The sequence below is a fragment of the Blastococcus litoris genome, assembly GCF_003075095.1.
GTDB classification, from domain to species: Bacteria; Actinomycetota; Actinomycetes; order Mycobacteriales; family Geodermatophilaceae; genus Blastococcus_B; species Blastococcus_B litoris.
Genome location: NZ_QCZF01000002.1, coordinates 338,481 through 395,248 on the forward strand (window position 1 = coordinate 338,481; position 56,768 = coordinate 395,248).

The following is a 56,768-nucleotide window of genomic DNA, read 5'->3' on the forward strand; positions in this document are numbered from 1 at the left end:
GGCGGACGCCGCCGCGGCTGCGGCGGCCCAGGCGGCCGCCGAGCTCGACGTCGCCCGCACGCAGGTCGTCTCCTTCGCGCGGCGCAGCTACATGGAGGGCAGCACCTTCGCGGGCGCGGCCGCCCTCATCACCGCGGCCGACCCGGGGGAGTTCATCCAGCGGGCCGCCCTGCTGGAAGCCGCCGGATCGCACCGCTCCGACGTCCTGACCGAGGTCACCGTCCTCCAGGTCCAGGCCGCCGAGGCGGAGACCCTCGCCGCCAACACGCTGACCGCTGCCGCCGTCCTGAAGGACGAGGCCGCCACCAGCCTGGCCACGGCCGAGGCGGCGGAGGCCTCGGCGCGGCAGCAGGCCGCCGCGCTGGAGACACAGCAGGCGCAGCTGACCACCGACCTGGCCGCCGCACAGGCGGAGCTGACCGCCCTGGTCGGCCAGCGGGCTGCCGCCGAGCGGGCCGCGCAGATCGTCCGGCCGGCTCCGGCGCCGCCGGCGAACGTCGCCCCGGCACCGTCGGGCAACGGCAGCTCCGCCGGCGCCGGCAACGCGTCCAAGGCGCAGATCGCGATCGACGCGGCGATGGCCTACATCGGCACTCCGTACGCGTGGGGCGGTGGCGGTACCCGCGGACCGGGCTACGGCCACAGCGGCGACGACGACGTGTTCGGCTTCGACTGCAGCGGCCTGACCCAGTACGCCTACGCGCAGGCGGGCATCTCCATCCCGCGCAACAGCAGCTGGCAGTACGGCGCGCTGCCCAAGGTCTCGCGCAACGACCTCCGCCCCGGCGACCTCGTCTTCTGGGCCCGCAACACCTCCGACCCGGGCACCATCCACCACGTGGCGATCTGGCTGGGTGGGGACCGGATCCTGGAGGCGCCGCAGAGCGGCTCGTTCATCCGGGTCACGGACATGCGCTGGGGCGGCTACATCGGCGCCGGGCGCCCCACGGGCTGAACCGGGCCAGACGCGAGAGGGCGTCGGGCAGCCACGGGGGGAGCTGCCCGACGCATCGGCAAGGCTAGCAGTCGGAGGCCCTTCCGGGCAGGGGTGTGGACGGTGCGCCGGTGTCGCCACGGAGCGTCGGCCCGTCGTGCCCGGCGCGCGAACACCTGGCTGCGGAAGGTGTAGGACACTGGGCCGTGGAGGCGGGATGCGCCGCCTCGTCGACGACCAGGGAGCCCCGTGAGCAGCGCTGCCAGCACGCCGATCGAGACCTCGCCCGCACCGGTGCCACCGTCGGTCGACGCGCAGCGCCTCGAGCGGGTCCTCTTCGAGATCAAGCGGGTCATCGTCGGGCAGGACCGCCTCGTCGAGCGGATGCTCGTGGCGCTCCTGGCTCGTGGGCACGTGCTCCTCGAGGGCGTGCCGGGCGTGGCGAAGACCCTCGCGGTCGAGACCCTGGCCACGGCGGTCGGCGGCAGGTTCGCCCGCCTGCAGTTCACCCCCGACCTCGTGCCGGCCGACATCATCGGCACCCGGATCTACAAGGCGGGGCAGGACGCGTTCGAGACGGAGCTGGGGCCGGTCTTCGCCAACTTCGTCCTCACCGACGAGATCAACCGCGCCCCGGCCAAGGTGCAGTCGGCGCTGCTCGAGGTCATGGCCGAGCGGCAGGTCTCCATCGGCGGCGTGACGCACCCGCTGCCCGACCCGTTCCTCGTCCTGGCCACGCAGAACCCGATCGAGTCCGAGGGCGTCTACCCGCTGCCCGAGGCCCAGCGCGACCGCTTCCTGATGAAGGTGCTCGTCGACTACCCGAGCCCCGAGGAGGAGCGCGAGATCGTCTACCGGATGGGCTCGGAGCCGCCCGTGGCCGAGACGGTGCTCAGCCCCGGCGAGCTGCCGCGGCTGCAGAAGGCCGCCTCGCACGTCTTCGTGCACCACGCCCTGGTCGACTACGTCGTCCGGCTCGTCGTCGCCACCCGGACCCCGCGGGAGCACGGCATGGAGGACGTCGCGACGTGGGTGTCCTACGGCGCCAGCCCGCGTGCCTCCCTCGGCCTGATCGCCGCCAGCCGGGCCCTGGCGCTCGTGCGCGGCCGCGACTACGTGCTGCCCCAGGACGTCCTCGACGTCACCGCCGACGTGCTCCGCCACCGGCTCGTGCTGTCCTACGACGCGCTGGCCGACGGCGTGCCGGCCGACCACATCGTCAAGCGGATCGTCCAGACGGTGCCGCTGCCGCAGGTCGCCCCGCGGCAGAACGCCGGCGGCTTCGGTCCGGGGACGCCGGGCGGCCCGCACGTGCCGCACTTCGGCCCCCCGCAGGGCCCGCCGCAGCAGGCGCCGGAGCACCCGGCCGCGCCGTCGTCGAACGGGTACGCACAAGGGCCCCACCCGGCGTGATCCTGCGTCGTCGGGCGAGCCAGCAGTCGCCGCCCGGACCCGAGCACCCCGGGCTGCTCCTGCACCCGGCGACCCCGGGTTCCGGGATCGAGCCGGGCGGTGCGGACGGCGGTGCTGCCGGCCAGGGTGCGCCGCCGCGCTTCACCGACGGCCCGGCCGACGTGCTGCTGCGCCGGCTGGAGCTCACCGTGCGGCGGCGGCTCGACGGGCTGCTGCAGGGCGACCACCTCGGCCTGGTGCCCGGGTCGGGCTCGGAGGCCGGTGACTCCCGGACCTACCACCCGGGCGACGACGTCCGGCGGATGGACTGGCCGGTCACCGCGCGCACGCAGGTGCCGCACGTCCGGGAGACGATCGCCGACCGCGAGCTCGAGACGTGGGCGGTCGTCGACCTGTCGGCGAGCCTCGACTTCGGCACGGCGAACTGCCAGAAGCGCGACCTCGCGATCGCCGGCCTCGCCGCGGTCGGCCACCTCACCGTGCACGGCGGCAACCGCCTGGGCGCCGTCGTCACGACGGGGGAGCGGGTCGACCGCTACCCGGCGGTGCCGGGGCGGCTGGCCGCCGAGCGGCTGCTGCGGAACGTCGTCGCGACCCCCCGGGCGGGCAGCGGACGGCGCGGGGACCTGGCGGCCGCCCTCGAGACCCTGCGCCGGCCGCCGCGGCGCCGCGGCCTCGTCGTCGTCATCTCCGACTTCCTCGGCGACAGCGACTGGGAGCGGCCGCTGCGCGGGCTCGGCACCCGGCACGACCTGCTGGCCATCGAGGTGGTCGACCCGCGGGAGCTCGAGCTGCCCGACGTCGGCCTGCTGACAGTCGTCGACCCGGAGAGCGGCCAGACGCTCGAGGTGCCGACCGGCAACGCCGAGTTCCGCGCCCGGTTCGCCGAGGGCGCGGCCGCCCAGCGAGAAGAGGTCGCGGCGGCCCTGCGCCGGGCAGGTGCCGGTCACCTGCGGCTGCGGACCGACCGGGACTGGCTGATGGACGTCGTCAGGTTCGTCGCCGAGCGCCGGCGCGCAGGCAGCGGAGGAGCGTCCCGATGACCTTCCAGTCCCCACTGTGGCTGCTGGCGCTGCTCGCCGTCGCCGCCCTGGTCGCCTTCTACGTGGTGCTGCAGCTGCGCCGGAAGGCCTACGCGGCGCGGTTCACCAACGTGGCGCTGCTCGGAACGCTGGTGCCGAAGCGGCCCGGCTGGAAGCGCCACCTCGCCTTCGGCGTCGTCGCCCTCGGCATCGCGACCCTGGTGGTGTCGCTGGCCGTGCCGAGCACGGAGGTGCGCGTGCCCCGCGAGCGGGCGACGGTCGTCATGGCCGTCGACGTGTCGCTGTCGATGCAGGCGACCGACATCGAGCCCGACCGCTTCCGGGCCATGCAGAGGGCGGCCAAGGAGTTCGTCGACGTGCTGCCCGAACGGATCAACCTCGGCCTGGTCTCCTTCGCGGGGACGGCCACCACCGTGGTCCCGCCCACCACCGACCGGGTCCAGGTGACCGGGGCCATCGACAACCTCGACCTCGCCGAGGCGACCGCGATCGGCGAGGCGGTGTTCACCTCGCTGAGCGCGATCGAGAACTTCCAGTCGACCCTGGATGCGGGCGAGGAGGAGGCGGCGCCGGCCCGGATCGTGCTGCTGTCCGACGGTTACAACACCGTCGGCCGTGAGGACACGCAGGCGATCGACGCCGCCCGCGCTGCCGGCGTCCCCGTCTCGACGATCGCCTTCGGCACCGACTACGGGACCCTCGACCTGGACGGCGAGACCGTGCCCGTGCCGGTCGACCGGGCGACCCTCGAGGAGATCGCCGACGCGACGGGCGGGAGCTACAGCGAGGCGGCCAGCGCGGCCGAGCTGGAGGAGGTGTACGCCGACCTGGGCAGCCAGATCGGCTACACGACCGAGCCCAAGGACGTCAGCTACTGGTTCGTCCGCGCCGGCGTGCTGCTGGCCCTGCTCGGCGCCGTGCTCAGCCTCTTCTGGACCAACCGCCTCGTCTGAGCTCTCCGTGCAGAGAGCTCGGATCAGGCCTTCGGGTCGACGACGAGCTTGCCGGTGGAGCGGCGGGCCAGCAGGTCCTCGTGCGCCTTCCGCACGTCGGACAGCGGGTACCGCCCGCCGGCGACCGGCTTCAGCGTGCCGCCGTCCACGAGGGCGAGCAGGTCGTGCATCGCGGCGTCCATCATCTGCGGGCGGGCCATGCAGTGCGCCAGCCAGAAGCCGATGACGCCACGGCTGGTGCCCATCAGCGACGGCGCCTGCACCGGCTTCGGCGGCACGCGCCCGGCCATGCCGTAGGCGGCGAGCCGGCCGAAGGGGGCGAGCGCGGACATGGCGCCGTCGAAGACCGCGCCCCCGGTCATCTCCAGGACGATGTCGACTCGTCTCCCCCCGTTGGCCTCGCGCAGCGCGGCGGTGAAGGCCTTCGGGTCGTCCTCGGCGAGCGCCGGGTCGACGGTGGCGTGGGCGCCGAGTTCCTCGCACAGCTCCCGCTTCTCCGGGCTGGAGGCGGTGGCGATGACCCGGCCGGCGCCCCAGTGCCTGGCCAGCTGGATGGCCAGGCTGCCGACACCCCCGGCTCCGGCGATGACGACGACGGACTCGCCCTCGGCCAGGTGCGTGCTGGTGCGCAGCAGGTGCCACGCGGTGGAGCCCTGGAGGACGACGGACAGCGCCTGCTCGTCGCTGACGCCGTCGGGCACCGCCCAGGTGAGCGCGTCGTGCGCCACGACCTTCTCGGCGTAGCCGCCGCCGTCGAGCAGCCCGACGACGCGCTGCCCACCGCCGACCGGCGTGCCGACGAACTCCGCGCCCGGGATCAGCGGCAGCTGCTGCTGGGCGAGGTAGGAGTTCTCGATCTGGTGGGTGTCGGCGTAGTTCACGCCGGCGGTCGAGACGTCGTAGAGCTTCTGACCGTCCCCCGCCTCCGGCTCGGCGATGTCGACGAGCTCGAGGACCTCGGGGCCGCCGAAGCGGGTGATCTGCACAGCACGCATGCAAGGAGGCTAGGGCGTCGAAGCGACCGCAGGGACCTCGGCCGACGGTTCGCCGGCCCCTCTGATCCGCCGCCCCTGTGCTGACCGCGGTCGAAGCGCTGCTGCCGTCGACACGCCGAACGTGACATCCGCAGGTGTAACGATCGGTTCCCCCGGCTACATATGTCCTGGCGTCACGGATATCTGGACGACGAGGTCGTGACGCGACCCGCGACATCGACAGACGGGGGAACCCGAGATGACCGCCACGATCAACCCGACCCAGGCCGAGCGCGAGGGGTCGGTGGCCGAACGGCTGCTCGCATCCAGCGCCGAGCTGTCCTACGACCCGCTCGCCGAGGTCGACTGGGACGCCCCTCTCGACGCGTCCTTCCACGGCGCCAGCCCGGAGTGGTCGACGCTCTACGGCACGGCCTACTGGGACGAACTGAGCGAGAGCCAACGCGCGGAGCTCACCCGTCAGGAATCGGCCTCGGTCGCCTGCACCGGCATCTGGTTCGAGCTGATCCTCCAGCAGATGATGCTGCGGGAGATCTACGCGATGGACCGGTCGTCGGCCGAATTCCAGTGGGCACTCACCGAGATCGCCGACGAGTGCCGCCACTCGATCATGTTCGCCCGCGGGACGGCGAAGTTGAATGCGCCCGCGTACCGCCCGAGCCGCAAGGTGATGGAGCTGGGGCGGTTCTACAAGACGTTCGCATCAGGAGAGGCCGCCTATGCCGCCATCCTGGTGGCCGAGGAGGTCCTCGACGTCATGCAGCGTGACTGGATGCGCGACGAGCGGGTGGCGCCCTTCGTGCGCACGATCAACAACATCCACGTCGTCGAAGAGTCGCGGCACATGAAGTTCGCCCGCGACGAGGTGATCCGGGCGATGGCCGACGTCGGCCCCGTCCGTCGGCACGCGAGCGCGCTGCTCGTGGCGTCGTCCGCCTTCCACATCGTCACCAGCATGGTCAGCCCCCGCGCCTACGCCGAAGCCGGCCTCGACGTCGCGCGTGCCAAGCGCGAGGCGGCCGGGAACGAGCACTACAAGTCGATGCTGCGCTCCAGCTGCCGCGGGCTCATGGAGTTCCTGCATTCGGCCGGGCTCCTGACCAAGCCGGCCATGGCCATCTACAAGCGGGCCAACCTGCTGTGACCGGCTCCTACGCACCTGGGCCGGAAGGGCCGGCAACCGCATGACCTACGTCATCACCCAGAACTGCTGCAAGGACGCCACGTGCGTCTCGGCGTGCCCGGTGAACTGCATCTCCCCGGCACCCGGTACCCCCGAGTACGCCGAATCGCCGATGCTCTACATCGATCCGAAGGTCTGCATCGACTGCGGCGCCTGCGCCGACGTCTGCCCGGTCGATGCCGCCGTGCCGGCAGACTCCCTCGGCCGGGCCGAGTTGGTGTACGCCGAACTGAACGACAGGCACCACCGGACGTCGAGCGAGCAGGGGACGCCGGAGCAGGTGGAGGGCCCGCTGTTCCACCCCTGGGGGGCGCCGAGCTTCGACTGGACCCTGCCGAGCGACTTCCGCGGCGTCGACGTCGCCGTCGTCGGCACCGGCCCCGCTGGCCTGTACGCGGCCGAGCTGCTCCTGCTGCACACCGGCTCCGTCGTGACGCTGATCGACCGGCTGCCCGTGGCGGGCGGGCTGATCCGCTACGGGGTCGCGCCCGACCACCCGAGCACCAAGCGGATCGGCGAGACGCTGGGGCGTCTGTACAGCCATCCGCGGGTGCGGCTGCTGCTCGGCGTCGACGTGGGTGAGGACGTGACGGTCGAGCAGCTGTCCGAGAACTTCGACGCGGTCGTCTACGCGGTCGGCGCCGCCACGGGTCGGCAGCTGGAGGTGCCGGGCGAGGACCTCCCCGGCGTGCACTCCGGGCCCGAGTTCGTCGGCTGGTACAACGCCCACCCCGACGTCCCGGCAGGCGACGTCCAGCTGACGAGCGAGCGGGCGATCGTCATCGGCACCGGCAACGTGGCGCTGGACGTCGCCCGGATCCTCAGCACCGATCCCGACGAGCTCGCCCGCACCGACATCGCCGAGCACGCGCTGGAGGCACTGCGGAGGTCGCCGGTTCGGGAGGTCCTGCTCCTCGGCCGGCGCGGGCCGGAGGAGGCCGCCTACTCCGCTCCGGAGCTGCTCGCGTTGGAGCATCTTCCCGGCGTCGAGCTGGTCGTGGAGGGCTCCGCTCCCGGCGTCGCGAGCACCATCGACGAGGCGGAGCCCGGCAGTCACGCCGAGTTGCTGCAGGGCGCGTCCCGCGTCGCCGTGGAGACCTCGGCCGCCCCGGAGCCCGGACGGCGGATCGTGCTGCGGTTCGCCAGTGCGGTCGAGCGCATCCTCGGTGAGGACGCCGCCGAGGGCGTCTGCCTGACGGACGGCACCGTCGTGCTCGGCAGCCCGGTCGTGAGCGCCATCGGTTACGGCGGGCGAGCGGTGATCGGGTTGCCGTTCGACGAGGAGAACGGCACCGTCCCGAACGAGGCGGGGCGGATAACCGGAACGCCGGGCAGTTACGCGGTCGGCTGGTTCAAGCGGGGGTCGTCCGGAGGTATCGGGGACAACCGTTCGGACGCGGCCGAGACCGTGCGGTCCCTGCTCGACGACGCCGTCGCCGGACGGTTGCCGAAGCCGGCGGGCAGTTCGCGTGCCTTCGTCAAGCAGGTCCGGCGAGATGTCCCCGACGTCCTCGGCGTCAAGGAGCTCGGCCGGATCCTGCGCGCGGAGAAGGGTCGCGCACGCCCGGAGGGCGGCGCGGTCAAGCTGGCGACGGCGGAGGAGCTGGTCCGCGCGGGTCGCGGCCGCTGACGGCAGCCTCCGGACCGCCACCTGCCTCCGGCTCGGGGACGACGACCTGTCAGCCGCCGGCGAGCTTCTGCAGCCGGGTGGTCAGCGCGGTCCGCCGATCGGCGTTGCCGTGCAGGTCCACGTACCGCTGCCCGAAGCCGGCCAGCAGCGTGTCGTCCAGCCGGCGCACGGCACCCGGGGGATAGCGGTAGTCCATCCGGGCGGAGATGTCGCTGTCGTCGACGCCGCGCAGCACCTCGCCGAGCTCCACCAGGCTGGTCACGCCCAGCTCGAGCAGCAGGCCGGAGATCCAGGTGTAGTGGTCCGGGCGCGACCAGCCGGCGTCGGCGTACTGCCCGGCCAGGAACGCAGCGAGCTCGCGGGGCGCGATGCGGGGGTCGTCGGGGTCGGTGTCGTCGGCCCCGTCCCCGGGAGCTGGTGCCCGGAGGCGCTCGCGGATGGCGGTGAACTCTCGATCGGCCAGCTCCAGCAACCCGGCGGCCAGGGTGAACCGGCGGTCGAACTCGGAGGCGTGCTCGTCCGGCACCGTGCCCTTGTAGCGGATGTCGTGCTCGAACTCGGCCCACGCGTGCTGCAGCACCGTGCGCACCTGCACCTGCACCACGCGCCCGACCAGCTCCGGCAGCTCGGCCGCCCGACCGGGGTCCACGCCGATCAGCAGGTGCCGGCTGGAGTAGCCGAACCGGCCCTGCTGCGCGGTCCGCCGACCCATGTCGCGGTCGTCGAGGACCCGCACCTGCGCGGCCAGCAGCTCGGCGACCGCCTCCACGTCGCTCTGCACGTAGGTGATCACCCGCACGCCGATCTGGTCGGTGATGTCCCGCGCCGGGTCCGGGTAGGCGGGCACGCCGTCGACCGTGCGGGCCGCCTTCTCCGCGAACGAGGCGATGGTCTTGGTCCGCCCGGTCACCGACAGGTAGTTGATCCCGGCGTCGTCGAGCAGCCCGGTGACGAGCGCGAGCGCCTGCCCCCCGGCGACCAGGGTCTCGGGCCGGCCGTCGGCGTACGCCTGGATGGCCTGCTGCACCGGGTCGGGCGGGGGTGCGGCGACCCCGGGGCCGGGCTGCAGGTCCGGCGGCAGGGTGGGGGTCACGATGGCACCGCCGGCCGCGTCGCCGTAGGTGGTCACCTCGTCCGGGCGCCGGACGGCGATCCATGCCACGTAGGCGCACACGACGGCGTCCACCTGGTCCTCCGCCACCCGCAGATCGCTCTTGCGGGCGGCGGCCTGCACCTGCTGGCGCAGCGCGGCGAACGGTGCACCGAGCTCGAGCTCGTCCACCGCGCCCAGCAGGTCGACGAGCAGGAGCAGCTCCGTACGCATCTGCTCGAGCACCCGGCCGGGCTTGTTCTTGTACTTCAGCGTGCGCCCCAGCCGGAACAGCGCCACCGTCGCCGCGTGCGGGTAGACCTCGATCGCCCGGCGGTCGCGGCCCGAGCGGGGGTCGAGGTCCAGCTTCAGGCGCCGGCCGATCCGCCCGCCGCGGGTGTCACCATCGGTGAACTCGGCCTTGCCGGTGTTCGTCGGGTGCGCCCCGGCCTGGAACCTCGCGAAGTCGGCGTTGAGCGCCCGCTCGGCGGCCCGGTTCCCGGTGGCGTTGGTGACCACCAGCGGGGCGTCGATCGCCACGATGCACGGGCCGGCGGTGAACGGGGCCAGCGCGGTCTCGATCTCCTCGTCGGTGCGCACCGCGCTGACGTGCACCAGCCGGCCGGCGTCGTCCAGCACGGCGAGGCCGGTGGGTTGCCTGAGCCCCCAGGCGAGGTCGATCCCGATGTGCTGCACGGGGTCAGCTTGCCCTGCCCCCGCCTTCGCGTCGGGGCTCGCCCCGCGGGATCTGCCCCGCCTGCGCGTGCGACGGTCCGCCCGAGGTCGCTCGGATGAGCGCCGTTCCACCTGCCGGCCGCGGGTGCTCCTTGATCCCGGCGTCGTCCTCACCGGTGACCGCTCCGGCGGCACGCAGGAGGCCGTCCCGGACGCCCGCCCGCAAGCGTCGCGGTGCCGCCGGGGAGGATGGAGCAGCCCCGTCGCCCGAAGAGGATCGAGCGCACATGCCCAGAGCACTGCTGCTGGAGAACATCGACCCCATCGCCGGTGAGCTGCTCACCTCGGCCGGCTACGAGGTCGAGTCGCTCCGGGGGGCGCTGGACGAGGCCGACCTGGTCGCCGCGCTGGACGGCGTGCAACTGCTGGGCATCCGGTCGAAGACGCAGGTCACCGCCCAGGTGGTGGAGGCCCGCCCCGATCTGGCGGCCGTCGGCGCGTTCTGCATCGGCACCAACCAGATCGATCTGCGCGCGGCCGCGGCGGGGGGAGTCGCGGTGTTCAACGCGCCCTTCTCCAACACCCGCAGCGTCGTGGAGATGGCGCTGGCGGAGATCATCATCCTGGCCCGGCGGCTGGTCGACCGGGACCGCGCGCTGCACGCCGGCACCTGGGACAAGTCCGCGGCGGGCAGCCACGAGATCCGCGGGCGGACGCTGGGCATCGTCGGCTACGGCAACATCGGCAGCCAGCTCTCGGTGCTCGCCGAGGCGCTGGGCATGCGGGTCCTCTACTACGACCTCGAGGACAAGCTCGCCCTGGGCAACGCTGAGCGGTGCGGCAGCCTCGACGAGCTGCTCGAGCGCGCGGAGACCGTGACCCTGCACGTCGACGGCAGGGGAGGGAACGCCGGCCTGTTCGGTGCGGAGCAGTTCGCCCGCATGCGCCCGCGCAGCCTGTTCCTCAACCTCTCGCGCGGGTTCGTCGTCGACCACGAGGCGCTGCGCGAGCACATCCTGAGCGGCCACATCGCCGGCGCCGCCGTCGACGTGTTCCCGGAGGAGCCGCGCGAGCAGGGGGACGCCTTCGTCTCGGTGCTCCGCGGCCTGCCCAACGTCATCCTCACCCCGCACGTCGGCGGGTCGACGCAGGAGGCCCAGTACGACATCGGGCGCTTCGTCGCCGGCAAGCTCGTCGACTACGGTAGGGCCGGGACGACGACGCTGAGCGTCAACCTGCCTCCCGTGGTGCTGCACGGCTCGTCGGCCGCCCGGTTCGCCCTGCTGCACCGCAACGTGCCCGGCGTCCTGGCGCGGGCCGACGCGCTGGTGGGCGAGCACGGCCTGAACGTCGACGGGCAGGTGCTGGCCACGCGCGGAGAGCTCGGCTACGCCGTCACCGACGTGAGCGCGCCGCTGCCGCCCGAGCTGCTGACCGCGCTCCGGGCGCTCCCGGAGACCGTGCGACTCACCGCCTTCTGAGCGGTCCCGTCACGCGACGTCGGTGCGCGCCTCGGAGAGGTACTCGCGGACGGCGGGCTCCGGCACGCGGAAGGAACGGCCGACGCGGACGGCGGACAGCTCGCCGCCGTGGACCAGGCGGTACACGGTCATCTTCGAGACGCGCATGATCGCGGCGACCTCGGCGACGGTGAGGAAGGTGACCACCGGACGCTGGACGGGCGCCTGCGGCCGCTGACCCATCGGCCGCTGACCGAGGGGGGCCATGCCGGGCTGCTGCGGTCGCATGCCCACCGGGGCACCGAGGCGGGCGCCGGGAACAGCGGGCCGGAGCACGGTGCGCTGGCCGGGGGCGGCCTGGCGGGGGAGGGTGGCGGCGGCGGAGCGCTGGGGGAAGGTCATGTCGGTCCTCTCGCTGGCGGTGGAGGACGCCGGCCCCGTTGCCCTTTGGCTACGCGTTGCGCCCCCGTTGGTACTGACAGTAAGCAGCGGGACCGGTGTGGCGAGACGGCGAGAAGAACGAGACGGACCGTTCCCGTTCGTCACATGTTGACCGTGCGGCGCTCGCGACCGGTGTGGCGGCCGAGGGGCGCGGTGCGTGCGGTCAGGCTGCCGCGGGTTGCTCGGCCGCCGCGTCCGGGTGCCGTCGGCGCCCGCGGGCAGGCACCAGCCAGGCCAGCAGCGCCGTCAGCAGGCAGACCCCGAACCCGAGCGCCGCGATCGCCGTGTACCCGCCGTCCACGGGTGCCGGGGCGCCCCCGGGGGTGGCAGCGGCGAGGACGGCGGCGGCCAGCGCGCTGCCGATCGAGAAGCCTGCGTAGCGCAGCACCTGGTTGAGGCTCATGGCGCTGCCGGTCTCCGACGGCGGCACGGCCGAGATGACGAGACCGGGGAAGGCGGCGAAGGCGGCCCCCACCCCGAGCCCGGCGACGCCCATGACGAGGAACAGCAGCCACAGCTCGCCCCGCCCGAAGGCGAACAGGACGAAGGAGCCGCTCTGCACGAGCGCCGCGACCGGGAGCACGACGTGCGGGCCGGCACGGTCGGCCAGGAGCCTGGTGAGCCGCCCGCCGAGCACGCTGGCGGCCGAGAACGGCAGCAGCGTCAGCGCCGCCACCACGATCGAGGTGCCGAACCCCGGCCCGTCGCCCCGTGGCGCCTGTGCGAGGACGGGCACCGCCAGCAGGAGCAGGTAGTTCGACAATCCGACGAGCAGCGCCGTCGCGTGCGCCGTGGCCGCGATCCGGCCTCGGGCCAGCCGGAGGTCGACGAGCGGGGACGGCGTCCGCAGCTCCCACAAGGCCCAGGCCGCCAGCACCACGGCGGAGCCTGCGATCAGGGCCCACGGGCCCGGCGACGACCAGCCCCAGACCTCGCCCTCGGCGAGCGCCAGCAGGAGGCCGCCGAGCCCGGCACCCAGCAGGACGGCGCCCAGGACGTCGATCGACCGCGATGCCGAGATGCGGGAGGCGGGCAGCGCCGCGGCGGCGGCCACCAGTGCGGCGGCGCTCACCCCGGCGCCGGCCCAGAAGGCCGCGTGCACGCCGCCGAGCTCGGCCACGAGCCCGGCGAGCGGGTAGCCGAGCCCCATCCCGGACACGACCGTGATCGACAGTGCGGCGACCGTGCGGTGCGAACGCTCGCCCGTCAGCGCCTCCCGGGCCGTGGCGATCGCCAGCGGTGTCAGGCCCAGCCCGAAGCCCTGCAGCGCGCGCCCGGCGATCAGCCATCCGAGCCCCAGCGGCAGGGCGGCCAGCAGGCCGCCCAGCGTGACCACGCCCAGGACGGACAGGACGACGGCGCGGCGGTGGGGACCGTCCCCGAGCCGGCCGATCACCGGGGTCGCCACCGCCCCGACCAGCAGCGTGACGGTGAGGGCCCACTGGGCGTCGGCCAGCGACGTCTCCATCGCCGCGGCGATCGCCGGGATCAGCGGCGCGCCCAGGCTGCTGATGACCGCGACAACCGTGCCGACGAACAGCAGCGCCGGGACGAGGGTGCGCGGGTGGTGCGAGGTGCTCACCCCACCCAGGGTCCCAGGTGGTTGGTCAGGGCAATCGACGAGGCCTCAGCCGTCGGTGCGGGCCATCTGCTCCTCGCGCAGCCCGGCGTGCATCTCCCACGGGGCCTGGGGGAGGACCTCGCCGGTCTCGAGCAGCGACTTCAGGTTCGCCATGACGGCGGGCCAGCCGGCGGACAGCGCCTCCAGGTCCGCGGCGGTCGGGATGTCCTCGTGCCGGACGGTGAGCCGGACGATGTCCTGGTGCGGCTCGATCGTGAACGTCACGCGTGAGGGCGTGCCGTTGCGCTGCTCGTCCGAGCCGGGGAAGGTCATCACCAGCCGCTCGGGCGGGTGCACCTCGAGGACGGTGCCGGTGACGTCGGCGACGCCCGACCCGTCGGTGCGGACGTGCGCCCAGGTGGAGCCCTCCTGCCAGTCGGACTCGTTGCGGTGGCCCCAGTAGCGGGCGGTCAGGTCGGCGTCGGTGAGCGCCTCCCAGACCTGCTCCGGGCTGGCCTTGACGTAGGTGACGTAGACGTAGGTGGGCGGGGTGGTCATGGCCTGCTCCTCTGCGGATCGCCGGACCGCGCTCAGCGTGCGCAGCCGGGGGGTCTCGAAGGTGGAGATCCACCGTTCCGCCACCTCGTGGATCGGAACGGGGTTGAGGTAGTGCAACTTCGACCGGCCGTGCCAGACGGTGCTGACGAGGTTCGCCGCCTCCAGCACGGAGAGGTGCTGCGAGGTCGACTGCCGGGCCATGTCGAGCGAGCCGCACAGCTCGCCCAGGGTCTGGCCGTTGCGCTCGTGCAGCCGGTCCAGCAGGCGCCGCCTGCTCGGGTCGGCCAGCGCCCTGAACACCGGCGTGAGGTCCTCGGGCACGGATTCATCATGCAGGCACCTGCCTGCATATGACAAGTCACCCGCTCGCGGGAGGTCGCGGGGCGCCGTCCTCAAGCCGTCGAGGGCCGGCGCCGACGTCCCTCCCGAGTGGCCGGATCGATGGGGCGAGGGGAGGGTGGAGCGGCATGGACCGAACGCGCACGCGCACGGGCCGGCGGTTCGCCGCCGCCTGCCTCGCCGTCGGACTGGGCCTCCTGGCCGCTCCCGGCTCCGCTTCGGCGGCTCCCGGCGACGACCTGGGAGCGGTCGCGCAGGCCGCCGAGGACGCCGCGGCCGAGGTGAACCGCCTGCTGGTCGAGATGGGTGCGGCGCGCACCGCCGCCGACGAGGCGAGCGCACGGGCCGCCCGCGCCCAGGACGAGGTCGCGGCGGCGGAGCAGGCCTCGGCCACCGCGCGGACGCAGGCCGAGGCCGCCGTGGCCGACGCCCGCCGGCTGCAGGAGGAGCTCGCCGGGGCACGCGAGGACGTCGCGCGGTTCGCGCGGTCCAGCTACATGGGCGGTTCGTCGTCCCCGTTGCTCGAAGGCCTGCTCACCGCGGACGGCCCGGCGCAGATGATGGAACGCGCCGCTCTCCTCGCGGCGGCCGGTGACCACCGGTCCGCCGCCGTCTCGGCCGCATCGACGGCCAGCGACCGCGCCGTCGAGGCGCAGTCCGCGGCGCAGGACGCGGTCGCCGAGGCCGACCGGCTCGAGTCGGCGGCGCGGACGGCGCTCGTGTCGGCGGACGCGGCCCGGGAGGCCGCCGGTCAGGTCCTGGCCGACGTGCAGGCCCGGCAGGACGCCGCCCAGGCAGAGCTCCGCGAGGTCCAGGCGACGCTGGTGGAGCTGCAGCAGCAGCGGGACGCCGCGCGGGCCTCCCGGTCATCCACGCCGTCCTCCGCGCCGTCCTCCACGGGTGGCGGCAGCCCCGCGCCCGCTCCTGCTCCGTCGGGCCGCGACTGGGACGCCGTCGCGCAGTGCGAGTCCGGCGGCAACTGGAGCATCAACACCGGCAACGGCTACTACGGCGGCCTGCAGTTCAGCGCGTCGACGTGGGCCGCGTTCGGCGGCGGTGAGTACGCGCCCCGGGCGGACCTGGCGACGCGGGAGCAGCAGATCGCGATCGCGGAGAAGGCCCTCGCCGTCCAGGGCAAGGGCGCCTGGCCCACCTGCGGCCGCAACCTGTGAACGTCCTCGGAGGTGCCGGCCGTCGTCAGGCCCGGGCGTCGAACCGGAGCTGGTAGATCGTCGGCAGGACGAAGCAGTCGCCGACGACCGTCAGCAGCGACCGGTCGGACGACACCTCGGGCCGGGTGAAGAAGCCGTCCGCGTAGTCGGTGCAGAGGCCGAAGTCGGCGACGACCGCGCCGTCCCTGAGGTCCACGACGACCACCCCGAGGACGCCCGTCTCCTCCGAGAGGCCGGAGACGTACAACCAGCGACCCTCGCCGGTCCGCTCGTCGAGCGGCCCCAGTGCGGCGCCGTCGACGTAGAGGTAGTCGCGGATGCGCACCGGGTCGATGCCGGGCACCCCGCCGGGGGAGAGCCGGGTGATCGAGGCCCGAGCCGTCCCGTCGGCGTCGGGCTCGGGTCGGAGGACCTGCACCGCGCCCGAGTCGTCGATCGTCGCGTAGGTGGTCGAGGGGTCGCCGCCGGGGAAGCGGGTGGTGTACCGGACGGTGAGGTCGACGTCGACGGCGGCCACCACCGTGTCGCCGTCGTCGCCGTAGACGAGCACGGCGGAGCGCCCGTCCGGTGAGGCGACGAGGGCCCACGGCTGCGCGTCACGGGTGGCCGGCAGGTCGACCAGCGTCTGCTCGAGGACCTCGGCGCCACGGAGGGCGGTGAGCTCGACGGTCCGCCCACCGCCGAGGGCCCGCAGCACGTAGGTCCTCGAGCCCGCCGAGTCCGCGAGCAACACATCGGGGATGCCCAGCGCGTCGAGCGGGCCGGTCATCCGCAGGTCTCCCACGATCGACGGCTCTCCGTCGCCGGAGGTCCACAGCTGGACGATGCGCCCGGACCGAGCCCCGTCCGCGGGCCCGAGGACTGCCTGGACCAGGCCGTCGGACAGCACTCTCAGGTCCGCGACCCGCGCATCCGAGGACAGTCCGGCGACCCGTCGCTGCGGCGCTGTCATCTGGGCCTCGGAGTAGACCGGACGGTCGGCGCGCAGCGCGACGTAGTCGTCGCCGGAGAAGTCGTGGGCGGCGAGCAAGAACGGGTCCGCCTCATCGACCGGGACAGCTGCCGGGAGACCTGCGACGGCGGGCAGCTCCGTCTGGCTCAGCAACTGCACCGGTCCCCGGCGGGGCAGCGGTCCCTGCCAGCCGTCCCCGCCGTGCCCGGTCGACGGCACCCAGCTGATCGGCGCCCGGTCGACCTCCGGGATCTCGTCGGTCGCGCCACCCGTGGTCAGCATGCCCACGCCGAAGATCACCGCGCAGGTCCCGGCGACCGCGAGGCGCGGAGCGGTGGTCGGACGCACGACACCACTCTGGGTGTTCCGGCCCCGCGGCAACACTCACCTCCCCTCGACGGGGTGAGCACCGTCGCCGTTCCCGTACCGGCCGGTAGGGGGTGTGACCTGCGACCACCGACTAGGTTCGGGAGTCGACAGAGCAGCCGGCAGGGGAGTGGCACGTGGGCAGATCGGTGCTGGTGACCGGCGGGAACCGGGGGATCGGGCTGGCGATTGCCCGCTCGTTCGCCGAGCAGGGCGACTCCGTCGCCGTCACCCATCGCGGCAGCGGCGCACCCGACGGGCTGTTCGGCGTCCAGTGCGACGTCACGAGCGCCGACGACGTCGACCGCGCGTTCTCGGAGGTCGAGGAGCGCCAGGGCCCGGTCGAGGTGCTCGTGAGCAACGCCGGCATCACCCGCGACGGGCTGCTCATGCGCATGAAGGAGGACGACTTCACCGACGTCCTCGACGCCAACCTCACCGCCGCCTACCGGGTGGCCAAGCGGGCCAGCGCCAAGATGGTGCGCGCCCGCTCGGGCCGGATGGTCTTCGTGTCCTCGGTCGTCGGTCTGCTCGGCTCCGCCGGCCAGACCAACTACGCGGCGTCCAAGGCCGGCCTGGTCGGCCTGGCCCGCTCGATCGCCCGCGAGCTGGGCAGCCGGGGCATCACCGCGAACGTCGTCGCGCCCGGTTTCGTCGAGACGGACATGACCGCGCAACTGCCCGAGAAGCGGCAGCAGGAGATCCTGGGGCAGGTGCCGCTGGGCCGGTACGCCTCGGCGGAGGAGATCGCCGGCGTCGTGCGGTTCCTCGCGAGCGACGCGGCGGGCTACATCACCGGGGCGGTCGTCCCGGTCGACGGCGGACTCGGAATGGGGCACTGATGAGCGGCATCCTCGAGGGCAAGAAGGTCCTCGTCACCGGCGTCCTGACGGAGGCGTCGATCGCGTTCGCCACGGCCCGGATCGCGCAGGAGCAGGGCGCCACCGTCGTCCTCTCCAACTTCGGGCGGGCGCTGTCGCTGTGCCAGCGGATCGCCAAGCGGCTGCCGCAGGAGGCCGCGGTGGTCGAGCTCGACGTCACGAACACCGAGCACCTCGGGTCGCTCGCCGACCGGCTGCGCGAGCAGGGCTTCGACACCCTCGACGGCGTCGTCCACTCCATCGGCTTCGCGCCGCAGGAGGCCATGGGGGAGGGCTTCCCGGAGGTCGCGTGGGAGCACGCCGCGACCGCGTTCCAGGTCTCGTCCTGGTCCTACGCCTCGCTCACCCAGGCCTGCCGGCCGCTGCTGGCCGACCCGTCGTCGGTCGTCGGCCTCACCTTCGACGCGACCGTCGCCTGGCCGGTCTACGGCTGGATGGGGGCGGCGAAGGCGGCGCTCGAGTCGGTCAGCCGCTACGTCGCCCGGGAGCTGGGCCCCGACGGCGTGCGGTCCAACATCGTCGCCGCCGGCCCGCTGCGGAGCATGGCGATGAAGTCCATCCCCGGCAGCGCCCAGTTCGAGGAGGCGTGGGAGGGCCGTGCCCCGCTCGGCTGGTCGGTCACCGACACCGAGCCCGCGGGCAAGGCCGTCGTCGCCCTGCTGTCGGACTGGTTCCCCGCCACCACCGGCGAGATCGTGCACGTCGACGGAGGCTTCCACGCCGTCGGCGTGTGAGCGCATCCGCACGACCCCCTCAGGAAGAAGAACCTCTGTGCCACGCGCAACCGTCGACATCACCCCCGCGGGACAGCGTCCCGACGAGGACCCGTCGCTCGCCGTCCGCAACAACGGCGGTGCCGAGCCGTCCACCGAGCCGGCTCCGGCCGGGCGCCGCGAGGCGCTGCTGCTGCTGTCGTTCGGCGGCCCCGAGGGGCACGACGACGTCATGCCGTTCCTCGAGAACGTCACCCGCGGCCGGGGGATCCCGCGCGAGCGGCTGGAGGAGGTGGCCGAGCACTACCACCACTTCGGCGGCGTCAGCCCGATCAACGACCAGAACAAGGCGCTGATCGCGGCCCTCGAGAAGGACCTCGCCGACGCCGGTCTCGACCTCCCCGTCTACTGGGGCAACCGCAACTGGGCGCCCTACGTCGAGGACACCTGGGCGCAGATGGCCGCCGACGGCATCGAGCACGTGTACGTCCTGTCGACGTCGGCCTACGCCTCGTTCTCCGGCTGCCGGCAGTACCACGAGGACATCGCCCGGGCCCGTGTCTCCCTGTCGTCTCCCACCCGCCCAGGCGGCCCCACGGCGGAGAAGCTGCCGCACTACTACGACACCCCCGGCTTCGTGCAGGCCAACGCCGACGCCCTCGCCGCGGCGATCGCCACCCTGCCCGCCGAGCTGCGCGGCACCGCCCGCCTCGTGGCGACGGCGCACAGCATCCCGGACTCGATGGCCGCCGTCGCCGGGCCGGAGGGGCACGCCTACGAGGCGGAGCTGCTGGCCGCCGCCGAGCGCGTCGTCGCCGAGGCCGCGCCCGGCCGGGAGTTCGACCTGGTCTGGCAGAGCCGCAGCGGCCCGCCGTCGGTGCCGTGGCTGGAGCCCGACGTCAACGACCACCTGCGCGCGCTCGCCGCGTCCGGCGAGACCGCCGTCGTCCTGTTCCCGATCGGGTTCGTCAGCGACCACCTCGAGGTGATCTGGGACCTCGACAACGAGGCCAAGGAGACGGCGGAGGAGCTCGGGCTGGCCTTCGCCCGGGCGGCCACGGCGGGCACGCATCCCGCCTTCGTCGAGTCCCTGCGGATGCTCCTGGAGGAGCGTCGCGCCGGCGGCCTGCCCCGGCTGGGCACCAACTGCCCGGCGAGCTGCTGTTTCGTGCGGCGCCCGTGAACGGTCACGCCGAGTGGGGCCCGAAGGGCTCCGCGCAGGCGTGACGCAGCGGCTCCGCGCAGCAGGGGGACGGCACGTGGACGCGGTGTCGTCCGGAGGACGACGGTGTCATCGCCAGGTCGGGGCGACGTCCTTGTAGTAGCGGCGGCCGAAGGTCCTGGCCAGCACGGTGACCACCGGCGTCGGCACGGTCTTCTTCAGGAAGGCACGGTGCTCGTCGCTCATCCCGTCGGTCAGCCACGCGAAGAACCGCCCGGCGACGCCGAGCGGCTGGCTGCGCAGCTCCTTCTCCACCGCCTTCCACTCCGGCGACCCGAGGTGCGCGTTCAGCTGCGGCTCGAGCTCCTCCTCCTCGTGCCGCAGGTGCCGCTCCACCACCTCCCGGGTCCGGACGACGCTGGCCTGCGCGACGGCGGCGTCGCCGGACGACCCGGTGCGGGCGACGGTGCTCATCGCCCCGGCCGTCTTCGTCAGCGCGTCGGCCATCGCGTGGTGCTCGGACTCCATGGCGTCGAGCAGCCCCTGGTCGACACCGATCCGCTGGAGCATCGGGAAGATGTGGGTGTCCTCGCCCTCGTGGTGGTGCGTCAGCTCGGTGCGCAGGTTCGCGTAGGCCCGCTCGAGGGCCTGGGCGCGCGCGGTGTCGCCGTCACGCAGCTGCCCCAGGGCCGTCGACAGGCGGTCCAGGTCGCGACGCACGGCGCCGTGGATCACCCGGTTCATCGTCATCTCGGGCGCTGCTGTCATGCCGGACGACGGTAGCGACGCCCGGGCTACCGCGGAACAGCGTTGAACGCCGCCTCGACGGCCTCGCGCACCGACCGGGCCAGCGGGCGCAGCGCCTCGTCCCGGGCCGCGGCCTGCGAGTGGTTGACCGCGCCGCCGGGAGCGTCGGCCAGGGCGAGGTCGAGCACCCTCGCCAGCCGCTGCGCCCGCGCCAGCACCGAGAGCGCCACCGGGTCGTGGTCGTGCGGGAGCCCGGGAGCGGTCGTCGTCTTCGCCAGGCCGGCCAGCAGCGCCGGCACCTCGGGGTTCCACCGGGCGAGGTCCAGCCCGGCCAGTGCGCGGGCGGTGTCGCCCACGGCGAGGTCCAACGCCCCCGACACAGCGCGCAGGTTGCCCTCGGCCGGCGGTGCCACCGGTGGGAGGCCGGTCAGCGGGAACGCCGTCCACTGCACGACCTCCGGACCGAGCGGCTCCGGGACGAGCGCGAGGTGCTCGCCGACGGCGGCCTGACCCGACTCGAGCGCCAGCGGCGCCAGCCCAGGGGCCCGCGGCAACCCCCGGACGTCGCCCGCCACGGGCAGCACCAGCCGGAACCGGCGCTCGCCCAGGCCGCGCAGCGCCGTCAGGGCCCAGCCGAGCGGCACCGCCTCGTCCGTGCCGGGCAGCCCGGAGACGCGGTGGGCGGTGGAGCCGGTGATGGCGTCGAGCGCCTCGTCGTAGGCGGCGCGGCCGGTGAGCCAGGCCGTCGCCCAGACGGCGAAGCGTCCGGCGGGGAAGTCGTGCACCCGGCGAGGCTACGACGGCCGCGCTCGTCCTCGCGGAGGGCACCGGTCACCCGCGTAGGCGCGACGCGGCGTATTCGGGGCCACGAGCAACGCCGGTTCTGCGACACTCCGGTCATGGCTGCGTGGTTGCTCTGGCTCATCGCCGCGGGCCTCTTCGCGGCGGGCGAGGTGGTCAGCCTCGACCTCGTGCTGCTCATGTTCGCCGGCGGCGCGCTCGGCGGCATGACCGTGGCCCTGCTGGGGGGCGCGACGATCCTGCAGCTCGTGGCGTTCATCGCCGTCTCCGGGGTGCTGCTGGCCCTGGTCCGGCCCATCGCCCAGAAGCACCTGACCGAGCGGACCCCGCTGCAGCTCGACGGCGTCGACACGCTCATCGGCCGCACCGCGAAGGTAACCCAGGAGATCGACTCCTCCGGCGGCCGGATCCGCATGGGCGCCGACGAGTGGACGGCCCGCAGCCAGCACAGCGGTGAGACCTTCGCCGTCGGCGACACCGTCCGGATCCTGCAGGTGGAGGGGGCCACGGCGGTCGTCGGGGACGCGCTGGAGTGAACGCAACCGAGTCGTAGTGATCGCGGAGGCCGCCGCAGGGGAGGATCGCGGACGACCCCCGACGAAGGGAGCCCGCCGTGGAACCGGCACTCATCGCACTGGTCGTCGTCGCCCTGCTGGTGATCATCGTGATCGCCAAGAGCGTGACCATCGTGCCGCAGGCCCAGGCCAAGGTCGTGGAGCGGCTCGGCCGCTACAGCCGGACCCTCTCGCCCGGCCTCTCGATCCTGGTGCCGTTCATCGACCGCGTCCGGGCGACGATCGACCTGCGCGAGCAGGTCATCTCCTTCCCGCCGCAGCCGGTCATCACCTCCGACAACCTGCAGGTCGGCATCGACACCGTCGTCTACTTCCAGGTGACCGACCCGCGCCTGGCCGTCTACGGCATCGCCAACTACATCACCGGCATGGAGCAGCTGACCACGACGATGCTGCGCAACGTCGTCGGTGGGCTCAACCTCGAGGGCGCGCTGACCGGCCGCGACGGCATCAACAGCCAGCTGCGGTCGGTCCTCGACGGGACGACCGGCCCCTGGGGCCTGCGGGTGGCCCGCGTGGAGATCAAGGCGATCGACCCGCCGCCCTCGATCCGCGACTCCATGGAGAAGCAGATGCGCGCCGACCGCGACAAGCGCGCGATCATCCTGCAGGCCGAGGGCGCGCGGCAGTCGGCCATCACCACCGCCGAGGGCCAGAAGGCCGCGGCGATCCTGTCGGCCGAGGGCAAGAAGCAGGCCGCGATCCTCGAGGCGGAGGCCGAGCGGCAGAGCCGGATCCTGCGCGCCGAGGGCGAGCGGGCGGCGCTGTTCCTGCAGGCGCAGGGCCAGGCGAAGTCGATCGAGACGGTCTTCCAGGCCATCCACGACGGCAAGCCGGACCAGGGCCTGCTGGCCTACCAGTACCTGCAGACGCTGCCGCAGATCGCGCAGGGCGACGCCAACAAGATGTGGATCGTCCCCAGCGAGTTCAGCAAGGCCCTGGAGGGCCTGGCCAACCTCGGCGGCGCCGAGGGCGGGAAGTCCTGGATGGACGTCGAGCCGCAGGGCAACGGGTCCGCCCCCAAGGACGGCGGCCTGGACACCAGCAGCTGGTTCGAGTCGCAGCTGCCCCGGGCGGCCGACCAGCCCGAGGCGAAGATCGAGCTGTCGAGCATCGCCGACTCGACGCCGGCCGTGCCGACGCCGCCCCCGCTGAGCCAGGTGACCGAGGAGATCCGCGAGATCGGCACCGGCCGCCAGCCCGACAAGAACGGGGTCTTGCCCGAGCGCGGCTGAGCGGCCTCCGTGGACCGGTCGCGGCGCCCGGTGCGACGACGTGGTGGCGATCAGCTCTCGATCGCCACCACGTCGTCGCACTCGCGCCGCGTCGGGAGCCGGCGCGGAGCGCAGCGTCCTAGTCCTTGAGCAGGCCCTCGCGGAGCTTGGCCAGCGTCTGGCTCAGCAGCCGGGAGACGTGCATCTGCGAGATGCCGATGTCGGCGGCGATCTGCGACTGGGTCATGTTCCCGAAGAACCGCAGGATCAGGATGCGGCGCTCGCGGGCCGGGATGGTGGCCAGCAGCGGCTGCAGCGACTCGCGGTACTCCACGCCCTCGAGCGCGGCGTCCTCCTCGCCGAGCGTCGCGGCCAGGGTGGGGGAGTCGTCCTCGCCGGAGAGCCGCTCGTCCAGCGAGCTGCTGCGGTAGGCGTTGGCCACGGCGAGGCCCTCGAGCACCTCTGCGCGCGGGATGCCCAGGTGCTCGGCCAGCTCCGACGGTGTCGGGGCCCGGCCGTTCTTCTGCGCCAGCTCGCCGACCGCCGCGTTGAGCGACAGGTGCAGCTCCTGCAGCCGGCGCGGGACGCGCACCGACCAGCCCTGGTCGCGGAAGTGCCGCTTGATCTCGCCGGTGATCGTCGGCACCGCGAACGACAGGAACTCCACGCCGCGGGTCGGGTCGAACCGGTCGATCGCCGCGATCAGCCCCAGCGTGCCGACCTGCAGCAGGTCGTCGAACGGTTCACCGCGGTTGCTGAAGCGCCGGGCGAAGTGCCGGACCAGGGGGAGGTGCTCCTCGACCAGGATCTCCCGCAGCCGCTCGCGTCGCGGGTCGTCCTTGTCGAGCGTGGCCAGCTCGGCGAACAGCGGCGCGGTCCGTTCCGCGCGCCGCCGGTTGTCCGACACCGGGGCGGCGTCCGGGGTGCTCTCGGCTGCGGGGGCGTCGGCGTCCTCGGTGCGCGGGTCGGGCACCGCCTCCGGATCGGCCGGATCGGTCACTGCGATGTCGTCCTCCGCGGGAGCGGGGTCGGCCGCGGGGCGCGGCCCCTCGGACCTCTGGTCGGGCACCGGAGCGTCCACGACGGGGATCTCGTCGGTCGACGGCGACCGGCTCACTGGGCGACCGAGAGATTCCGGCCGGCTCCGCTCCCGAGGTCGTTCGGGTGTTGGCCGGGCAGGTACTTGTCCATGGCGATCAGGCCGACCGGCGTCGGGCTGCCGTCGCCACCGGGGACGGCGTCCTGCGTGGAGCGCCGTGCGTCGACGTTGTCGACGAGGGTGGCGAGGATCGCCCAGCCGAAGCCGTCGCGGGGCACCTCGACCCCGTCGGCGGTGGGCACCCACGCTTCGATGTGCAGCCCGGCCCGGGTGGTCTCGAAGATGACCGTGAGCGGGGACTCGCCGGCCGCAATCTGGCTCAGCGTCGCGCAGGCCTCGTCGACGGCCAGGCGCAGGTCCTCGACCGCGTCCAGGTCGTAGTCCATCCGGATCGCGAGGTCACCGGCCATGGCCCGCACCGCGGGCAGCTGGGTCGCGGTGGTGGGTACGCGCAGCTCCAGCCGCTCCGCGCGTCGTCCGTCCTGCGCGAGGGAACCCCTCGAGTCGACCATCCGTCGTCCGCTCCTTCGTCGCCGGCGCCCGTGCATCGGGTCGCGGCCGTCCATCATCCAAGGGTCCCACCAGGACCCGACGGGCGGCGCCCCGGTGATTCCGGACGCCGCCCAACCGCACCCTTCTACCCCTGCGTGCGAGCTGCCGAAACGTGGCGCTGCCCACCGCTGCACGGTCGGTCGCATCGCGGTTGCCGGACCCCTCAGCCTGGTATTGGCTGGCCCGAGATGAGCCTCAGCCCTGGCAGCCCGCCACCCCTCCCTGGCCTCGCCGGGTCCGAGGGGGCGAGTGTGCTGGCCGCGGCCATGGAGACGGCGCCCGCCGCGATCTACGTCGTGAGGGCCGGAGCGGACTCGCCCGTCTGGGCCAACGCCCGGGCCCGGGAGCTCGGCACCGCGCGCGAGGACATGCCGGTGGTCGACGGGCGGCCGGTCGTCGAGGTGCTCGACGCGGCGCTGCGCACCGGGCGCCCGGAGACCGTCTGCGGTCCGCTCGGCGACGCCGGAGGGCCGGCGGCCACGCTGATGGTGCGCCCGATGCGGGTCCACGACGGCCCCGGCGCCCTGCTGATCCTGGAGTCCGACGACGCGGCGACCGACACGTCGCTGTGGCCGAAGGTGCCCGACAGCGTGGAGCAGGCGCAGCTGTCGCTGCTGCCGCCGTCCCTGCCGCTGCTGCCCGACCTGCACCTGTCCGGCAGCTATCAACGAGCATCGGCCGTCGAGGCCGCCGGCGGGGACTGGTACGACACCGTGGCGCTGGGCGCCGGTCGGGTGGCCCTGGTCGTCGGCGACGCCGTGGGGCACGGAGTGCCCGCGGCCGGGGCCATGAGCCGGCTGCGCGGTGCCATGCGCTCGTCCGCGCTGCGCGACCCGTCGCCGGCCGCCGTCCTGGCCGCACTGGACGCGTTCGCCGCCCAGATGGACGACGTCGAGGGCGCCTCGGTGTTCTACGGCGTCCTGGACGCGGCCACCGGCGACCTCACCTACGCCGCCGCAGGGCACCCGCCGCCGCTGGTGGTCGGCTCGGACGGGGCGACGAGCTACCTGCGGGTGCCGCCGCGGGCGCCGCTGGGCAGCCTGCCGGACACGCCCACGGCGGTGTCCCGGCACGTGCTCGACCAGGGCGCGACCCTCGTCCTGTTCTCCAACGGTGCCGTGTCGGGCCCCGCCCCGGAAGCGGCCGACGCGCTCGACCGGCTGTCGGCGATCGCCACGGCGGTGCTCACCGCCCCGGGCGCGCTGGAGACCGACCGCTCCGACGAGCTGGCCACGGCGATCGCCGAGGGCGTGCGCAGCCCCGAGGGCTGGCTGGACGACGTCGCCGTGCTGGTCGCGCACCGGCGCGAGGACACCCAGGAGCCGCTGCACCTCGAGCTGGTCGCCGATCCCGCCGCGCTCCCGGGCGTCCGGCGCCGGCTCGGCAGCTGGCTGGCCGGTCTGGGGATGGGGGAGCAGGACCGGGTCGGCGTGATGGTCGCCGTGGGCGAGGCCTGCGCGAACGCCGCCGAGCACGCCTACCGCGGCTCCGAGCCCGGCCCCATGTCGGTGTCGGCCGGGGTGGACGTCGACGGCGTCCTCACCGTGACCGTCCGCGACGAGGGCACGTGGCGTCCGCCCAACCGCGATCCGGGTGACCGCGGCCGAGGGCTGCTGATCATGCGCCAGCTCGTCGACGGCGTCGTCCTCGAGGAGGAGGAGAAGGGCACCACGGTGGTCCTGACGCTGCGGCTGCGGCGCAGTCCCGAGGTCGACGAGGAGCGTCCGCCCGCGTCGAGCGCCGCCACGGTGTCCGTCGACAGGGAGGGCCCGCGCCCGGTGGTGCGGGTGTCCGGCGCGGTCGACGAGTTCGGCGCCGAGCAGATGCGGATCCGCCTCCTGGAGGCCAGCCACGGGGGCACCGGCAGGGTCGAGCTGGACCTCACCGGGGTGTCGCTGTTCAGCAGCGCCGCGGTCCGGGTGGTTCTGGCGATCGCCCGCATCGGGCGCGACGAGGGGTGGCGGCTGGTCGTCCACGCACCCGAGGGCGGCATCACCCGGCACGTCCTCGAGATCAGCGGGCTCGGCGGGCTGGTCGACCTGCGCTGACCCCGGCGGGGGACCGACCCCACGGATCCGTTTGGGGAACGGTCCCGGTGCGCAACACGAGGACGTGAGACTTCGGCGCAGCGACGTGAACGGTCCCGGATACCGGCGTCGCCGGGCCGGAAGGGGGTTCGCCTACTACGACCTCGACGGCGCGCTGATCCGGGACGACGAGCTGCTGGACCGCGTCCGTGGCCTGGCGATCCCGCCGGCGTGGAAGGACGTCTGGATCTGCCCGTGGCCCAACGGGCACATCCAGGCCACCGGTGTCGACGCCGCGGGTCGCCGCCAGTACCGATACCACGACCAGTGGCGGGCCCGGCGGGACGCCGAGAAGCACGAGCGCGTGCTCGAAATCGCCCGCGAGCTGCCCGACGTCCGGGACGCCGTCAAGGCCGGTCTGCGCACGCGCGGGCTCAACCGGGACCGCGTGCTGGCCTGCGCCATCCGCATGCTGGACCTCGGTGCCTTCCGCATCGGCAGCGAGCAGTACGAGGAGGAGAACGGCACCTACGGCCTGGCAACGCTCAAGCGCGCCCACGTCTCGGTGCGGGGCGAGCGGACGTTCTACAGCTACACCGCCAAGGGCGGCATCGAGCGGGAGGTGGAGATCACCGACCGGCCGACCGCCACGGTCGTGCGCCAGCTCCTCGAGCGGCCGGCCGACGCCGGCGAGGACCTGCTCGCGTACCGGACCGAGGACGGCGAGTGGCGCGACGTGACCAGCGCCGAGATCAACGCCTACCTCAAGGAGATCAGCGGCGCGGAGATCACCGCGAAGGACTTCCGCACGTGGACGGCCACCGTGCTGATGGCCGCGGCGCTCGCGGAGGTCCCCCCGCCGGCCAGCAGGACGGCGCGCAAGAAGGTCGTCAGCGCGGCCTACAAGCAGGTCAGCGAGCAACTGGGCAACACGCCGGCGGTGTGCAAGGCGAGCTACGTCGACCCGCGGGTCGTGGACCGGTTCGAGCACGGCGAGACCGTGGCGCACGCGTTGCGGGAGGCCGACCAGGCCGAGGCCGACCGGGACACCCAGAAGGTCCTCGAGGCCGCCGTCTGCCAGCTGCTGTCCGCCTGAGACGACGAAGGGCCCCGCCGATCCCGGCGGGGCCCTTCGTCGTACCGGACGACTAGCGGGCGGTGCTGTCGGCGATCGTGAAGAGGTCGATCAGGCCGGTCACCTCGAGCGGGCGGGTGACGGCGCGGGTGGTGGCGATCAGGCGCAGGGCGACGTCGCGGGCCCGCGACGACTTCTGCGTCTCCACAAGCACGGCCAGGCCGGCCGACCCGAGGAACTGGACGCCGGACAGGTCGATGACGAGCTCGCGCGGCTGCTGCTCGAGCTGGCTGTCCAGGGTGGAACGGAGCACCGGTGCGGTGAACGTGTCCACCTCACCGACGACCGTCACCGTCACCACGCCGTCCTCGCTGGTGGAGGTGGAGAGCGTGATCACGTCGTCGAAGGGTGCCTCGGTGCCCTCGGTCGACACGTCGGGCTGCCCCTCGGCGGGCAGGTCGGAAGTGGTCACGGACAGTGGCTCCTCTCGGCGGCGTTCCCCGGGGCGGTGATCACCGCCCGGACAATCTACCGCTGTGCGGTCCGGGCGCTCGTCGCGCCCGGTTCCCGCAGGTGGTGAACGTGTCGCGTGCCGGTGGTCTTCCCGGCCGGCACGTGCGGCTGCCTGCTGAACCGCGATGACAACGTAGACACAGCGGCGCGCACGCGCCAACCCCGCCCCCCGAGGCGGAGGACGGCGCCGGCACGGACGGGTCCGGGAGTCAGTCCCCTGTGAGGTGCACGGCGCCCTCCTCGGGCCCCTCGCCCCCGACGGACGGGTCGGACGTCGCCTCGACGTCGTCGGACGTGCGGTTGGTGCCCGAGTCGCTCACGGGCGAGGTGGAGGTGTCCTGCTCCAGCTGGCCCACGGCGCGGTCGGGGTCCTCGGCCGGGCGGAGGTCGGCGGAGTCGTCGGGCACCTCCCGCTCGAGCCGCCCGGTCAGCGACTCGCCCTCCGACTGCTCGAAGGCGGTCGTGCCGAAGTCGACGGAGGCGTTCGCCTGCTCGCCGGGCATGGGCTCGAACTGGGGGTCCTCGGCCCGCTCCTGGGTGGGGGAGTCGTCCTGCGACACCTCGGGGAGGCCGTCGTCCTCCGGGAAGACGTCGCGGGCGGTCTGGCCCTCGGGCTGCGTCATGCCTGTGCCTCCTCTGTCGGGGGTCCGCGCCGGGCCGGCCGGCGGGACGGGGAGCCGGTCGGCGACCGGCGTCTGACCCGGCCCTACCCGTCACCCCTCCCGGCATGCGTGGCTGTGCGCCGCCCCGCCACGGGGCATGCGCCAGCAGCGAGGGGGGTAGCGCCGTCGCATGGCGATCGCAGACGAGATCCAGCGGCTCGGGGCACCGGTCCGCCGGTGGGCCCGCACGCAGAAGCGGGAGTACACGAACGGCGAGGAGCGGCCGCTGGCCGGCGATCTCGGCGCGATGGGCGTGTACGTGGGTCTCGTGTCCGCCGCGGCCGCCGCCGTGCGCGCCTCGAACCGGGAGCTCCCGGAGCGGATCCCGCTCGGCGACGCCGCGCTGCTCACCGTGGCCACCTTCCGGCTGGCCCGCCGGATCGCGAAGGACCCGGTGACCGCCCCGGTCCGCGCCCCGTTCGTGCGCTTCGAGGGCCCGTCCGGGCACGCGGAGGTGGCCGAGGAGGTGCGCGAGCACGGGGGCGTGAAGCACGCGGTCGGGGAGCTGCTCACCTGCCCGTTCTGCCTGGCGCAGTGGGTGGGGACCGGCTTCGTGTTCGGCTACGTCACCGCCCCGAAGGCGACCCGGCTGGCGGCCCTGACGATGACGATGGTCGCCGGGTCCGACGTCCTGCAGTTCGTCTACGACGCCATCCAGAACGGCGGCCTGGCCCCGCAGACCGAGGGCGTCGACGCCGGCGCCTGAGCCGGCCCCCCGGACGGGTGACCCCCGTGCGGGGGAGGAGGCGCGTCCGCCGACCTGCCGCGGGTACCCCGCCGGACCTATCCTGTGATCTTGACCTGGTCACAGGTCCGTCAGCGGAGTTCGGGGAAGGTGCGGCATGCGATCGATCTGGCGCGGGGCCGTGTCCTTCGGCCTCGTCAGCATCGGCGTGAAGCTGTACTCGGCGACCGAGGACAAGGACATCCGCTTCCACCAGGTGCACGCGGCCGACGGCGGGCGGGTCAAGTACAAGCGGGTCTGCTCGATCGACGGCGAAGAGGTCGAGTACAGCGACATCGCGAAGGGCTACGAGCTGCCCGACGGCCAGGTCGTCATCCTGACCGACGAGGACTTCGACGAGCTGCCGCTCTCCACCCGCCGGGAGATCGAGGTCCTGGAGTTCGTCGCCCAGGACGAGATCGACCCGATCATGTTCGAGAAGACCTACTACCTCGAGCCGGACGGCCCCGCGGCGCGCCCCTACGTGCTGCTTCGCGACGCGCTCGAGAACGCCGGCCAGGTCGCCATCACCAAGATCGCCATCCGGCAGCGCGAGTCGCTCGCGGTGCTGCGTGTCCGCGACGGCGTGCTGGTCATGCACACGATGCGGTGGCCCGACGAGATCCGCCGTCCTGACTTCGGCTTCCTGGACGAGGACATCAGCGTCCGGCCGCAGGAGTTGAAGATGGCCGAGGCGCTGATCGGCTCGATGACGGGTGAGTTCGACCCCACCCAGTTCACCGACGACTACCGCGAGGCCATGACCGCGCTGCTGGAGGCCAAGCAGAGCGGTGGCGAGGTGCAGCAGGTGCCCGAGGTGGAGGACACCGGCGGCGCCGTCGTCGACCTGATGAGCGCGCTGCGCCGCAGCGTCGAGCGGGCCCGCGGCGGCGCCGACGACGACGCCACCGCCGACGACGCCACCGACAACGAGGCGCCGGCCAAGCGGGCACCGGCGAAGAAGGCCGCCCCCGCGAAGAAGGCGCCGGCCAAGAAGGCGGCCGCCGAGAAGCCTGCGGCGAAGAAGACGACGGCCGCGAAGTCGGGTGCCGCCAAGAAGACCGCGGACAAGCCGCCGGCCAAGCGCGCCCGCCGCAGCGCCTGACGTGCCCTCCCGGCGGGAGGACCCGCTCGCCGAGTACCGCCGCAAGCGGGACCCGGCGCGCACCGCCGAGCCCGTCCCGCCCGAGGGCGGCGTCCTTCCCCAGGGCGGCGACGACACCTTCGTCGTCCAGGAGCACCACACGCCCCGCGGCCGCACCGGGGAGCGGGTCCACTGGGACCTGCGCCTGGAGCGCGACGGCGTCCTGAAGAGCTGGGCGGTGCCCAAGGGCCCACCGACGGAGCAGGGCCCCAACCGGCTCGCCGTCCCGACCGAGGACCACCCGCTCGAGTACGCGTCGTTCAGCGGCACGATCGCGGCCGGCGAGTACGGCGGCGGGCACGTGACCATCTGGGACACCGGCCGGTACGCCACCGAGAAGTGGGACGACCGGCACGTGATCGTCACCTTCGACGGCCGGAAGCTGGCCGGCCGCTACGCGCTCTTCCCGGTGGACGACGGGGCTTGGAACATCCGCAAGCTCGACGCCACCCAGCCCGCCGGCACCGCCGTGCCCCTGCCGATGCTGGCCACCGCCGGGGAGCTGCCCGCGGGGGACGAGGACGACCGCTGGGGCTACGAGTTCAAGTGGGACGGCGTCCGGGCGATCGCCGCGGTCCGCGGCGGCGTGCTCGGGCTGACGTCGCGCAAGGGCACCGACATCACCGTCCGGTACCCCGAGGTGGCCCGGCTGCCGGCGGCTCTCGACGGGCACGACGCCGTGGTCGACGGCGAGATCGTGATGATGGACGGTGCCGGGCGGCCGGACTTCGGCGCGCTGCAGGGCCGGATGCACCGGACCGGACCCGAGGTGCCGCGGATGGCGGCCGAGAAGCCGGTCACCTTCCTGGTGTTCGACCTGCTCTCGTGGGACGGCGAGGACCTGCTCGACCGGCCCTACGCCGAGCGGCGGCACCGCCTCGACGAGCTCGGGATCGCCGGGCACCGCTGGGTCGCCACGCCGTGGTTCGAGGGTGGCGGGGAGGGCGTGCTGGCCGCCAGCCTGGAGAACGGGCTGGAGGGCGTGGTCGCCAAGCGGCTGGCGTCGCCGTACCGGTCGGGTGCCCGCAGCCCGGACTGGCGCAAGATCAAGAACTTCCGGACGCAGGTGGTCGTCGTCGGTGGGTGGCGGCCGGGCCAGGGCCGGCGGTCGGGGACCATCGGCTCGCTGCTGGTCGGCGTCCCCGACGACGAGGGCAGGCTGGTCTACGTCGGCCACGTCGGCACCGGCTTCAGCGACCAGGACCTGCGCGACCTCCAGCGGGTGCTGCACCCCCGGACCGCCTCGCCCTTCGACGGCACGCTGCCCCGGGAGATCACGCGTGACGCCCGCTGGGTGGAGCCCGACCTCGTCGGCGAGGTCGCCTACGCGGTGTGGACGGCGGACAACCGGCTGCGCCACCCGGCCTGGCGGGGCGTCCGGGACGACCTCGAGCCCGACGACGTGGTGGTCGAGCCGTGAGCCCGGCGAAGCAGCGGGTCGAGGTCGGCGGCCGGACCCTGCAGATCTCCAACCTCGACAAGGTGCTCTTCCCCGAGGTGGGGTTCACCAAGGCTCAGGTCATCGACTACTACGTCCGGATCGCGCCGGTCCTGCTGCCGCACGTCGCCGGCCGGCCCGTGACGTTCACCCGCTGGCCCGACGGCGTCGAGGGGCAGACGTTCTTCGAGAAGAACAGCGCCCGGCACGCGCCCGAGTGGGTCCGGCGCGTCACGATCCCGAGCCCGGGCAGCTCCCGCGGCCGGGAGACCCTCGACATGGTCGTGCTCGAGTCCGTCGCGGACCTGGCCTGGGCGGCCAACCTCGCCGCGCTCGAGGTGCACGTCCCGCAGTGGCAGGTGGACGACGACGGGCGGCCGGCGCTGCCGGACCTGCTCGTGCTCGACCTGGACCCCGGCCCCGACACCGGCATCCACGAGTGCTGCGTCGTCGCCGAGCGGCTGGGCGAGCGGCTGGAGGCCGACGGCCTGGACCCGGTCGTGAAGACGTCGGGGTCCAAGGGCATGCAGGTGTACGCGCCGATCGCGACGCCGGCCGACCGGGAGCACCCCAGCCGCTACGCCAAGCAGCTGGCCCAGGAGCTGTCGGCCGAGACGCCCGACGACGTGGTCTGGCGGATGGAGAAGGTGCTGCGCCCGGGCAAGGTGCTCATCGACTGGAGCCAGAACAACCCGGCGAAGACGACGGTCGCGCCGTACTCGCTGCGGGCGCGCGCGGGGGCGACGGTCTCGACGCCGATCGGCTGGGACGAGGTCGACGCCGTCCGTGACGGGTCGCTGGACCCCGCGGAGCTGCGCTTCACGACCGACGACGTCCTGGCCCGGGTGGAGGAGTACGGCGACCTGTTCGACGTCGCCGGCGCCCGCCGCGCACCACTCCCGGACGCCTGACCGCCGAGCGCTTGCGCGCTGGTCCACGTCGTCCCGTCCCGATGAGGTGGATGGGCGCACAGCCGAGCACCGGGCCCGGGGAGGGGCTCTCGTCGGGGCGGGGCGTCAGTCGCGGGGTGGCTTGCGGTCCTGGTCGGCCAGGAAGCGCTCGAACTCCGCGCCGATCTCCTCGGCGCTGGGCACCTCGCCGCCCGACAGCAGGTCGGTGCCCTCCCGCGCCGCGGTGAACGCGTCGTACTGCTGCTCCAGGGCGGCGACGACGGCGGTGTTCTCCGTCGACCGGCCGATCTGCTCGTCGAGCTCGGTGCGGTGCACCTGGGCCGCGTCGCGGAGGGTCTCGGTCGGCAGGGCCAGTCCGGTGAGCGACTCGAGGTGCTCGATCAGGGTCAGCGAGGCAGCGGGATACGTGGCCTGCGCCAGGTAGTGCGGCACGTGCGCGGCGACGCCGAGCGCGTCGACCCCTGCCTCCCCGAGGCGGAGCTCCAGCAGCGCCGAGACGCTGCCGGGGATCCGCATCTCGCCCCAGTAGACCGGGTACTGCTCGATGAGCTGCCGGCGCGTGGCGTGCGCGGTGACCGTCACCGGGCGGGTGTGCGGCACCGGCATCGGGATGGCCTGCAGCGCGATGACGCTGGTGACCCCGAGCTTCTCGACGAGGCCCGCGACGGCGGCCACGAACCGCTCCCAGGCGTAGTCGGGCTCGGCGCCGTGCAGCAGCAGGAACGGTCGCCCGGCGTCGTCCTCCAGTGCGTGCAGCGCGATCTCGGGCGCCGCGAAGGACTCGTACCTGTCGCTGTTGAAGCTCATCCGCGGCCGGTGCGCCCGGTAGTCGACGAGGCTGTCGGCGTCGAAGCGCGCGATCACCTCCGAGGGCAGGCTCGCCAGCAGGTGGCCGCCGGCCAGGGTCGCGGCGTGCGCGGCGTCGAAGTCCCCGCCCAGGTCGTGCACCAGCACCAGCCCGCCGCGCTCGGCCGGGTCGTCGACCGCCGCCTCGCGGGTGAGGAAGGGCTCCGCCTCGGGGAGCAGCTCGACGAGCTCCTCCGGTCGCTGGGCCACGGTCGGACCTCCTGCAGTCGTTCGGGCGGCCGGTCGCCGGCCGCTGCTGGCCGGTGCAGCCCCGCTGGGGGCCCGAGCATTCCCACCCGGGACCCATCGTCCCCCCGGTGGGTCAGGACGCGGGCTGCCCCTCGGCCGGAGAGGCGACCTGCTCCTGCCGCACCGTCGTCCCGGAGTCGTCGCCGGATATCTCCGTGCGGGTCCCGTCGTCGTGGATCTCCGGTTGCTTCCCGTCGAGCTGGTCGCGGGCGTAGCGGTAGATGACCGCGATGATCGCGGCGATCGGGACGGAGAGGAAGGCGCCGATGATGCCGGCCAGGCTGCTGCCGGCGGTGACGGCGAGGATGACCACGGCGGCGTGCAGGTTGAAGCCGCGGCCCTGGATGATCGGCTGGAGGACGTTGCCCTCGATCTGCTGCACCAGCAGCACGATGCCGAAGATGATCAGGGCCACGGTGAAGCCCTCGTCGACCAGGGCGATCAGGACGGCGAAGGCGCCGGCGACGAACGCGCCGATGATCGGGATGAAGGCGCCGAAGAACGTCAGCACCGCCAGGGGCAGGACGAGCGGCACGTCGAAGATCCACAGACCGAGGCCGATGAAGAACGCGTCGATGAAGCCGACGAGCGCCTGCTGGCGGATGAACTCCGAGAGCGTGTCCCAGGTCTTGTACGACAGCGCCGCCACGTGAGGGGCCGCCTTCGGGCCGGTCTGCGCGGACAGCCACGGCACCCAGCGGGGCCCGTCCTTGAGGAAGAAGAAGACGAGGACCAGCGCCAGCACCAGGTTGATCAGGCTGTTGCCGACGGCGGTGGCGCCGGTGAGCGCGTAGCCCGCGATGTTCTGGGCGTTGCCCTGGATCGAGTCGATCGTCGAGTCGACGGCGTCGTCGATCTGCCCCTCACGCAGGTTGAACGGCGGCCCGCTGAGCCACTCCTGCACGTTCTGCAGCCCGGCCGAAGCCTGGTCGGCGAGTTCGGTGACCTGGTTGGCGACGGACGGCGCGATCGCTGCGATGATGCCGCCGAAGGCGGCGAGGAACCCGAGCAGGACGACCGAGGCCGCCAGTGCCGGCGGCCACCGGTGGTTGCGGAGGAAGCGGGTGACCGGCCAGAGCACCGTCGCGATGAGCAGCCCCAGCACGATGGGCAGGAGGATCGACCACAGCTTGCCGAGCACGTAGAACAGCACGACGACGGCCGCGGCGATCAGGAGGAACTGCCCCGAGGCGATGGCCAGGGTGCGGGCCGCGGCCTGCATCTTCGGGCCCCGCCCCTGCGTCGGCGCCGGGGACGTGGTCACGGCGGCGTCGTCGGGAGCGGGCGCGTCCGGCTGCTGCGAGGCCGGATCCGGCTCGCCTGCGGGACGACCGGGGAGTCGGAGCCTCATGCCCCGATCTCAGCACAGGTGGCGGACCGGGACCGCACCGGAACGATCATCGTGGCGAAGTCGTCGCTGTCGGTGCCACGTCGTAGCGTTCGGGCCATGCCGAAGGCCGCGACCGCTGACCGCGTCGACAGGGACGCACTGCTCGAGTTCCTGCGCCCACGCCACCAGGCGGTGCTGCTGACCCGCCGGGGATCCGGCGGGGTGCAGCTGTCGCCGGTGTCGTGCGGCGTGGACGCGGCCGGGCGGATCGTCGTCTCGACCTACCCGCAGCGCGCGAAGGCGGCCAACGCCCGGCGCGACCCGGAGGTCTCGTTGTGCGTGCTGTCGCCGGACTGGAACGACGCGTGGGTCCAGGTCGACGGCACCGCCGAGGTCCTCGACCTGCCCGATGCCCTGGAGCCGCTGGTCGAGTACTACCGGTCGATCAGCGGGGAGCACCCCGACTGGGACGAGTACCGGGCCGCGATGGCGCGGCAGGGGAAGTCGCTGATCCGGGTCACCATCACCGGCTGGGGTCCGATCGCTACGGGTGGCTTCCCACCCGAGGTGCTCGACAAGCTCTGAACCTTGCATCGCGGCGAGAAAGCTGTCAGGCTTGCGGGGTGCCGTACGTGTTGACCGTCGACCAGAAGGCGAGCCGGCGCAATCCCGACCGCGTCGGTGCGGTGCTCCGCGAGCTCAACGACGCCGTACCCGCGCTGCTCGCCTTCGAGCGCACGGCCGGCGACGAGTTCCAGGGCCTGCTGGCCGAGCCCGACGAGGTCGTCGACGTCGTCCTCCGCCTGGTCCGGGCGGGCGACTGGAGCATCGGCGTGGGAGCGGGCCCGGTGCAGACGCCGCTGCCGTCCAGCACGCGCGCCGGCGCGGGGCCGGCCTACCTGAGCGCCCGGCGGGCCGTCGATGCGGCGAAGCAGCGGGCGAGCCGCCTCGCGGTGCGCGGAGCGGTGCCCGCGGAGGCGGGCGACGCCCAGGCGGTGCTCAGCGCCCTCGCCGTCGTGGTCGACCGGCGCAGCGAGCAGGCGTGGGAGGCGATCTCCCTCGTGGGGAAGGGCAGCACCCAGGCCGAGGCGGCCGCCACGCTCGGCATCTCCCGGCAGGCGGTCGGCCAGCGCCTGGCCGCCGGCCTCTGGGACCTGGAGCGCGAGCTGCGTCCCACGGCGGGCCGGCTGCTGGCACGGGCGGCGGGGTGAGCGGAGCGTGACCGTCGCCGTCCTCGTCCTCCTGGCGCTCACCGCGGCCACCGGCCTCGTCCTCACCGCCCGCGGCGAGCGGGTCCGCCCGGCGTGGGGCGCCGCCCTGCTCGGCGTCCTGCTCGGCGCCGCCGCGGTCATCGCCTGGACCGCCGACGAGCCGTCCTCCGGTCTGCTCCAGGGGACGACGGTCGCCGCCGTCCTGGCCGCGGTGCTCGCCGGCGGGCCGGTCGCCACCGCCGTCCTCCAGGGCGCGGACCCCGCGGCGGTGGGCGTGGCCGGCGGGCCGCAGGACCCCACGATCCTGCGTGGCGGCGCCTGGATCGGCGTCCTCGAGCGGGCCGCCGTCTCCGCGGCGCTGCTGGCGGGGTCGTCGGAGGGCCTGGCCGTCGTCCTCGCCGTGAAGGGTCTGGGCCGCTTCGCCGAGCTGCGGGCGCCCGCGGCGGCCGAACGGTTCATCGTCGGCACGCTGGCCAGCGGTCTCTGGGCGGCGGCCTGCATCGGTGTGGCCGTCCTGCTGCGCGGTTGAGCGGGCGCACGCCGAGCAGGGTGATCACGCGGCAGGGAGAATGACCGCAGTTCCCCGTCGCCCCTGGAGGCCATGTGTCCGAGTCGTCCGCAGCCGGTGCCGTGCGCGATCCCGAGCTGCTCGGCATCTACTGCAACGACCACCTGGCCGCAGCCACCGGCGGGATCGAGCTGGTCAGCCGCATGATCGGCGTCCACCGCGGCACCGCGTACGAGCCGAAGCTCGAGCAGCTGCTCGACCAGCTCCGGGAGGAGCGGGCCGGACTGCGGGCAGCGATGGCCGCCCTCGGTGTGCCGGTGCGCCAGTACAAGCAGATCGGCTCCTGGCTCGGGGAGAAGCTGTCCCGGCTCAAGCTCAACGGGCACCTGCTGTCCCGGTCGCCGCTGAGCGACCTCGTCGAGTTCGAGTTCATCTCCACCGCCGTCCTGGCCAAGCGGGCCGGCTTCGAGACGCTCCGGGCGGTCGCGGCCGCCGACGACCGGCTCGACGCCGCGCTGCTCGACAGGCTCATCGCCCAGGCGGACGGCCAGCACGACTGGCTGGCCGACGCGCGGCGCGAGGTCGCGGCCAGGGTGGTCGGCGGGAACCCCGGGCCGGCCGACGCCGCCGCGGACAGCTGAGGCCCGCGCCGTGTGCCACGACCACGACAGCCGCCCGCCCGCGGCACCGCGCAGCGGCGACGTCGCCGAGCGCGGCGTCCTCACGCTGACCTCTGCCGACGGCACGCCCTTCTCCGCCGCCTACGCGGCTCCCGCCGAGGCGGCCGGGACGGGGATCGTCCTGCTGCCCGACGTCCGCGGCCTGCACCCGTTCTACGTGGCGCTGGCCGACCAGTTCGCCCAGGCCGGCCTGCCCACTGTGGCGATCGACTACTTCGGCCGCACAGCGCCCGCCTCGGAGTCCGGGGTGCGCGATGCCGACTTCGAGTGGCAGCCGCACGTCGCCGCGATGGCTCCGGAGAACGTCGACGCAGACCTGCGTGCCGCGATCGACTACCTCCGCGAGCGGGCCGGCGCCGACCTCCCCGTGGTCACGGTGGGCTTCTGCCTCGGCGGCAGCATGTCCTGGCGGCAGGCGACGGGCGACCTGGACCTGGCCGGCTGCGTGGGCTTCTACGGCAAGCCCTCCGTCGTCGGCGACGCCGCCGCGCGGGCGACGCTGCCCACCGTGATGCTGATCGCCGGCGAGGACGCGGCCACGCCCGTGGCCGACCAGCTCGCGCTCGCCGACACCATGCGTGCGGCCGGCGCCGAGGTCGACGCGGTCGTGTACGACGGCGCCCCGCACTCCTTCTTCGACCGGGCGTACGGCGAGTGGGCCGAGGCCTGCCGCGACGCGTGGGACCACGTCCTCGCCCTGACCGACCGCGTGGCGCTCCGCTGAACCGGGTCGAGCCGAACCGGGTGGAGCTGCGCCGGGCGACCGACGAGGACCTCCCGGCCCTCGTCGCGATGCTCGCCGACGACCCCCTCGGCGCCGGCCGGGAGACCCTGGACGGCGACCTGGCGCCCTACCGGCGGGCGTTCGCGCTCGTCGACGCCGACCCGGCGCACGTCCTGCTGGTCGCCCTCGAGGGCGAGGAGGTGGTCGGCACGCTGCAGCTGTCGGTGCTGCCCGGCCTGGCGCGTCGGGGCGCGCTGCGCGGGCAGATCGAGGCGGTGCGGGTCGCGGCCGGTGCCCGCGGGCGGGGAATCGGTGCGGCCATGGTGGGCTGGGCGGTCGAGGAGTCGCGGCGCCGAGGATGCTCGCTGGTGCAGCTGACGACCGACAAGAGCCGCACCGACGCCCGCCGCTTCTACGAGCGGCTCGGGTTCGAGGCCGGCCACGAGGGGATGAAGCTCGCCCTGTCCGGAGATTCCTAGACCCGCTCGACGCGCGGTGGCGCGCTGAGCGGTGCCGGCGGGCGCACCGCGCCACACTGGAGCACCGTGTACGGGGACGACCCGTCGAGCGAGGGGAGGGATCGGCATGGCGGTGCAACCGGACGTCCCGGCGGCCGACCCCGCGCCGGAGCGGGCCTCCGAGGCGCTCTCCCTGGCACCCGGCGCCGCGGTCGCGAGCGGGTCGACGGCCGTCGACCCGCAGGCCGGCCCCTCGGGGATGCCGCGGTGGCTGCTGCTGCTGGCCGGCCTGGCCGCCGCGACGGTCGCCGTCGCCGGCCTGCGCGCCGTCGCGTGGCTGGTCGCGCCGGTCTTCCTCGCGCTGGTCGTGGTCATCGCCCTCGCCCCGGTGCAGGGCTGGCTCCGGCGGATCGGCGTGCCCCGGTGGCTGGCCACGACGGTCCTGCTGCTGCTCGTCTGGACGGTGCTGCTGGCGTTCGTGACGCTGCTGGTGGTCTCTGCGGCCCAGTTCGCGGCGCTGCTGCCCGACTACACCGGGCGGGCGGAGACCCTCATCAACGGCGTGGTGGCCGACCTCAACGACGCCGGCATCGTCTCGGGGCAGCTGTCGGACCTGGTCCGGCAGATCGACTACGCGCAGTTCGTCGGCCTGGCCACCGACGTGCTGGGCCGGCTGACCAACGCGGCCAGCACGCTGGTGCTGCTCCTGTCCGCGCTGGTCTTCATGGCCATCGAGTCCAGCGGGTTCCCGCGGCGCATGGCGCTGGTCGGGGAGGATCGGCCGCACCTCCCGGTCGCCATGACCCTGTTCACCCAGGGCACCCGCAGCTACCTGCTGGTGAGCACCGTGTTCGGCGCGATCGTGGCCGTCGGCGACTGGATCGCGCTGACCATCATCGGCGTACCGGCGGCGGGGCTCTGGGGGCTGCTGGCCTTCGTCACCAACTACGTGCCGAACATCGGCTTCGTCCTCGGCGTCGTGCCGCCGGCGATCCTCGGTCTGCTCGCCGGGGGCTGGGGCGAGCTCATCGCGATCGTCGTCGTGTACTCGCTGCTGAACTTCGTCATCCAGACCCTCATCCAGCCGCGGTTCGTGGGGGACTCCGTGGGGCTGTCGATGACGGTCACCTTCGTCGCCCTGCTGTTCTGGGGCTGGGTGCTCGGCGCGCTCGGCGCGCTCCTGGCCATCCCGCTGACGCTGCTGGTCAAGGCCCTGCTCGTGGACGTCGACCCCCGCGGGCACTGGCTGGACGCCCTGCTCCGCGAGGAGCCTCGGGCACCACGCACCATGCGCGCCAAGCGCCGGATGCACGCCCGCAGGGCGGCGCTGGCGTCGGTCCGGCGGCTGCACCACCCCCGGCGCGCGTCCACCAACGCGACGACGCCCGACGCCCCCGGGTGACCAGCTCCTTGCGGGGAGAAAGCGCAGGTCAGCTCGCGTGTCGGCGGAATGTCGGACCCCTGTGGGACGTTGTCCTCGCGAAGCCGTGGGCGTCGTCCGGCGCCCGGTGGAGGAGGCAGACATGAAGGGCGATCGGGTCGAGATCGTGATCGACGCCGGCGGCAGCACGCGCACCTACGACATCGCGGCCACGCGGGCCGGCCGGCGGGTCGAGGTCACCCACGGGCGGGGCGTCGTCGAGGTCGCCGAGACCACCCGCGGCGGTACGCCCGTGCGCACCGCGCGGTTCATGGCGGGCCGGGTGCTGGCCCTCGTCGAGCACCCGGCGCCCCGGCCGGCGCTCGAGGACGACGCCGCGGTGACGAGGCTCCGGCAGTCCGCCTGACCGGGGACACCGGGCCGGTCCCGGCGGTGGACGGCGTCCGCGCGGACGGCGGGGCGCGGGGCGTGTGACGGCCCCGGTCCGTGCGCTGGTGGGGCCGGTGCGGTAGACCTGGCAGGCCTTTCCCCGCCCTGCCCGTCACCGCCTGGAGGTCCACCCCGTGCTGGAGAGCATCGGCTTCGCCGCCGCCTACACCGGGGTCGGCATCGCGCTGCTGGTCCTGGGCTTCTACGCCCTCGACCTGCTCACCCCCGGCAACCTCGGCAAGCACATCGCGGAGCAGCGCTCGCTCAACGCCGCGATCGCCCTCACCGGCGGGTTCCTCGGGCAGGGCGCGATCATCTTCGCCAGCATCTGGACCAACGCCACCAGCGGGTTCGGGCGGGCGCTGCTCTACACCGTCGTCTTCGGCATCCTCGGCGTGGTGCTCCAGGCCGTGGCCTTCGTCGCGCTGGACGTGCTCATCCCCGGGCGCCTCGGGCACCACCTCATGGACCGTGAGTTCCACCCGGCCAGCCTGGTGAGCGCCGCCGTGCAGCTGGCGGTCGCGGCGATCATCGTCGCCTCCATCTGGCCCTGACGCCCGCGGCCCGGACCTCGTGACGGCCGCCACCGATCCCGGCCGTAACGTGTCGGGCGCAGCTCTCGGCCCGTCGTGCGGACCACCCGCCGACGGCAGCCGGCATCCGACGTGAGAGGAACAGCAATGAGCGAGGCAAGCGCAGGCACCCGCGTGGCCATCGTCACCGGTGCCGCCCGCGGCATCGGTGCGGCGACCGCCGTCCGCCTGGCCGAGGACGGCTTCGCCGTCGCCGTCCTCGACCTGGACGAGGCCGCGGCGAAGGGGACCGTCGAGCAGATCGAGGCAGCCGGCGGCCGGGCCCTGGCCGTGGGCGCCGACGTGAGCGACTCCGCCGCCGTCGAGGCGGCCGTCGAGCGCATCGCCACCGAGCTCGGCCCGCCGGTCGTACTGGTCAACAACGCGGGCGTCCTGCGGGACAACATGCTGTTCAAGATGTCGGACAGCGACTGGGACATCGTGATGAACGTGCACCTGCGGGGGGCCTTCCTCATGACCCGCGCGGCGCAGAAGCACATGATCGACGCCAAGTGGGGCCGCATCGTCAACCTGTCGAGCACCTCGGCGCTGGGCAACCGCGGCCAGGCCAACTACTCGACGGCCAAGGCCGGGCTCCAGGGCTTCACCAAGACCCTCGCGATCGAGCTGGGCAAGTTCGGCGTCACCGCCAACGCCATCGCCCCCGGCTTCATCGAGACCGAGATGACCAAGGCGACCGCCGAGCGGATGGGCATCCCGTTCGAGGACTTCATCAAGGGCGCCGCCTCGCAGATCCCGGTCGCGCGCACCGGCAAGCCCGAGGACATCGCGCACCTGGTGTCCTTCTTCGCCAGCGAGGGCGCCGGGTTCGTGTCCGGCCAGGTCGTCTACGCCGCCGGTGGACCCAAGGCCTGACGAAGGACCCCCTGCCCCCCGCCACGAGCAAGCTCGCGGCGGGGCCCTGCAGGGGGCCACGGGAGGTTCCGTGTCCGACGACGAGGTCCTGGTCGAGCGCCGCGGCGCCGTGCAGGTCATCACCATCAACCGCCCGCAGGCGCGCAACGCGCTGAACGCCACCGTGGCGCAGGCGGTGGCCGCCGCCGTCGACGAGCTGGACGCGTCCGACGAGCTCCGGGCCGCGGTGCTGACCGGCGCGGGCGGCTTCTTCTCCGCGGGCATGGACCTCAAGGCGTTCCTCCGGGGCGAGACCCCCGCCATCGAGGGCCGGGGCCTGTGCGGGATCACGCGGACGCCGCCGCGCAAGCCGCTGGTCGCCGCCGTCGAGGGCGGGGCCCTGGCCGGCGGGTTCGAGCTGGTGCTGGCCTGCGACCTCGTGGTGGCCGGCCGCAGCGCCCGGTTCGGCGTACCGGAGGTGAAGCGGTCCCTGGTGGCCGCGGGCGGCGCGGCCCTGCTGCTGCCGCAGCGCGTACCGCGCGCCGTGGCGCTCGAGCTGCTGCTCACCGGCGATCCGATCGACGCCGGCCGCGCCGAGTCGGTGGGGCTGGTCAACCGCGTGGTGGACGACGGGACGGCGCTGGACGCCGCCGTCGGGCTCGCCGAGGCGATCGCCGCCAACGGCCCGCTCGCGGTCGCGGCCACCAAGGAGGTCGTGCTGACGGCACCGGCGTGGTCGCCGGACGAGGCGTGGGAGCGGCAGGACGAGGTGGTCCGCCCGGTGTTCGCCTCCGAGGACGCCCGCGAGGGCTCGACCGCGTTCGCCGAGAAGCGCGCACCGCTCTGGCGGGGGCGCTGACCGGAAATCCCGGACCGGCGGGGAACGTTGGACCCGTCGTGGCCGCCACCCCTCTCCGCCTGCTCGTCCTCGGTGACTCGATCGCGCACGGCACCGGCGCGCGGCGGCCCGAGGACACCCTGGGCCGGCGGCTGTCCGGCGCCCTGACCGCCGAGGGCTTCGACGTCGACCTGCACGTGCTCGCCGTTCCCGGCGCCGTCTCCGCCGACCTCGCCGCCCAGGTGCGCCGCGCGCAGCCGCTGGACGCCGACCTCGCCGTCGTCGTCATCGGCGCCAACGACCTCGCCCGCTTCCTGCCCCCGGAACAGGCGGCCGCCGCGCTCGCCGCGGCGGTGGGCGCGCTCCGGGCCGGTGGCACCGACGTCGTCGTGGTCCCGGCCCCCGACATGTCCTCGGTGCCGTTCGTGCCGCCGGCGTTCCGGCCGCTGGTCCAGGCGGCCTGCGCCCAGCTGCAGCGGCGGCAGGCAGCGCTCGCCGAGGCGGCGGGCGCGGCGGTGGCCGACATCGCGGCGGAGGTCGGCCGCGAGTTCGTCGCCGACCCCGCCATGTTCTCCGGCGACCGCTTCCACCCCAGCTCGGCCGGCTACGCGCGGATCGCCACCGCGTTGGCTCCCACGGTCGTCGCCGCCGCGCGCGCCCGGCGGGACGAGGCCGCGGCCTGACGCCGGCTCAGGCGGTGGTCCGGCGGAGGAGCGGCGCGGCGAGCGGCTCCGCGAAGCGGGTCAGCACCGGTCCGGCCACCGCCATGACCAGCACGTAGGCGGTCGCGACCGGGCCGACGGCGGAGATGCCCGCTGCGACCGCGAGCCCCGCGATGACGATCGAGAACTCGCCGTGGGCGATCAGCGCCGTCCCGGCCCGGAGCCGCCCGGGCACGCCGACCCCGTCCCGGCGGGCAGCGAACCAGCCGGTCGCCACCTTGGTGCCGACCGTGACGGCGCCGAGGGCCAGCGCGGCCGGGAGCACCGGCAGGACGGCTCCCGGATCGGTGGCCAGCCCGAAGGCGACGAAGAACATCGCGGCGAACAGGTCGCGCAGCGGTGCGAGGATCGCCCGCGCCCGATCGGCGAAGGACGCCGGCAGCGCCAGCCCGACGAGGAACGCGCCCACTGCCGCCGACGCCCCGACCGACTGCGCCAGCCCGGCCACGAGCAGCGTCAGCCCGACGAGCCGCAGCAGCACCTGCTCGTCGTCGTCGTGGCTGAGCAGGCGCCCCAGCCGGTGGCCGTGGCGCTGGGCGGCGAGCAGCACGAGCAGCACGGCGCCCACGGCCAGCACGACGCCGCCCACCGCCGACACCACGCCCCCGCCCGCCAGCGCGACCACCAGCAGCGGCAGGAAGAGGGCCATCGCCAGGTCCTCCAGCACCAGGACCGACAGCACCGCCGGCGTCTCGCGGTTGGCCAGCCTGCCGAGGTCGCCGAGCAGCCGGGCCACGATGCCCGACGAGGTGATCCAGGTGACGCCGGCCAGGGCCACCGCCCCCTGCCAGGGCAACCCCAGGAGCAGCCCGGCCACGAGCCCGGGCGGGGCGTTCAGCACCAGGTCGACGACGCCCGAGGGCGCGTGCCGCCGGAACGACGCGAACAGCTCCGTGGCGGAGAACTCCAGGCCCAGCGTGAGCAGCAGCAGGACGACGCCGATCTCCGCGGACGCGGTCAGGAACGGCTCCGCGTTCTCCAGCGGCACCACGCCGCCCTCGCCGACCGCCAGCGCGGCGAGCAGGACGAACGGCACGGGCGACAGCCCCAGCCGCCGCGCGCCGAGCCCCAGCAGCGAGAGCGCGCCGAAGAGCAGGCCGAGCTCGACCAGCAGTGCCGCGACGTGGTCCACCTAGCCGTCCTGGTCGCGGCCGGCCAGCCGACGGTCGAGCTGCTCCAGGCCGGCGGCCGAGCCGATCGCCACGAGCACGTCACCCGCGCGCAGCTCGTCGTCCGGGGTGGGGGAGGGGATGACGTCGTCGCCCCGCACGATCGCGACCACCGAGCACCCGGTCAGCGTGCGTGCCTTGGTGTCGCCGAGGGTGCGACCGGCGAACGGTGAACCGGGCGGGACGGTGAACCGGGCGGACTCGAGCCCCGGCACCTCGCGGGAGAGGTCGGCGAACCGCTGCGTGAGCCGCGGGGCGCCGAGGACCTCGGCCAGCGCATCGGCCTCCTCTGCGGAGAGCCGGAACACCCCGCGGGCGCGGTCGGGGTCGCGCCGGTCGTAGACGGCGAACTCCGCCCCGCCCTCGCGCTGCACGACCACGCCGAGGACCTCCCCGGAGCGGGTCGTCATCTGGTAGCGGACGCCCACACCGGGCAGCAGGGTCTCCTCGAGCTCCATGGCCGCATCGTGGCAGAGGCGGCTCAGCCGAGCCGGTCGGCCAGCAGCTCGGCGAGGTGCAGTCCGCGGCGGTCGGCCAGCTGGTCCAGCTGCGTGCGGCAGGAGAACCCGTCGGCGAGCACCACGGCGTCGGGGGAGAGGCCCTCGACCGCCGGCAGGAGCTGCTGCTCCGCGATGGCCACGGACACGTCGTGGTGGCCGCGCTCGACGCCCCAGTTGCCGGCCAGACCGCAGCAGCCGCCGAGCCGGGTCACCGTCGCGCCGGCGTCGGCCAGCAGCGCCGCGTCGGCCGACCACCCCATGACCGAGGCGTGGTGGCAGTGCGGCTGGGCCACCACCTGCAGACCCGCCATGGACGGCGGCGACCAGCCCGGGGTCGCGGCCAGCTGCTCGGCGAGCGTCCGGGTCCCGCGGGCCACGCGCTCCGCGGCCGGGCCGCCGACGACCTCCAGCGACTCGCTGCGCAGCGCCGCGGTGCAGGAGGGCTCCACGCCGACCACGGGGATCCCGGCGTCGACGAGCGGCACCAGCGCATCGATCGTCGCCCCGAGGATCCGCCGCGCGGTGTCCAGCTGGCCGGTGGTGATCCAGGTCAGCCCGCAGCAGGTGTCCGCGCCCGGCACCTGCACGCGGTAGCCGGCGGATTCCAGCACCCGTGCGGCCGCCATGGCGACGTCGGGAGCGAAGTGGTCGGTGAACGAGTCCACCCACAGGGCCACCGGCGCGCCGTCGGGACCCACCGGACGGGCCGCCCACTGCTGCCGGAAGGTGCGCACGGCGAACTCGGGGACGGCGCGGCGCTGGTCCATGCCCGCGCCCCACTTGGCCAGCCGGCTCCCCGGCCGCGAGCGCAGCACCGCGTTGACCAGCCGGGGCGCCCGCGCGGCCAGGTCTGCCCACCGGGGCAGCCGGCCCAGCGTGTAGTGCGACAGCGGCCGCAGCCGGCGGCGGTAGCTCTGGTGCAGCACCTCGGCCTTGTACGACGCCATGTCGACGCCGGTCGGGCAGTCGCGGGAGCAGCCCTTGCAGGACAGGCACAGGTCGAGCGCCGCGTGCACCTCGGGTGACCGCCAGTCCTGCACCGGACCGCCGGGCGCGAGCATTTCCTGCAGCACGCGGGCCCGGCCGCGCGTGGTGTCCTTCTCCTCGCGGGTGGCGGCCCACGACGGGCACATCACGCCGCCGGCGGACTGCAGGTCCGCCCGGCACTTGCCCACCCCGGTGCAGCGGTGGACCGCGGCCGAGAAGTCGCCGCCGTCGTGCCGGTAGGCCAGGGCCAGGGTGGGCCGGGTCGAACGGGACAGCACCGGAGCCTCTGCCATCCGCACGGCCTCGTCGAAGGCGGCCGGTGCGACCAGCACGCCGGGGTTGAGCACGTCATCGGGGTCGAAGAGCCCCTTCACCCGCTCGAAGAGGCCGAGCGCCGCCGGGCTGTACATGTACCGGAGGAGCTCGCTGCGGGCCCGGCCGTCGCCGTGCTCGCCCGACACCGAGCCGCCGTACCCGGCCACGAGGCGCGCCGCGTCCTCGACGAACGCGCGGTACCGGCCTCGGCCGGCGTCCGGGCCCTGACCGAAGGGGAAGTCGATGCGCACGTGCACGCAGCCGTCGCCGAAGTGGCCGTAGGGCACGCCCTGCAGGTGGTGCTGGTCCAGCAGCGCCTCGAACTCGCGCAGGTAGGCGCCCAACTTCTCGGGCGGGACCGCGGCGTCCTCCCACCCGGCGTGCGCCGGCCGGCCGTCGTGCGTCCGCGCGGCCAGGCCCGCGCCGTCCTCCCGGATGCGCCAGATGGCCGCCGCCTCGGCGGGGTCGGTGACCACCAGGGTGTCCAGGGCGCCGGAGTCGGCGACGACGCCGCGTGCCTTCGCCGTCACCTCGGCCACGGTGTCGCCGGTCAGCTCCACGACCAGCCAGCCCTCGCCCCGCGGCAGGTCGGGGACGACGGCGGCCGGGACGTCGCGCAGCCGCTGCACGATGCGGGCGTCCAGGCCTTCGACGGCGGTGGGGGAGTGCGGCAGCAGGCCCGGCGTGGCGTCCGCGGCGTCGGCCATCGTCGGGTAGCCCAGGACGACCAGGCCGCGCACCGGGGCGTCGGCGACCAGCCGGACCGTCGCCCCCAGCACCAGCGCCAGCGTCCCCTCGCTGCCGACCAGGGCGCGCGCCACGTCGAAGCCGCGCTCGGGGAGCAGGTGCTCGAGCGAGTAGCCCGACACCTGGCGGCCGAAGCGGCCGAGCTCCGTGCGGATCGTCGCCAGCTCGGAGTCGACCAGCGCGGACAGGCCGGTGAGCACCGGGCCCGCCGTCGTGCCGCCCGCACCCAGCCGCAGCCGCTCGCCGGTGCCGGTGACCACGTCGAGGCCGACGACGTTGTCCGACGTCCGGCCGTAGCCCAGCGCCCGCGAGCCGCAGGCGTTGTTGCCGATCATGCCTCCGACGGTGCAGCGGTTGTGGGTGCTCGGGTCGGGGCCGAAGCGCAGGCCCGCCGGCCGCGCGGCGACCTGGAGCGCGGCCTGCACGACGCCGGGGTCGATCGTCGCGGTCCGGGCCTCGCGGTCGACCTCGTGCACCCGGTCCAGGTACCGGCTGGTGTCGAGCACGACCCCCGGCCCCACCGCGTTGCCGGCGATCGAGGTGCCCGCTCCGCGCGCGGTGAGCGGCACCCCGAGGGAGCGGCAGACCTCGAGTGCGGCCACGATCTCGTCGGCGTGCCGCGGGCGGACGACCGCGCGGGGGAGCACGCGGTAGAGCGATCCGTCGGAGGAGTACAGCGCCCGGGCGAGGCCCGAGTCGTCGACGTCGGCCAGGTCGGCCGCCCGCAGGGCCGCGACGAGGTCGGAGGTCGCGGTCTCGGGGTGGGTCGCGGTCATGAGCAGAGTCTCCCGTCGGGCTCTCGCGCCCGGCCACCCGGCCCGTTCACCGGCACGACCCCCCGAGGGATCGCCCCCGTCGCCCGGAGTCGTTAGCGTGCGGCGGATGCAGAGCACGCTGCGTTCGACCGGTCCGGACGAGCCCCTGGGCGATGACGAGGTCGCGGCGCTGGACCGCTGGTGGCGGGCAGCGAACTACCTCTCCGTAGGCCAGATCTACCTGATGGACAACCCGCTGCTGCGCGAACCGCTGCGCCCCGAGCACGTCAAGCCGCGCTTGCTGGGCCACTGGGGCACGACGCCGGGACTGAACTTCCTCTACGCCCACCTGAACCGGGCCATCCGCGCCCGCGACCTGGACATGATCTACGTGATGGGGCCGGGGCACGGCGGTCCCGGCCCGGTCGCCGCGGCGTGGCTCGAGGGCACCTACAGCGAGATCTACCCGGACGTGTCCCAGGACGCGGCCGGCATGAAGCGGCTGTTCACCCAGTTCTCCTTCCCCGGCGGCATCCCGAGCCACGTCGCCCCCGAGACACCGGGGTCGATCCACGAGGGAGGCGAGCTGGGGTACGCCCTGGCCCACGCGTACGGGGCGGCCTTCGACAACCCCGACCTCGTCGTCGCGGCGGTGGTCGGGGACGGCGAGGCGGAGACCGGGCCCCTCGCGGCGAGCTGGCACGCCAACAAGTTCGCCGACCCTGCGACGGACGGCGCCGTCCTGCCGATCCTGCACCTCAACGGCTACAAGATCGCCAACCCGACGGTGCTGGCCCGCATCCCTCGCGAGGAGCTGATGGACCTGCTCCGGGGGTACGGGCACACGCCCTACCTGGTGGAGGGCGACGACCCGGCGACGATGCACCGGCAGTTCGCGGCCACCCTCGACCGGTGCCTGGACGAGATCGCCGCGATCCAGCGCCGTGCCCGCGAGGACGGCGACACGAGCCGGCCGCGCTGGCCGATGATCGTGCTGGCCTCGCCCAAGGGGTGGACCGGGCCCGAGACCGTCGACGGGCTGCAGGTCGAGGGGACGTGGCGGGCGCACCAGGTGCCCTTCGCCAACGCCCGCGGCGACGCGGGCCACCGCCGGGTGCTGGAGAAGTGGCTGCGCAGCTACCGCCCCGAGGAGCTGTTCGACGACGGCGGCGCGCCGGTGCCGGCCGTGCGCGACCTCCACCCCGCCGGGACCCGGCGGATGAGCGCCAACCCGCACGCCAACGGCGGGGAGCTGCTGCGCCCGCTGCGCATGCCGGACTTCCGGGACTGCGCCGTGCCCGTGCCGGTGCCCGGCACCGGCGCGGTCGAGGCGACCCGGGTGCTGGGCGGCTTCCTGCGCGAGGTCATGCGGGAGAACATGACGACGTTCCGGGTGTTCGCGCCCGACGAGAACAACTCCAACCGTCTCGGCGCCGTCCTCGACGTCACCGACCGCGCGTGGATGGCCGAGCGGCTGCCGGGCGACGACCACCTGGCCCCCGGGGGCCGGGTCATGGAGATCCTGTCCGAGCACGTCTGCCAGGGGTGGCTGGAGGGCTACCTGCTCACCGGCCGGCACGGCTTCTTCTCCTGCTACGAGGCGTTCATCCACGTCGTCGACTCGATGTTCAACCAGCACGCGAAGTGGCTGAAGACGACCAACGGCATCCCGTGGCGGCGGCCGATCGCCTCGCTGAACTACCTGCTCACCTCGCACGTGTGGCGGCAGGACCACAACGGGTTCTCCCACCAGGACCCCGGCTTCATCGACCACGTGGTGAACAAGAAGTCCGACGTCATCCGGGTCTACCTCCCACCGGACGCCAACACGCTGCTGTCCGTGGCCGACCACTGCCTGCGGACCCGCCAGTACGTCAACGTGATCGTGGCCGGGAAGCAGCCGGCGCTGCAGTACCTCGGCATCGACGACGCGGTCGAGCACTGCACCAAGGGGATCGGCATCTGGTCCTGGGCCAGCACCGACGACGGCGTGGAGCCCGACGTCGTCCTCGCCTGCGCCGGCGACGTGCCGACGATGGAGACCCTCGCCGCCGTCGAGATCCTGCGGGGCTGGTTCCCCGACCTGCGCATCCGCGTGGTCAACGTCGTCGACCTGATGCGGCTGCAGGACGACCGGGAACACCCGCACGGGCTCTCCGACGCCGCCTTCGACGCGTACTTCACCCGCGACAAGCCGGTGATCTTCGCCTACCACGGCTATCCCTGGCTGATCCACCGGCTGACCTACCGCCGGGCCAACCACGAGAACTTCCACGTCCGCGGGTACGTCGAGGAGGGCACGACGACGACCCCCTTCGACATCTGCGTGATGAACCGGATCGACCGCTACGACCTCGCGATCGACGTCATCGACCGGGTGCCGAGGCTGCGCACGGTCGGCGCCCACGCCCGGGACCGGCTGCGCGACCAGCTGACCGAGCACCGGCAGTACGTGCGCACCCACGGCGAGGACCTGCCCGAGATCCGGGACTGGCAGTGGTCGGGCCGGCCGGGACCGACGACGTCCGGCAGCGACCCGCTCCGGGAGCCGGAGCCGGGATGAGGGTCGTGGTCGTCAACGCCGGGTCCAGCAGCCTGAAGCTGACCCGGTTCGACGCCGACGGATCGGTCACCGCCGCCACCACGGTCGAACGGTGGGCGGGGGCCGACGACCTCGCGCCCCTGGCCGACTTCCTCGACGGCTGCGGCGCCGTCGACGCCGTGGGGCACCGGGTGGTGCACGGCGGTCCGCGGTACACCGGGCCCGCCGTCGTCGACGAGCAGCTGACCGGCTACCTGCGGTCCATCGACGACCTGGCCCCGCTGCACAACCCGCGGTCGCTGGCCGGCATCCGTGCCGCCGGGGAGCTCCTGGCCGGGGTGCCGGCCGTCGCGGCGTTCGACACCGGCTTCCACACGACCCTGCCGGCGGCGGCCGCCACCTACGCGCTGCCGAAGGAGTGGAACGAGCGGTGGGGGCTGCGGCGGTACGGCTTCCACGGGCTCTCGCACGCCTCGGCGGTCCGCCGTGCCGCCGGGGTCGTCGGCCGCGACCTCGCCGGGCTCCGGGTCGTCTCGTGCCACCTGGGCGCCGGGGCCTCGCTCGCCGCGGTGCGGCACGGGCGTTCGGTCGACACCACCATGGGCTTCACCCCGCTGGCGGGCCTGGTGATGAACACCCGCCCGGGCACCCTCGACCCGGGTTTGGTGCTCTGGTTGCTCGAGCACGGTGGGGTGCCCGTCCACGAGCTGGCCGACGTCCTGGAGCACCGGTCGGGCCTGGCAGGTCTCTCGGGCACCGGCGGCGACCTGCGCGACGTCCTGGCCGGCCGGGCGCGGGGCGATGCCGACTGCGTCCTGGCGTTCGACGTCTACGCGCACCGGCTCGTGCGCGAGGCGGCGGGGATGGCGGCGGCCGCCGGCGGGCTGGATCTGCTGGTCCTCACCGGCGGCGTGGGGGAGCACTCGTGGGAGGTGCGGTCGGCGCTGGCCGACGGGCTGGCCCACCTCGGCGTGGCGGTGGACGAGGAGCGCAACCGGGCGACCACGTCGGACGCGGAGATCGGCGCCGACGGTGCGCCGGTGCGGATGGTGGTCGTCACCGCCCGCGAGGACCTCGAGGTCAGGCGGCAGGTGCTCGCCGTCCTGGGCTGATGCCCGGCCGCGGTGGCCGCCGGGCGGCCACCGCGGGAGCGGTCAGGAGTTCGGCGGCTCGTCCTTGCCCTCTTCCTCGAGCCGGTCGGCCTCCTCCTTGGTCGTGTGCACGGCGCCGTCGGCGTGCTCCGGGGGCCCGTACACGGTGTAGAGGATCAGCGGGTTCTGGCCGGTGTTGAGGAAGTTGTGCTTCTTGCCCGCAGGCACGACGACGAGGTCGCCCTGGGCCACGGCCTTCTCCGAGCCGGAGATGACCGCCTTCCCGGTGCCGCTCACGAAGGTGAGGATCTGGTCCACCTCGTGGACCTCCTCGCCGATCTCGCCGCCCGGAGGGATCGTCATGATGACCAGCTGGGTGTGCTCGCCGGTCCAGAGGACCCGGCGGAAGTCCGGGCTCTTCTCGGCCTCGGTGGCGATCGTGTAGTGGATGACGGACGCCATGGACGGCGCTCCTCTCGTGGGGACGGTGGCTTGCGACTGCTCCTGCCCCTACCCGCGCGGGAGTAGTCGTCCCCCGAGGGCGGAGTCGATCACCCGTGCGGTGGAACCGTCCGGCCGGACCGCGAGCGCAGCAGGCCACCGAGGACCAGCAGGACGGCGGAGCCGACGGCCGTGGCGACGATCGCCACCACGGACAGCCGCCCCGCCGCTGACAGGACCTGCACGACGGCCCCCTCGACGCCCGCCGCCAGCCAGACGGCGCCGATCGCCAGCCGGTCGGACGTCGCGATCCCCGAGTAGAGCAGCAGCTGGGCGAGGGCGAGGAGCGTGCCGAGCGCGGCGAACAGCCAGGTCGCCCCGCCGAGGGTGTCGCCGTAGGCCGAGCCGCCGAGGAGCGGCATGGCGTAGGAGCCCAGCGCGGCGGTGGCCAGCGTCAGGAGGGCGCCGACCCCGCCGACCAGCGCCAGCGCCGCGGGCAGCGCCTGGCGGCGGTGCGCCTCGTCGGCGAGGCGCGGGAGGAGCACCACGCCGACCCCCTGCGGCAGCCAGAAGGCGATCTTGGTGACGATCGACCCGACGGCGTACTCGCCGGCGTCGGCGGGGGCGAGGTGGTGACGGGCCAGCAGCAGGTCCAGGTTGAGCAGGAGCACGAACCCGAGCAGCGCACCCGAGGCCCTGAGCGCCGCCACCAGCGGGCCCCGGACGCCACGGGTCAGCCCGGGCCGCCCGCACCCGGCCCAGCCGGCCAGCGCCCCGGCGGCCACGGCGAGGGTCATCCCGGCCAGCGCGGCGGTAGGGGTGCCCCCGACCACCAGGCCACCGACGCCCCCGACCAGCTTGGCGAGGCCGTAGGACGCGTTGACGGTGGCCAGCCGGCCGTACCGCTCGCTGCCCTGCAGCATCCCGAGGTAGCCGGGGATCAGCGTCGAGGGCAGCAGCAGGGCGACCAGCCAGGCGACGGCCGCCGGATCGGACAGGTGGAGGAGCCGGCTCAGCGGGACGGCGGCCAGCACGCCGCACCCCACCACCAGCAGTCCCGTCACCCACGCCGCGGCGTGCAGGCGGGCGAGCACCGCGGGCGGACGTCCCCCCGCCGAGCCGCCGAGGTGCAGGGCGGCTGCCGTCTGCAGCCCCGTGGCCGGCACCGTGCCCACGAGCAGCACGCTGAGCAGGGCGGCGAGCTCCCCGAACGCGGCGGGCGCGAGCAGGCGGGCGGCCAGGACGGTGAAGACGTAGGCCAGCGCGTTGGTCGCGAGGAACGCCGCGGACACCAGTGCCGCCGGGCCGAGCAGCCGCGCCGGCGGTGCCTCGGGCAGCGCGCCGTCGACCGGCCGGATGAGCGGGTCAGCCACGACCGCCCCCTACGCTGCGCCTCGGTCGGCAACCCGGCCGGGACCGACCAGGGGCGGACAGGGGACGAGTGTGGACGGCGGCTGGACCCGACCGGAACCCTCCCCGTGGCCGGCCCGCGTCCTGGCCCTGGTGGCCGCCCTGCTGGTGACCGGCCCAGCGCTGGCCCCGGGGTTCGTGCTGCTCCGCGACATGGTGTTCGTGCCGCGGCAGGACCTCGACCTCGACGCACTCGGGCTCGGCGGCGGGCTGCCGCGCGCGGTGCCGGCCGACGGCGTCATGGCGCTGGTGACCACGGTGGTGCCGGGCCAGCTGGTGCAGAAGGCGGTGCTCCTCGGCCTGGTCTACGCCGCGGTGCTCGGCGCCGCCCGGCTCGTACCGCCGGGCCCCGACGGCCGGCGGGGCATCGCCGCCGCGGTGGCCGGCCTGGTCTACGGCTGGAGCCCCTACGTCGCCGAGCGGCTGCTCATCGGCCACTGGAGCCTGCTGCTCGCGTACGCGGCGCTGCCCTGGATCGCCCGTGCCGCGCTGCGCGTCCGGGCCGCCGAACCCCGGGCGCTGCCGCGGCTGCTGCTCGCCTGCGCGCCGGCCACCCTGACCCCGACCGGCTCGCTGCTCGCGGCCGGTGTCGTGCTCGCCCTCGCCGGACGACGCCGGGCTCTCCTCGCCGGCGGCGGCGTGCTGGTGCTCTCCCTGCCCTGGATCGTCGCCGGTGCGCTGCACCCGGCCGGCGGCGTCTCCGACCCGGCGGGCGTCGCCGCCTTCGCCGTCCGCGGCGAGGGCCCGGGCGGGGCGCTGCTCGCGCTGCTCGGCACCGGGGGCATCTGGAACGCCGGCGCCGTGCCCGGCAGCCGGGGTTCGACGCTGCTGCCGCTGGTCACGCTGCTGCTGGTGGCGCTGGCCGTCGTCGGCTGGTCGGCCCGCGGCGCGCTGCGCGGACCGGGCCTGCGGCTGGTCCTCCTCGGCGTCGGCGGGCTGCTGCTCGCCCTCGCCGGGACGGTGCCCGGCACCCGCGAGCTGCTGGAGGTCCTCGTCCGCACGGTCCCGGGTGCCGGCCTGCTGCGCGACGGGCAGAAGTGGATCGCCTGGTGGGCGCTGCCGCTGGCCCTGGGTGCCGGTCTGGGAGCCCGCCGGGTCGCCGGGGCGGCCGGCCGGCGGGCCGCCGTCCCGGGTGCGGCCGCCCTGGTCGGCGCGGCCGCGGTGCTCCTGCCGATCGTCGCCGTCCCCGATCTCGTGTGGGGCGTCGGCGGACGCCTGCACGCGGTCGACTACCCGGACGACTGGCAGCGGGTGCGGCAGGCGCTGGCCGGCGATCCGCACCCCGGCGACGTCCTCGTGCTGCCCTTCGGCGCCTACCGGGCCTTCGACTGGAACGACGACCGGCCGCAGCTGGACCCGGCCCCCCGCTGGCTGCCACGCCCCGCCGTCACCGACGACACGCTGCCGGTCGACGGCCGGACGGTGGCCGGGGAGGACCTGCGTGCCCGAGCGGTCGCAGCCGCGGCCGACGATCCCGAGGCGCTCGCGGAGCTGGGCATCGGCTGGGTGCTGGTCGAGGAGGGCACCCCGGGGCCGGCGGTGCCCGGCGAGGTGAGCGACCTGCCGCTGGTCGTCGACGGCGCCGACCTGGATCTCCACCGCGTCCCGGGAGCCCGTCCGGGGCCGGAACCCTCGCCCGTACGGGTGACCGCGGTAGTGGGAATTCACGCCTGCTGGCTGGCGGTCGTGACCGGTTCGCTGTTGTGGATCACGACGTTGCCCTCTAGCGTCACGCTCCGTCGTCGCCCTCCACGGAAGCGAGTTCCCGAATGAAGACCCTGATCGCCGTGCTGATCTCCCTCGGCGGAGGCACCGCGCTCGGCGTCGCTGCCGTCGCCGGCGTGCAGGCCTCCCTCGACCCCGACAACTCCATCCAGGAGACGGGCAACGAGACGATCAACGTCCTGGACTACGGCGACCGGGGCTGACCCCGGAGCGGCCGGCCCGACCGGCCGCACGGCGGAGGCGAGCACCGCGGCGAAGGCCCGGATGCTCGCCCGCCAGCTGAAGGCAGCAGCGTGACGGGCCGCCGCCTCGCCCATGGCGAGGCGGCGGTCCTCGTCTGCCAGCAGGAGCTCGACCGCGGTGGTCAGCTCGTCGAGGTCGTCGACCAGCAGGCCGGTGCGCCCGTCGACGACCGACTCCCGCAACCCGCCCGCGGAGCGGTAGCCCACGGTCGGGACGCGGTGCGAGCCGGCCTCCGTGACGACGAGCCCCCACCCCTCCTTGACCGAGGGGCACAGGTGCACCCATGCGCGGGCGAGCTCCTCGTGCTTGGTCTGCTCGTCGACGTGCCCGGTGAAGTCCACGACGTCGTCGACGCCGAGTTCGATCGCCCGGGCCCGCAGCTCGGCGTCCCACCAGCCCTCGCCGACGACGGACAGGCGCAGCCCCGGCCACCGGTCGCGCAGCCGGGCCACGACCTCGATGGCGTGCTCGACCCGCTTGTGCGGCACCAGGCGGCCCAGGACGACCAGCCGCGGCGTCGGGCTCGGCACGGCCGTCACGGGCGGCGGCGGCTCGACGCCGTTGCGGACCACGGTCAGGCGCTCGGCGTCGACCCCGAGCCCGACCAGCTCGTCGGCCGTCGCCGTAGAGACCGTGACGTAACGGCTCCGGCGGTAGAGCCTGGGCGCGAGCACGCTCTCCAGCCACCAGCCGACCGCACCGCCGAGGCGGCCGAAGACGATCGGCCACTGCTCCCGGTGGACGTGGTGGACGAGGTTGACGACCGGCTGCCGGGTCACCAGCGTGCTGCCGAACGGGAGGCCGTTCTGGACGTCGACGACCAGGTGGGGCCGGTGGCGGATCACGTGCAGGAGCGCGCGCGGGTAGACGCTGAGCCGACCGCCCCGGCGCACGATGCGGACGCCGCCGACGACGTCCTCCGCCGGCGCCCGGTCGTGGGCGGCGCAGAACATCGCGACGGCGAGACCGGCACCCACCAGCCCTTCGGCCATGCGGTGCACGTAGCGTTCGGAGCCCCCGCCTTCGGGGTGGGTGAT

The 56,768-nt window shown here is 74.3% G+C and carries 54 protein-coding genes and 1 pseudogene (2 of these 55 cut by a window edge); 35 read left to right on the top strand and 20 right to left on the bottom strand.

Annotation, left to right across the window (positions count from 1 at the left end; all coding sequences use genetic code 11):
* From DCS98_RS06070 to DCS98_RS06085, 4 genes are all read left to right on the top strand, one after another.
* Positions 1-955, top strand: partial view of a C40 family peptidase gene (locus DCS98_RS06070; protein ID WP_241037238.1) — the 3' portion only. The gene continues 314 nt to the left of window position 1, outside the view; the window shows 955 of its 1,269 coding nt (coding positions 315-1,269); the start codon falls outside the window, past its left edge; the stop codon is at positions 953-955.
* A gap of 228 nt (positions 956-1,183) precedes the next feature.
* Complete coding sequence (locus DCS98_RS06075) at positions 1,184-2,347, top strand: AAA family ATPase (protein WP_116450458.1); 1,164 nt, start codon at positions 1,184-1,186, stop codon at positions 2,345-2,347.
* Positions 2,344-3,390, top strand: a complete 1,047-nt coding sequence (locus DCS98_RS06080; RefSeq protein WP_241037243.1) for a DUF58 domain-containing protein — start codon at positions 2,344-2,346, stop codon at positions 3,388-3,390. Before DCS98_RS06075 ends, DCS98_RS06080 begins: the two co-directional genes overlap by 4 nt.
* Positions 3,387-4,343, top strand: coding sequence for a VWA domain-containing protein (locus tag DCS98_RS06085; protein ID WP_116450459.1), 957 nt, complete (start codon positions 3,387-3,389; stop codon positions 4,341-4,343). Before DCS98_RS06080 ends, DCS98_RS06085 begins: the two co-directional genes overlap by 4 nt.
* 23 nt (positions 4,344-4,366) lie before the next feature.
* Here the strand turns inward: DCS98_RS06085 and DCS98_RS06090 are convergent, their stop codons facing one another.
* Positions 4,367-5,338, bottom strand: coding sequence for a quinone oxidoreductase family protein (locus DCS98_RS06090; RefSeq protein WP_116450460.1), 972 nt, complete (start codon positions 5,336-5,338; stop codon positions 4,367-4,369).
* A 238-nt stretch (positions 5,339-5,576) separates the two neighbouring features.
* Between DCS98_RS06090 and DCS98_RS06095 the strand changes: the two genes are divergently transcribed.
* Both DCS98_RS06095 and DCS98_RS06100 read left to right on the top strand, forming a co-directional pair.
* Entirely contained in the window at positions 5,577-6,482 is a 906-nt protein-coding gene (locus DCS98_RS06095) for an AurF N-oxygenase family protein (RefSeq protein WP_116450461.1), read from the top strand.
* Between the two features lie 40 nt (positions 6,483-6,522).
* A complete protein-coding gene (locus DCS98_RS06100) occupies positions 6,523-8,151 on the top strand; it encodes an FAD-dependent oxidoreductase (protein ID WP_116450462.1) in 1,629 nt (542 codons plus the stop codon).
* A gap of 49 nt (positions 8,152-8,200) precedes the next feature.
* On the opposite strand, the gene DCS98_RS06105 is transcribed toward DCS98_RS06100, so the two are convergent.
* Positions 8,201-9,937 (bottom strand): DUF429 domain-containing protein, encoded by a 1,737-nt coding sequence (locus tag DCS98_RS06105; protein WP_116450463.1) that lies wholly within the window; start codon positions 9,935-9,937, stop codon positions 8,201-8,203.
* Positions 9,938-10,203: 266 nt separating this feature from the next.
* On the opposite strand from DCS98_RS06105, the gene serA reads away from it, so the two are divergent.
* A complete protein-coding gene (gene serA / locus DCS98_RS06110) occupies positions 10,204-11,397 on the top strand; it encodes a phosphoglycerate dehydrogenase (protein ID WP_116450464.1) in 1,194 nt (397 codons plus the stop codon).
* Between the two features lie 9 nt (positions 11,398-11,406).
* On the opposite strand, the gene DCS98_RS24155 is transcribed toward serA, so the two are convergent.
* From DCS98_RS24155 to DCS98_RS06125, 3 genes are all read right to left on the bottom strand, one after another.
* Positions 11,407-11,778, bottom strand: a complete 372-nt coding sequence (locus tag DCS98_RS24155) for an excisionase family DNA-binding protein (RefSeq protein WP_241037245.1) — start codon at positions 11,776-11,778, stop codon at positions 11,407-11,409.
* A gap of 202 nt (positions 11,779-11,980) precedes the next feature.
* Entirely contained in the window at positions 11,981-13,399 is a 1,419-nt protein-coding gene (locus DCS98_RS06120; RefSeq protein ID WP_116450465.1) for an MFS transporter, read from the bottom strand.
* A gap of 45 nt (positions 13,400-13,444) precedes the next feature.
* Positions 13,445-14,257, bottom strand: coding sequence for an ArsR/SmtB family transcription factor (locus DCS98_RS06125; protein ID WP_116450466.1), 813 nt, complete (start codon positions 14,255-14,257; stop codon positions 13,445-13,447).
* A 146-nt stretch (positions 14,258-14,403) separates the two neighbouring features.
* On the opposite strand from DCS98_RS06125, the gene DCS98_RS23870 reads away from it, so the two are divergent.
* On the top strand, positions 14,404-15,447 hold the full coding sequence (locus DCS98_RS23870) for a transglycosylase family protein (protein WP_277394602.1): 1,044 nt from the start codon (positions 14,404-14,406) through the stop codon (positions 15,445-15,447).
* Positions 15,448-15,472: 25 nt separating this feature from the next.
* Here the strand turns inward: DCS98_RS23870 and DCS98_RS06135 are convergent, their stop codons facing one another.
* Positions 15,473-16,747, bottom strand: coding sequence for a hypothetical protein (locus DCS98_RS06135; protein ID WP_116450467.1), 1,275 nt, complete (start codon positions 16,745-16,747; stop codon positions 15,473-15,475).
* Between the two features lie 155 nt (positions 16,748-16,902).
* Here DCS98_RS06135 and fabG (DCS98_RS06140) point away from each other — a divergent pair, with 155 nt between their 5' ends.
* The 3 genes from fabG (DCS98_RS06140) to DCS98_RS06150 are packed head-to-tail and all read left to right on the top strand — an operon-like array spanning position 16,903 to position 19,542.
* Positions 16,903-17,607 carry a 3-oxoacyl-[acyl-carrier-protein] reductase gene (gene fabG / locus DCS98_RS06140; RefSeq protein ID WP_116450468.1) on the top strand — a complete coding sequence of 235 codons (705 nt, stop codon included), beginning with the start codon at positions 16,903-16,905 and terminating at the stop codon, positions 17,605-17,607.
* The gene (fabI, locus tag DCS98_RS06145; RefSeq protein ID WP_116450469.1) at positions 17,607-18,380 is read left to right on the top strand and encodes an enoyl-ACP reductase FabI; all 774 of its coding nucleotides are present in this window, start codon (positions 17,607-17,609) and stop codon (positions 18,378-18,380) included. The genes fabG (DCS98_RS06140) and fabI overlap by 1 nt, the downstream gene beginning before the upstream one ends.
* 37 nt (positions 18,381-18,417) lie before the next feature.
* Entirely contained in the window at positions 18,418-19,542 is a 1,125-nt protein-coding gene (locus DCS98_RS06150) for a ferrochelatase (RefSeq protein WP_116450470.1), read from the top strand.
* A 108-nt stretch (positions 19,543-19,650) separates the two neighbouring features.
* On the opposite strand, the gene DCS98_RS06155 is transcribed toward DCS98_RS06150, so the two are convergent.
* Together DCS98_RS06155 and DCS98_RS06160 are read right to left on the bottom strand one after the other, a co-directional pair.
* Positions 19,651-20,289, bottom strand: coding sequence for a hemerythrin domain-containing protein (locus DCS98_RS06155; protein WP_116450471.1), 639 nt, complete (start codon positions 20,287-20,289; stop codon positions 19,651-19,653).
* Between the two features lie 26 nt (positions 20,290-20,315).
* Positions 20,316-21,053 carry a hypothetical protein gene (locus tag DCS98_RS06160; RefSeq protein ID WP_116450472.1) on the bottom strand — a complete coding sequence of 246 codons (738 nt, stop codon included), beginning with the start codon at positions 21,051-21,053 and terminating at the stop codon, positions 20,316-20,318.
* 114 nt (positions 21,054-21,167) lie between these two features.
* Between DCS98_RS06160 and DCS98_RS06165 the strand changes: the two genes are divergently transcribed.
* Positions 21,168-21,605 carry an NfeD family protein gene (locus tag DCS98_RS06165; protein ID WP_116450473.1) on the top strand — a complete coding sequence of 146 codons (438 nt, stop codon included), beginning with the start codon at positions 21,168-21,170 and terminating at the stop codon, positions 21,603-21,605.
* A 77-nt stretch (positions 21,606-21,682) separates the two neighbouring features.
* On the top strand, positions 21,683-22,879 hold the full coding sequence (locus DCS98_RS06170) for an SPFH domain-containing protein (protein ID WP_116450474.1): 1,197 nt from the start codon (positions 21,683-21,685) through the stop codon (positions 22,877-22,879).
* Positions 22,880-22,997: 118 nt separating this feature from the next.
* Here DCS98_RS06170 and DCS98_RS06175 read toward each other — a convergent pair whose 3' ends face one another.
* Together DCS98_RS06175 and DCS98_RS06180 are read right to left on the bottom strand one after the other, a co-directional pair.
* Complete coding sequence (locus DCS98_RS06175) at positions 22,998-23,927, bottom strand: RNA polymerase sigma factor SigF (protein WP_241037248.1); 930 nt, start codon at positions 23,925-23,927, stop codon at positions 22,998-23,000.
* A gap of 44 nt (positions 23,928-23,971) precedes the next feature.
* A complete protein-coding gene (locus tag DCS98_RS06180) occupies positions 23,972-24,469 on the bottom strand; it encodes an ATP-binding protein (protein WP_116450475.1) in 498 nt (165 codons plus the stop codon).
* Positions 24,470-24,760: 291 nt separating this feature from the next.
* On the opposite strand from DCS98_RS06180, the gene DCS98_RS06185 reads away from it, so the two are divergent.
* On the top strand, positions 24,761-26,557 hold the full coding sequence (locus tag DCS98_RS06185; protein WP_241037250.1) for a SpoIIE family protein phosphatase: 1,797 nt from the start codon (positions 24,761-24,763) through the stop codon (positions 26,555-26,557).
* 85 nt (positions 26,558-26,642) lie between these two features.
* Positions 26,643-27,632: a DNA topoisomerase IB gene (locus DCS98_RS06190; protein WP_116450476.1), complete on the top strand. Its 990-nt coding sequence runs from the start codon at positions 26,643-26,645 to the stop codon at positions 27,630-27,632.
* 52 nt (positions 27,633-27,684) lie between these two features.
* Here DCS98_RS06190 and DCS98_RS06195 read toward each other — a convergent pair whose 3' ends face one another.
* Both DCS98_RS06195 and DCS98_RS06200 read right to left on the bottom strand, forming a co-directional pair.
* Positions 27,685-28,083 (bottom strand): STAS domain-containing protein, encoded by a 399-nt coding sequence (locus tag DCS98_RS06195; RefSeq protein ID WP_116450477.1) that lies wholly within the window; start codon positions 28,081-28,083, stop codon positions 27,685-27,687.
* 250 nt (positions 28,084-28,333) lie between these two features.
* Entirely contained in the window at positions 28,334-28,747 is a 414-nt protein-coding gene (locus tag DCS98_RS06200; RefSeq protein WP_116450478.1) for a hypothetical protein, read from the bottom strand.
* A gap of 169 nt (positions 28,748-28,916) precedes the next feature.
* Between DCS98_RS06200 and DCS98_RS06205 the strand changes: the two genes are divergently transcribed.
* From DCS98_RS06205 to ligD (DCS98_RS06220), 4 genes are all read left to right on the top strand, one after another.
* Positions 28,917-29,492 carry a DUF1360 domain-containing protein gene (locus DCS98_RS06205; protein WP_116450479.1) on the top strand — a complete coding sequence of 192 codons (576 nt, stop codon included), beginning with the start codon at positions 28,917-28,919 and terminating at the stop codon, positions 29,490-29,492.
* Positions 29,493-29,628: 136 nt separating this feature from the next.
* Positions 29,629-30,615, top strand: coding sequence for a non-homologous end joining protein Ku (ku, locus tag DCS98_RS06210; protein WP_116450480.1), 987 nt, complete (start codon positions 29,629-29,631; stop codon positions 30,613-30,615).
* Between the two features lies 1 nt (position 30,616).
* Positions 30,617-32,074, top strand: coding sequence for a non-homologous end-joining DNA ligase (gene ligD / locus DCS98_RS06215; RefSeq protein ID WP_116450481.1), 1,458 nt, complete (start codon positions 30,617-30,619; stop codon positions 32,072-32,074).
* Positions 32,071-33,003 (top strand): non-homologous end-joining DNA ligase, encoded by a 933-nt coding sequence (gene ligD / locus DCS98_RS06220; protein ID WP_116450482.1) that lies wholly within the window; start codon positions 32,071-32,073, stop codon positions 33,001-33,003. Before ligD (DCS98_RS06215) ends, ligD (DCS98_RS06220) begins: the two co-directional genes overlap by 4 nt.
* A 105-nt stretch (positions 33,004-33,108) precedes the next feature.
* On the opposite strand, the gene DCS98_RS06225 is transcribed toward ligD (DCS98_RS06220), so the two are convergent.
* On the bottom strand, positions 33,109-34,059 hold the full coding sequence (locus DCS98_RS06225) for a proteasome assembly chaperone family protein (protein ID WP_116450483.1): 951 nt from the start codon (positions 34,057-34,059) through the stop codon (positions 33,109-33,111).
* A gap of 112 nt (positions 34,060-34,171) precedes the next feature.
* Entirely contained in the window at positions 34,172-35,362 is a 1,191-nt protein-coding gene (locus DCS98_RS06230; protein WP_241037253.1) for an AI-2E family transporter, read from the bottom strand.
* 183 nt (positions 35,363-35,545) lie between these two features.
* Between DCS98_RS06230 and DCS98_RS06235 the strand changes: the two genes are divergently transcribed.
* The 12 genes from DCS98_RS06235 (at position 35,546) to DCS98_RS06290 (ending at position 43,767) form a co-directional block, all read left to right on the top strand.
* Positions 35,546-36,013, top strand: a complete 468-nt coding sequence (locus tag DCS98_RS06235; protein ID WP_116450485.1) for a PPOX class F420-dependent oxidoreductase — start codon at positions 35,546-35,548, stop codon at positions 36,011-36,013.
* A 38-nt stretch (positions 36,014-36,051) separates the two neighbouring features.
* The gene (locus DCS98_RS06240) at positions 36,052-36,639 is read left to right on the top strand and encodes a SatD family protein (protein ID WP_116450486.1); all 588 of its coding nucleotides are present in this window, start codon (positions 36,052-36,054) and stop codon (positions 36,637-36,639) included.
* Between the two features lie 7 nt (positions 36,640-36,646).
* The gene (locus tag DCS98_RS06245; protein ID WP_116450487.1) at positions 36,647-37,168 is read left to right on the top strand and encodes a hypothetical protein; all 522 of its coding nucleotides are present in this window, start codon (positions 36,647-36,649) and stop codon (positions 37,166-37,168) included.
* Positions 37,169-37,242: 74 nt separating this feature from the next.
* Positions 37,243-37,788 (top strand): hypothetical protein, encoded by a 546-nt coding sequence (locus DCS98_RS06250; RefSeq protein WP_116450488.1) that lies wholly within the window; start codon positions 37,243-37,245, stop codon positions 37,786-37,788.
* A 10-nt stretch (positions 37,789-37,798) separates the two neighbouring features.
* A complete protein-coding gene (locus DCS98_RS06255) occupies positions 37,799-38,551 on the top strand; it encodes a dienelactone hydrolase family protein (RefSeq protein WP_116450489.1) in 753 nt (250 codons plus the stop codon).
* A 20-nt stretch (positions 38,552-38,571) separates the two neighbouring features.
* Positions 38,572-39,030 carry a GNAT family N-acetyltransferase gene (locus tag DCS98_RS06260; protein WP_241037256.1) on the top strand — a complete coding sequence of 153 codons (459 nt, stop codon included), beginning with the start codon at positions 38,572-38,574 and terminating at the stop codon, positions 39,028-39,030.
* A gap of 106 nt (positions 39,031-39,136) precedes the next feature.
* Positions 39,137-40,411: an AI-2E family transporter gene (locus DCS98_RS06265; RefSeq protein WP_116450490.1), complete on the top strand. Its 1,275-nt coding sequence runs from the start codon at positions 39,137-39,139 to the stop codon at positions 40,409-40,411.
* 121 nt (positions 40,412-40,532) lie between these two features.
* On the top strand, positions 40,533-40,796 hold the full coding sequence (locus tag DCS98_RS06270) for a hypothetical protein (RefSeq protein ID WP_116450663.1): 264 nt from the start codon (positions 40,533-40,535) through the stop codon (positions 40,794-40,796).
* Between the two features lie 157 nt (positions 40,797-40,953).
* The gene (locus tag DCS98_RS06275; RefSeq protein WP_116450491.1) at positions 40,954-41,373 is read left to right on the top strand and encodes a DUF350 domain-containing protein; all 420 of its coding nucleotides are present in this window, start codon (positions 40,954-40,956) and stop codon (positions 41,371-41,373) included.
* 126 nt (positions 41,374-41,499) lie between these two features.
* Positions 41,500-42,267 (top strand): 3-oxoacyl-ACP reductase FabG, encoded by a 768-nt coding sequence (gene fabG, locus DCS98_RS06280; protein WP_116450492.1) that lies wholly within the window; start codon positions 41,500-41,502, stop codon positions 42,265-42,267.
* Between the two features lie 70 nt (positions 42,268-42,337).
* Positions 42,338-43,105, top strand: coding sequence for a crotonase/enoyl-CoA hydratase family protein (locus DCS98_RS06285; protein WP_116450493.1), 768 nt, complete (start codon positions 42,338-42,340; stop codon positions 43,103-43,105).
* 38 nt (positions 43,106-43,143) lie between these two features.
* Entirely contained in the window at positions 43,144-43,767 is a 624-nt protein-coding gene (locus DCS98_RS06290; protein ID WP_116450494.1) for a GDSL-type esterase/lipase family protein, read from the top strand.
* Between the two features lie 7 nt (positions 43,768-43,774).
* Here the strand turns inward: DCS98_RS06290 and DCS98_RS06295 are convergent, their stop codons facing one another.
* The 3 genes from DCS98_RS06295 to DCS98_RS06305 are packed head-to-tail and all read right to left on the bottom strand — an operon-like array spanning position 43,775 to position 48,300.
* Entirely contained in the window at positions 43,775-44,938 is a 1,164-nt protein-coding gene (locus tag DCS98_RS06295) for a cation:proton antiporter (protein WP_116450495.1), read from the bottom strand.
* A complete protein-coding gene (locus DCS98_RS06300) occupies positions 44,939-45,433 on the bottom strand; it encodes a cation:proton antiporter regulatory subunit (RefSeq protein ID WP_116450496.1) in 495 nt (164 codons plus the stop codon).
* 23 nt (positions 45,434-45,456) lie between these two features.
* Complete coding sequence (locus tag DCS98_RS06305) at positions 45,457-48,300, bottom strand: FAD-binding and (Fe-S)-binding domain-containing protein (protein ID WP_116450497.1); 2,844 nt, start codon at positions 48,298-48,300, stop codon at positions 45,457-45,459.
* Between the two features lie 106 nt (positions 48,301-48,406).
* On the opposite strand from DCS98_RS06305, the gene DCS98_RS06310 reads away from it, so the two are divergent.
* Both DCS98_RS06310 and DCS98_RS06315 read left to right on the top strand, forming a co-directional pair.
* A complete protein-coding gene (locus DCS98_RS06310) occupies positions 48,407-50,842 on the top strand; it encodes a phosphoketolase family protein (RefSeq protein ID WP_116450498.1) in 2,436 nt (811 codons plus the stop codon).
* Positions 50,839-51,933, top strand: coding sequence for an acetate/propionate family kinase (locus tag DCS98_RS06315; protein ID WP_116450664.1), 1,095 nt, complete (start codon positions 50,839-50,841; stop codon positions 51,931-51,933). Before DCS98_RS06310 ends, DCS98_RS06315 begins: the two co-directional genes overlap by 4 nt.
* Before the next feature lie 42 nt (positions 51,934-51,975).
* Here DCS98_RS06315 and DCS98_RS06320 read toward each other — a convergent pair whose 3' ends face one another.
* Positions 51,976-52,374, bottom strand: a complete 399-nt coding sequence (locus DCS98_RS06320; RefSeq protein WP_116450499.1) for a cupin domain-containing protein — start codon at positions 52,372-52,374, stop codon at positions 51,976-51,978.
* A gap of 89 nt (positions 52,375-52,463) precedes the next feature.
* Positions 52,464-53,726 carry a polysaccharide biosynthesis protein gene (locus DCS98_RS06325; protein WP_116450500.1) on the bottom strand — a complete coding sequence of 421 codons (1,263 nt, stop codon included), beginning with the start codon at positions 53,724-53,726 and terminating at the stop codon, positions 52,464-52,466.
* Positions 53,727-53,796: 70 nt separating this feature from the next.
* Here DCS98_RS06325 and DCS98_RS06330 point away from each other — a divergent pair, with 70 nt between their 5' ends.
* Both DCS98_RS06330 and DCS98_RS24060 read left to right on the top strand, forming a co-directional pair.
* A complete protein-coding gene (locus DCS98_RS06330) occupies positions 53,797-55,536 on the top strand; it encodes an MmpA family trehalose lipid delivery protein (RefSeq protein WP_116450501.1) in 1,740 nt (579 codons plus the stop codon).
* A complete protein-coding gene (locus tag DCS98_RS24060; RefSeq protein ID WP_420837349.1) occupies positions 55,533-55,691 on the top strand; it encodes a DUF2613 family protein in 159 nt (52 codons plus the stop codon). Before DCS98_RS06330 ends, DCS98_RS24060 begins: the two co-directional genes overlap by 4 nt.
* A 69-nt stretch (positions 55,692-55,760) precedes the next feature.
* Here the strand turns inward: DCS98_RS24060 and DCS98_RS06335 are convergent.
* Positions 55,761-56,768: pseudogene (locus tag DCS98_RS06335) on the bottom strand (glycosyltransferase family 4 protein); its annotated part runs 51 nt beyond the window's last position; the annotation flags it as partial.

What these genes read in the sequence shown, in the direction of transcription:
- DCS98_RS06085 (WP_116450459.1), top strand. Translation starts at nt 3,387, where the DNA reads ATGACCTTCCAGTCCCCACTGTGGCTGCTGGCGCTGCTCGCCGTCGCC.
- DCS98_RS06090 (WP_116450460.1), bottom strand. Translation starts at nt 5,338, where the DNA reads ATGCGTGCTGTGCAGATCACCCGCTTCGGCGGCCCCGAGGTCCTCGAG.
- DCS98_RS06095 (WP_116450461.1), top strand. Translation starts at nt 5,577, where the DNA reads ATGACCGCCACGATCAACCCGACCCAGGCCGAGCGCGAGGGGTCGGTG.
- DCS98_RS06100 (WP_116450462.1), top strand. Translation starts at nt 6,523, where the DNA reads ATGACCTACGTCATCACCCAGAACTGCTGCAAGGACGCCACGTGCGTC.
- serA (WP_116450464.1), top strand. Translation starts at nt 10,204, where the DNA reads ATGCCCAGAGCACTGCTGCTGGAGAACATCGACCCCATCGCCGGTGAG.
- DCS98_RS24155 (WP_241037245.1), bottom strand. Translation starts at nt 11,778, where the DNA reads ATGACCTTCCCCCAGCGCTCCGCCGCCGCCACCCTCCCCCGCCAGGCC.
- DCS98_RS23870 (WP_277394602.1), top strand. Translation starts at nt 14,404, where the DNA reads ATGGACCGAACGCGCACGCGCACGGGCCGGCGGTTCGCCGCCGCCTGC.
- fabI (WP_116450469.1), top strand. Translation starts at nt 17,607, where the DNA reads ATGAGCGGCATCCTCGAGGGCAAGAAGGTCCTCGTCACCGGCGTCCTG.
- DCS98_RS06155 (WP_116450471.1), bottom strand. Translation starts at nt 20,289, where the DNA reads ATGACAGCAGCGCCCGAGATGACGATGAACCGGGTGATCCACGGCGCC.
- DCS98_RS06165 (WP_116450473.1), top strand. Translation starts at nt 21,168, where the DNA reads ATGGCTGCGTGGTTGCTCTGGCTCATCGCCGCGGGCCTCTTCGCGGCG.
- DCS98_RS06180 (WP_116450475.1), bottom strand. Translation starts at nt 24,469, where the DNA reads ATGGTCGACTCGAGGGGTTCCCTCGCGCAGGACGGACGACGCGCGGAG.
- DCS98_RS06200 (WP_116450478.1), bottom strand. Translation starts at nt 28,747, where the DNA reads ATGACGCAGCCCGAGGGCCAGACCGCCCGCGACGTCTTCCCGGAGGAC.
- DCS98_RS06205 (WP_116450479.1), top strand. Translation starts at nt 28,917, where the DNA reads ATGGCGATCGCAGACGAGATCCAGCGGCTCGGGGCACCGGTCCGCCGG.
- ku (WP_116450480.1), top strand. Translation starts at nt 29,629, where the DNA reads ATGCGATCGATCTGGCGCGGGGCCGTGTCCTTCGGCCTCGTCAGCATC.
- DCS98_RS06235 (WP_116450485.1), top strand. Translation starts at nt 35,546, where the DNA reads ATGCCGAAGGCCGCGACCGCTGACCGCGTCGACAGGGACGCACTGCTC.
- DCS98_RS06265 (WP_116450490.1), top strand. Translation starts at nt 39,137, where the DNA reads ATGGCGGTGCAACCGGACGTCCCGGCGGCCGACCCCGCGCCGGAGCGG.
- DCS98_RS06270 (WP_116450663.1), top strand. Translation starts at nt 40,533, where the DNA reads ATGAAGGGCGATCGGGTCGAGATCGTGATCGACGCCGGCGGCAGCACG.
- fabG (WP_116450492.1), top strand. Translation starts at nt 41,500, where the DNA reads ATGAGCGAGGCAAGCGCAGGCACCCGCGTGGCCATCGTCACCGGTGCC.
- DCS98_RS06300 (WP_116450496.1), bottom strand. Translation starts at nt 45,433, where the DNA reads ATGGAGCTCGAGGAGACCCTGCTGCCCGGTGTGGGCGTCCGCTACCAG.
- DCS98_RS06305 (WP_116450497.1), bottom strand. Translation starts at nt 48,300, where the DNA reads ATGACCGCGACCCACCCCGAGACCGCGACCTCCGACCTCGTCGCGGCC.
- DCS98_RS06310 (WP_116450498.1), top strand. Translation starts at nt 48,407, where the DNA reads ATGCAGAGCACGCTGCGTTCGACCGGTCCGGACGAGCCCCTGGGCGAT.
- DCS98_RS06315 (WP_116450664.1), top strand. Translation starts at nt 50,839, where the DNA reads ATGAGGGTCGTGGTCGTCAACGCCGGGTCCAGCAGCCTGAAGCTGACC.
- DCS98_RS06320 (WP_116450499.1), bottom strand. Translation starts at nt 52,374, where the DNA reads ATGGCGTCCGTCATCCACTACACGATCGCCACCGAGGCCGAGAAGAGC.
- DCS98_RS24060 (WP_420837349.1), top strand. Translation starts at nt 55,533, where the DNA reads ATGAAGACCCTGATCGCCGTGCTGATCTCCCTCGGCGGAGGCACCGCG.